55 protein-coding genes (2 of these 55 running past the window's edge) are annotated in these 55,557 nt (G+C 64.9%); 20 read left to right on the top strand and 35 right to left on the bottom strand.

Annotation, left to right across the window (positions count from 1 at the left end; all coding sequences use genetic code 11):
* Nucleotides 1-547, top strand: partial view of a DUF7529 family protein gene (locus tag J1N60_RS15240; protein WP_312908713.1) — the 3' portion only. 29 nt of this gene lie to the left of the window's left edge; 547 of the gene's 576 nt are visible here — the last part of the coding sequence; the start codon falls outside the window, past its left edge; its stop codon occupies nucleotides 545-547.
* An 87-nt stretch (nucleotides 548-634) separates the two neighbouring features.
* Here J1N60_RS15240 and J1N60_RS15235 read toward each other — a convergent pair whose 3' ends face one another.
* Nucleotides 635-2,470, bottom strand: coding sequence for an acetyl-CoA carboxylase biotin carboxylase subunit (locus tag J1N60_RS15235; protein ID WP_312912602.1), 1,836 nt, complete (start codon nucleotides 2,468-2,470; stop codon nucleotides 635-637).
* 231 nt (nucleotides 2,471-2,701) lie between these two features.
* Between J1N60_RS15235 and J1N60_RS15230 the strand changes: the two genes are divergently transcribed.
* The gene (locus J1N60_RS15230; protein ID WP_312908711.1) at nucleotides 2,702-3,448 is read left to right on the top strand and encodes a hypothetical protein; all 747 of its coding nucleotides are present in this window, start codon (nucleotides 2,702-2,704) and stop codon (nucleotides 3,446-3,448) included.
* A 32-nt stretch (nucleotides 3,449-3,480) separates the two neighbouring features.
* Here J1N60_RS15230 and J1N60_RS15225 read toward each other — a convergent pair whose 3' ends face one another.
* Together J1N60_RS15225 and J1N60_RS15220 are read right to left on the bottom strand one after the other, a co-directional pair.
* The gene (locus J1N60_RS15225) at nucleotides 3,481-3,843 is read right to left on the bottom strand and encodes a DUF8022 family protein (protein WP_312908710.1); all 363 of its coding nucleotides are present in this window, start codon (nucleotides 3,841-3,843) and stop codon (nucleotides 3,481-3,483) included.
* Nucleotides 3,843-5,387 (bottom strand): acyl-CoA carboxylase subunit beta, encoded by a 1,545-nt coding sequence (locus tag J1N60_RS15220; protein ID WP_312912601.1) that lies wholly within the window; start codon nucleotides 5,385-5,387, stop codon nucleotides 3,843-3,845. The genes J1N60_RS15225 and J1N60_RS15220 overlap by 1 nt, the downstream gene beginning before the upstream one ends.
* A 292-nt stretch (nucleotides 5,388-5,679) precedes the next feature.
* Between J1N60_RS15220 and J1N60_RS15215 the strand changes: the two genes are divergently transcribed.
* Nucleotides 5,680-6,966, top strand: a complete 1,287-nt coding sequence (locus tag J1N60_RS15215) for an ABC transporter substrate-binding protein (RefSeq protein ID WP_312908708.1) — start codon at nucleotides 5,680-5,682, stop codon at nucleotides 6,964-6,966.
* A gap of 136 nt (nucleotides 6,967-7,102) precedes the next feature.
* On the opposite strand, the gene J1N60_RS15210 is transcribed toward J1N60_RS15215, so the two are convergent.
* The 5 genes from J1N60_RS15210 to J1N60_RS15190 all read right to left on the bottom strand — a co-directional run bounded on the left by J1N60_RS15210 (nucleotide 7,103) and on the right by J1N60_RS15190 (nucleotide 12,127).
* Nucleotides 7,103-7,936 carry an ABC transporter ATP-binding protein gene (locus J1N60_RS15210; RefSeq protein WP_425499304.1) on the bottom strand — a complete coding sequence of 278 codons (834 nt, stop codon included), beginning with the start codon at nucleotides 7,934-7,936 and terminating at the stop codon, nucleotides 7,103-7,105.
* Nucleotides 7,933-8,784, bottom strand: a complete 852-nt coding sequence (locus J1N60_RS15205; RefSeq protein ID WP_312908706.1) for an ABC transporter ATP-binding protein — start codon at nucleotides 8,782-8,784, stop codon at nucleotides 7,933-7,935. The genes J1N60_RS15210 and J1N60_RS15205 overlap by 4 nt, the downstream gene beginning before the upstream one ends.
* Complete coding sequence (locus J1N60_RS15200) at nucleotides 8,777-10,084, bottom strand: branched-chain amino acid ABC transporter permease (RefSeq protein ID WP_312908704.1); 1,308 nt, start codon at nucleotides 10,082-10,084, stop codon at nucleotides 8,777-8,779. Before J1N60_RS15200 ends, J1N60_RS15205 begins: the two co-directional genes overlap by 8 nt.
* A complete protein-coding gene (locus J1N60_RS15195) occupies nucleotides 10,081-11,211 on the bottom strand; it encodes a branched-chain amino acid ABC transporter permease (RefSeq protein ID WP_312908703.1) in 1,131 nt (376 codons plus the stop codon). The genes J1N60_RS15200 and J1N60_RS15195 overlap by 4 nt, the downstream gene beginning before the upstream one ends.
* A 202-nt stretch (nucleotides 11,212-11,413) precedes the next feature.
* On the bottom strand, nucleotides 11,414-12,127 hold the full coding sequence (locus J1N60_RS15190) for an SDR family oxidoreductase (RefSeq protein ID WP_312908701.1): 714 nt from the start codon (nucleotides 12,125-12,127) through the stop codon (nucleotides 11,414-11,416).
* 162 nt (nucleotides 12,128-12,289) lie between these two features.
* Here J1N60_RS15190 and J1N60_RS15185 point away from each other — a divergent pair, with 162 nt between their 5' ends.
* Entirely contained in the window at nucleotides 12,290-12,949 is a 660-nt protein-coding gene (locus J1N60_RS15185; protein WP_312912599.1) for a glycerophosphodiester phosphodiesterase, read from the top strand.
* A 108-nt stretch (nucleotides 12,950-13,057) separates the two neighbouring features.
* Complete coding sequence (tenA, locus tag J1N60_RS15180) at nucleotides 13,058-13,756, top strand: thiaminase II (RefSeq protein ID WP_312908700.1); 699 nt, start codon at nucleotides 13,058-13,060, stop codon at nucleotides 13,754-13,756.
* Nucleotides 13,757-13,780: 24 nt separating this feature from the next.
* Here the strand turns inward: tenA and J1N60_RS15175 are convergent, their stop codons facing one another.
* From J1N60_RS15175 to J1N60_RS15135, 9 genes are all read right to left on the bottom strand, one after another.
* Nucleotides 13,781-14,755, bottom strand: coding sequence for an aldo/keto reductase (locus tag J1N60_RS15175; protein WP_312908698.1), 975 nt, complete (start codon nucleotides 14,753-14,755; stop codon nucleotides 13,781-13,783).
* A gap of 39 nt (nucleotides 14,756-14,794) precedes the next feature.
* On the bottom strand, nucleotides 14,795-15,160 hold the full coding sequence (locus tag J1N60_RS15170) for a hypothetical protein (protein WP_312908697.1): 366 nt from the start codon (nucleotides 15,158-15,160) through the stop codon (nucleotides 14,795-14,797).
* Nucleotides 15,157-17,631: a penicillin acylase family protein gene (locus J1N60_RS15165; protein ID WP_312908696.1), complete on the bottom strand. Its 2,475-nt coding sequence runs from the start codon at nucleotides 17,629-17,631 to the stop codon at nucleotides 15,157-15,159. The genes J1N60_RS15170 and J1N60_RS15165 overlap by 4 nt, the downstream gene beginning before the upstream one ends.
* Nucleotides 17,632-17,734: 103 nt before the next feature.
* Nucleotides 17,735-18,820, bottom strand: coding sequence for an ABC transporter permease (locus J1N60_RS15160; RefSeq protein ID WP_312908695.1), 1,086 nt, complete (start codon nucleotides 18,818-18,820; stop codon nucleotides 17,735-17,737).
* Nucleotides 18,810-20,696, bottom strand: a complete 1,887-nt coding sequence (locus tag J1N60_RS15155; protein WP_312908694.1) for a PrsW family glutamic-type intramembrane protease — start codon at nucleotides 20,694-20,696, stop codon at nucleotides 18,810-18,812. The genes J1N60_RS15160 and J1N60_RS15155 overlap by 11 nt, the downstream gene beginning before the upstream one ends.
* A complete protein-coding gene (locus tag J1N60_RS15150) occupies nucleotides 20,693-21,604 on the bottom strand; it encodes an ABC transporter ATP-binding protein (RefSeq protein WP_312908693.1) in 912 nt (303 codons plus the stop codon). Before J1N60_RS15150 ends, J1N60_RS15155 begins: the two co-directional genes overlap by 4 nt.
* A 144-nt stretch (nucleotides 21,605-21,748) precedes the next feature.
* Nucleotides 21,749-22,345: a hypothetical protein gene (locus J1N60_RS15145; RefSeq protein WP_312908692.1), complete on the bottom strand. Its 597-nt coding sequence runs from the start codon at nucleotides 22,343-22,345 to the stop codon at nucleotides 21,749-21,751.
* 76 nt (nucleotides 22,346-22,421) lie between these two features.
* Nucleotides 22,422-23,039 (bottom strand): flavin reductase family protein, encoded by a 618-nt coding sequence (locus J1N60_RS15140; protein WP_312908691.1) that lies wholly within the window; start codon nucleotides 23,037-23,039, stop codon nucleotides 22,422-22,424.
* On the bottom strand, nucleotides 23,036-23,197 hold the full coding sequence (locus J1N60_RS15135) for a hypothetical protein (RefSeq protein ID WP_312908690.1): 162 nt from the start codon (nucleotides 23,195-23,197) through the stop codon (nucleotides 23,036-23,038). Before J1N60_RS15135 ends, J1N60_RS15140 begins: the two co-directional genes overlap by 4 nt.
* 81 nt (nucleotides 23,198-23,278) lie before the next feature.
* Here J1N60_RS15135 and J1N60_RS15130 point away from each other — a divergent pair, with 81 nt between their 5' ends.
* The gene (locus J1N60_RS15130) at nucleotides 23,279-23,680 is read left to right on the top strand and encodes a winged helix-turn-helix transcriptional regulator (protein ID WP_312908689.1); all 402 of its coding nucleotides are present in this window, start codon (nucleotides 23,279-23,281) and stop codon (nucleotides 23,678-23,680) included.
* Between the two features lie 95 nt (nucleotides 23,681-23,775).
* Here the strand turns inward: J1N60_RS15130 and J1N60_RS15125 are convergent, their stop codons facing one another.
* A complete protein-coding gene (locus J1N60_RS15125; RefSeq protein WP_312908687.1) occupies nucleotides 23,776-24,117 on the bottom strand; it encodes a hypothetical protein in 342 nt (113 codons plus the stop codon).
* 240 nt (nucleotides 24,118-24,357) lie between these two features.
* Here J1N60_RS15125 and J1N60_RS15120 point away from each other — a divergent pair, with 240 nt between their 5' ends.
* Entirely contained in the window at nucleotides 24,358-24,960 is a 603-nt protein-coding gene (locus J1N60_RS15120) for an FKBP-type peptidyl-prolyl cis-trans isomerase (protein WP_312908685.1), read from the top strand.
* Between the two features lie 21 nt (nucleotides 24,961-24,981).
* Here J1N60_RS15120 and J1N60_RS15115 read toward each other — a convergent pair whose 3' ends face one another.
* From J1N60_RS15115 to J1N60_RS15090, 5 genes are all read right to left on the bottom strand, one after another.
* The gene (locus J1N60_RS15115; RefSeq protein WP_312908684.1) at nucleotides 24,982-26,400 is read right to left on the bottom strand and encodes a sulfite oxidase; all 1,419 of its coding nucleotides are present in this window, start codon (nucleotides 26,398-26,400) and stop codon (nucleotides 24,982-24,984) included.
* A gap of 168 nt (nucleotides 26,401-26,568) precedes the next feature.
* Nucleotides 26,569-27,909, bottom strand: coding sequence for a cupredoxin domain-containing protein (locus J1N60_RS15110; protein ID WP_312908683.1), 1,341 nt, complete (start codon nucleotides 27,907-27,909; stop codon nucleotides 26,569-26,571).
* Nucleotides 27,910-28,024: 115 nt separating this feature from the next.
* Nucleotides 28,025-29,197: a hypothetical protein gene (locus J1N60_RS15105; protein ID WP_312908682.1), complete on the bottom strand. Its 1,173-nt coding sequence runs from the start codon at nucleotides 29,195-29,197 to the stop codon at nucleotides 28,025-28,027.
* 114 nt (nucleotides 29,198-29,311) lie between these two features.
* Nucleotides 29,312-29,758 carry a UPF0179 family protein gene (locus J1N60_RS15100; protein WP_312908681.1) on the bottom strand — a complete coding sequence of 149 codons (447 nt, stop codon included), beginning with the start codon at nucleotides 29,756-29,758 and terminating at the stop codon, nucleotides 29,312-29,314.
* A 131-nt stretch (nucleotides 29,759-29,889) separates the two neighbouring features.
* A complete protein-coding gene (locus J1N60_RS15090; RefSeq protein WP_425499303.1) occupies nucleotides 29,890-31,509 on the bottom strand; it encodes a SufS family cysteine desulfurase in 1,620 nt (539 codons plus the stop codon).
* A 164-nt stretch (nucleotides 31,510-31,673) separates the two neighbouring features.
* On the opposite strand from J1N60_RS15090, the gene J1N60_RS15085 reads away from it, so the two are divergent.
* Nucleotides 31,674-32,315: a DUF5804 family protein gene (locus J1N60_RS15085; RefSeq protein WP_312908680.1), complete on the top strand. Its 642-nt coding sequence runs from the start codon at nucleotides 31,674-31,676 to the stop codon at nucleotides 32,313-32,315.
* Nucleotides 32,316-32,426: 111 nt separating this feature from the next.
* Nucleotides 32,427-32,627 carry a hypothetical protein gene (locus J1N60_RS15080; RefSeq protein WP_312908679.1) on the top strand — a complete coding sequence of 67 codons (201 nt, stop codon included), beginning with the start codon at nucleotides 32,427-32,429 and terminating at the stop codon, nucleotides 32,625-32,627.
* Nucleotides 32,628-32,717: 90 nt separating this feature from the next.
* Here J1N60_RS15080 and J1N60_RS15075 read toward each other — a convergent pair whose 3' ends face one another.
* Nucleotides 32,718-33,704 (bottom strand): PLP-dependent cysteine synthase family protein, encoded by a 987-nt coding sequence (locus J1N60_RS15075; RefSeq protein ID WP_312908678.1) that lies wholly within the window; start codon nucleotides 33,702-33,704, stop codon nucleotides 32,718-32,720.
* A gap of 123 nt (nucleotides 33,705-33,827) precedes the next feature.
* Between J1N60_RS15075 and J1N60_RS15070 the strand changes: the two genes are divergently transcribed.
* The gene (locus J1N60_RS15070) at nucleotides 33,828-34,208 is read left to right on the top strand and encodes a TlpA family protein disulfide reductase (RefSeq protein WP_312908676.1); all 381 of its coding nucleotides are present in this window, start codon (nucleotides 33,828-33,830) and stop codon (nucleotides 34,206-34,208) included.
* A gap of 478 nt (nucleotides 34,209-34,686) precedes the next feature.
* On the opposite strand, the gene J1N60_RS15065 is transcribed toward J1N60_RS15070, so the two are convergent.
* A complete protein-coding gene (locus tag J1N60_RS15065; RefSeq protein WP_312908675.1) occupies nucleotides 34,687-36,867 on the bottom strand; it encodes a thioredoxin domain-containing protein in 2,181 nt (726 codons plus the stop codon).
* A 270-nt stretch (nucleotides 36,868-37,137) separates the two neighbouring features.
* On the opposite strand from J1N60_RS15065, the gene J1N60_RS15060 reads away from it, so the two are divergent.
* Nucleotides 37,138-37,506 (top strand): hypothetical protein, encoded by a 369-nt coding sequence (locus J1N60_RS15060; RefSeq protein ID WP_312908674.1) that lies wholly within the window; start codon nucleotides 37,138-37,140, stop codon nucleotides 37,504-37,506.
* 189 nt (nucleotides 37,507-37,695) lie between these two features.
* On the opposite strand, the gene acnA is transcribed toward J1N60_RS15060, so the two are convergent.
* From acnA to thyA, 3 genes are all read right to left on the bottom strand, one after another.
* Nucleotides 37,696-40,431 carry an aconitate hydratase AcnA gene (acnA, locus tag J1N60_RS15055; RefSeq protein WP_312908673.1) on the bottom strand — a complete coding sequence of 912 codons (2,736 nt, stop codon included), beginning with the start codon at nucleotides 40,429-40,431 and terminating at the stop codon, nucleotides 37,696-37,698.
* Between the two features lie 243 nt (nucleotides 40,432-40,674).
* A complete protein-coding gene (locus J1N60_RS15050; protein ID WP_312908672.1) occupies nucleotides 40,675-41,223 on the bottom strand; it encodes a dihydrofolate reductase in 549 nt (182 codons plus the stop codon).
* Nucleotides 41,220-42,299, bottom strand: coding sequence for a thymidylate synthase (gene thyA / locus J1N60_RS15045; protein ID WP_312908671.1), 1,080 nt, complete (start codon nucleotides 42,297-42,299; stop codon nucleotides 41,220-41,222). Before thyA ends, J1N60_RS15050 begins: the two co-directional genes overlap by 4 nt.
* Before the next feature lie 181 nt (nucleotides 42,300-42,480).
* Between thyA and purD the strand changes: the two genes are divergently transcribed.
* From purD to J1N60_RS15030, 3 genes are all read left to right on the top strand, one after another.
* Nucleotides 42,481-43,881 carry a phosphoribosylamine--glycine ligase gene (gene purD / locus J1N60_RS15040; RefSeq protein ID WP_312908669.1) on the top strand — a complete coding sequence of 467 codons (1,401 nt, stop codon included), beginning with the start codon at nucleotides 42,481-42,483 and terminating at the stop codon, nucleotides 43,879-43,881.
* Between the two features lie 72 nt (nucleotides 43,882-43,953).
* Nucleotides 43,954-44,193 (top strand): PRC-barrel domain containing protein, encoded by a 240-nt coding sequence (locus tag J1N60_RS15035; protein WP_312908667.1) that lies wholly within the window; start codon nucleotides 43,954-43,956, stop codon nucleotides 44,191-44,193.
* A 136-nt stretch (nucleotides 44,194-44,329) separates the two neighbouring features.
* Nucleotides 44,330-45,010, top strand: a complete 681-nt coding sequence (locus J1N60_RS15030; protein ID WP_312908665.1) for an acyltransferase — start codon at nucleotides 44,330-44,332, stop codon at nucleotides 45,008-45,010.
* A gap of 38 nt (nucleotides 45,011-45,048) precedes the next feature.
* On the opposite strand, the gene J1N60_RS15025 is transcribed toward J1N60_RS15030, so the two are convergent.
* From J1N60_RS15025 to J1N60_RS15015, 3 genes are all read right to left on the bottom strand, one after another.
* Nucleotides 45,049-45,591 carry an HPP family protein gene (locus J1N60_RS15025; RefSeq protein WP_312908664.1) on the bottom strand — a complete coding sequence of 181 codons (543 nt, stop codon included), beginning with the start codon at nucleotides 45,589-45,591 and terminating at the stop codon, nucleotides 45,049-45,051.
* Between the two features lie 96 nt (nucleotides 45,592-45,687).
* On the bottom strand, nucleotides 45,688-46,527 hold the full coding sequence (locus J1N60_RS15020) for an endonuclease V (protein WP_312912597.1): 840 nt from the start codon (nucleotides 46,525-46,527) through the stop codon (nucleotides 45,688-45,690).
* Nucleotides 46,528-46,615: 88 nt separating this feature from the next.
* Complete coding sequence (locus J1N60_RS15015) at nucleotides 46,616-47,542, bottom strand: rhomboid family intramembrane serine protease (protein ID WP_312908663.1); 927 nt, start codon at nucleotides 47,540-47,542, stop codon at nucleotides 46,616-46,618.
* Between the two features lie 150 nt (nucleotides 47,543-47,692).
* Between J1N60_RS15015 and J1N60_RS15010 the strand changes: the two genes are divergently transcribed.
* Genes J1N60_RS15010 through J1N60_RS15000 form a run of 3 tightly spaced genes read left to right on the top strand, consistent with a single transcriptional unit; the run spans nucleotide 47,693 to nucleotide 50,507 of the window.
* Complete coding sequence (locus J1N60_RS15010) at nucleotides 47,693-48,133, top strand: DUF5788 family protein (RefSeq protein WP_312908662.1); 441 nt, start codon at nucleotides 47,693-47,695, stop codon at nucleotides 48,131-48,133.
* On the top strand, nucleotides 48,133-49,884 hold the full coding sequence (gene polX, locus J1N60_RS15005; protein WP_312908660.1) for a DNA polymerase/3'-5' exonuclease PolX: 1,752 nt from the start codon (nucleotides 48,133-48,135) through the stop codon (nucleotides 49,882-49,884). Before J1N60_RS15010 ends, polX begins: the two co-directional genes overlap by 1 nt.
* A 47-nt stretch (nucleotides 49,885-49,931) precedes the next feature.
* Complete coding sequence (locus J1N60_RS15000) at nucleotides 49,932-50,507, top strand: Mut7-C RNAse domain-containing protein (RefSeq protein WP_312908659.1); 576 nt, start codon at nucleotides 49,932-49,934, stop codon at nucleotides 50,505-50,507.
* Here the strand turns inward: J1N60_RS15000 and J1N60_RS14995 are convergent.
* Complete coding sequence (locus J1N60_RS14995) at nucleotides 50,501-51,265, bottom strand: PHP-associated domain-containing protein (RefSeq protein WP_312908658.1); 765 nt, start codon at nucleotides 51,263-51,265, stop codon at nucleotides 50,501-50,503. The two genes, J1N60_RS15000 and J1N60_RS14995, sit on opposite strands and share 7 nt — an antisense overlap.
* A 184-nt stretch (nucleotides 51,266-51,449) precedes the next feature.
* On the opposite strand from J1N60_RS14995, the gene J1N60_RS14990 reads away from it, so the two are divergent.
* Nucleotides 51,450-51,743 (top strand): DUF7565 family protein, encoded by a 294-nt coding sequence (locus J1N60_RS14990; protein ID WP_312908657.1) that lies wholly within the window; start codon nucleotides 51,450-51,452, stop codon nucleotides 51,741-51,743.
* Between the two features lie 136 nt (nucleotides 51,744-51,879).
* Here the strand turns inward: J1N60_RS14990 and J1N60_RS14985 are convergent, their stop codons facing one another.
* Together J1N60_RS14985 and J1N60_RS14980 are read right to left on the bottom strand one after the other, a co-directional pair.
* Complete coding sequence (locus J1N60_RS14985; protein WP_312908656.1) at nucleotides 51,880-52,317, bottom strand: transcription elongation factor Spt5; 438 nt, start codon at nucleotides 52,315-52,317, stop codon at nucleotides 51,880-51,882.
* Nucleotides 52,317-52,493: a protein translocase SEC61 complex subunit gamma gene (locus J1N60_RS14980; RefSeq protein WP_253436227.1), complete on the bottom strand. Its 177-nt coding sequence runs from the start codon at nucleotides 52,491-52,493 to the stop codon at nucleotides 52,317-52,319. Before J1N60_RS14980 ends, J1N60_RS14985 begins: the two co-directional genes overlap by 1 nt.
* Before the next feature lie 143 nt (nucleotides 52,494-52,636).
* On the opposite strand from J1N60_RS14980, the gene J1N60_RS14975 reads away from it, so the two are divergent.
* Nucleotides 52,637-52,816, top strand: coding sequence for a hypothetical protein (locus J1N60_RS14975; protein WP_312908654.1), 180 nt, complete (start codon nucleotides 52,637-52,639; stop codon nucleotides 52,814-52,816).
* Between the two features lie 347 nt (nucleotides 52,817-53,163).
* On the opposite strand, the gene J1N60_RS14970 is transcribed toward J1N60_RS14975, so the two are convergent.
* Nucleotides 53,164-54,396, bottom strand: coding sequence for a mandelate racemase/muconate lactonizing enzyme family protein (locus J1N60_RS14970; protein WP_312908652.1), 1,233 nt, complete (start codon nucleotides 54,394-54,396; stop codon nucleotides 53,164-53,166).
* Between the two features lie 112 nt (nucleotides 54,397-54,508).
* Between J1N60_RS14970 and J1N60_RS14965 the strand changes: the two genes are divergently transcribed.
* On the top strand, nucleotides 54,509-55,557 hold the 5' portion of the coding sequence (locus J1N60_RS14965) for a mandelate racemase/muconate lactonizing enzyme family protein (RefSeq protein ID WP_312908650.1). Its footprint extends 103 nt past the window's final position; the window shows 1,049 of its 1,152 coding nt (coding positions 1-1,049); the start codon lies at nucleotides 54,509-54,511; its stop codon lies off the right edge, out of view.

Genomic DNA, 55,557 nt, shown 5'->3' with positions numbered 1-55,557 from the left:
GATTCGAGCTCGTACCCCGGCGGCGACACAGGCCTGGAAGCGAACGCTCGAGGACATGCAGGCGATCGCCGAGGAGCGACGGTCCGAAGGGTGGGAGATGACGACACTTCCAGCGATCCAGACGTCCGTATTGTCGAAAGCAGACGGGAGCGAGGATCGGTTCGGGCTCATTCACGTGCTGGCAGATAATCACGCCGATACGTTTCGGACGGCCTACGAGAAGGGATCGTTCCCGAGGAGCGAGGCCTACCGGAACACGGTCGACGGCTTCGTCTATCTCGTCACCGAGTTGCTCGATCCGGACTCCGAGACTGGTATTCTCATTGCGAGTCAGTACGACCTCCACCTCGCTCGCGGAATGATCGCCTCGGCGATCGACGAGGGCAAGCTACAGACCCGGGTCAAACTCATCGATGGGACCGAACTCGCGATGACGACGCACGAGGACGTCAGCGCGTTCGTCCCGGATCTCGGGCATATCAAGGCCCAGCTCGGGGTTGAGGATGAGCAGGACGAACAGGACGAGCAGGACGAGCACGAAGGCTAGCAACACCGAGTAGCACCTCGAGAATCGTCAGTCGGCGTTGGATTCAGCGTGTGTTGTACGTTACTCGTCTCCGATTATCGTCGCCACTCACTCGAGGACGACGAGCGTATCGCCCATGTCGACGCTCTGGCCTTCTTCGACGGCCACCTGCGAGACGGTGCCACCCGTCGAGGCGACGATGTCGTTTTCCATCTTCATCGCTTCCAGGACGACGACGACGTCACCGGCGGCGACCTCGTCGCCTTCAGCGACCTCGACGGAGAGGATCGTCCCCTGCATCTCGGCGTCGACGCGTTCGCCGTCGCCCTGAATCTCGACGTCGCCGCTCGAGCCCTCGCTGCTGGCAGATTGTGGCGGTCCACCGGCGCCGGCGGTGCTCGACCCCCCATTGCTGGCCGCCTGCGGAACGGCACCGCCGCGGTCCTCGAGGTTGACCTCGAAGCGTTTCCCGTTGACTTCGACGGTGAACTCGCGTTCGACGACCTCCTCGTCGGCCGCGGTCGACTCCTCGCTTCCCCACTGTTCCTGGGCCTGCTCGATTCTGGATTGCTCGAGTTCGTTGTCCAGGTACTTCGTGGTGTGTCGACCCTCGACGAACATCTCGTCGGTCAACATCAGGCGGTGGAACGGGACGATGGTCGTGATGCCCTCGATCTCGTACTCTCGCAGGGCGCGAAGCGAGCGTTCGATACACTCTTCGCGGTCTTCGCCCCAGACGATGAGTTTCGCGATCATCGAGTCGTAGTCGGTGACGAGTTCGTCACCCTGGCTCAGCGCGTCGTCGAGGCGGACGCCGATCCCACCTGGTGGGTTGTAGGTCGTCAGTGTCCCGCCCGTGGCGGGCTGGAAGTCCTTCGCGGCGTTCTCGGCGTTGATTCGGAACTCCATCGCGTGGCCGTCGATCTCGACGTCGTTCTGCTCGAAGTCGAGTTCTTCACCCGCGGCGACCCGAATCTGGCGCTTGACGATGTCGAGGCCGGTGATCTCCTCGGTCACGCAGTGTTCGACCTGGATGCGGGTGTTGACCTCGAGGAAGTAGAAGTTCGCGTCGGGGCCGAGGACGCCCTCGCGCCCGGGTTCTTCCTCGACGAGGAACTCGACGGTGCCGGCGTTCGTGTAGTCGGCGGCGGCGACCCCACGGCGGGCGGCTTCGCCGATCTGCTCGCGCAGTTCGTCCGAGAGCGCGGGCGATGGGCCTTCTTCGATGACCTTCTGGTGACGGCGCTGGAGTGAACAGTCGCGCTCGCCCAGATGACGCACGTTGCCGTGCTCGTCGGCGATGATCTGGACCTCGATGTGGCGGGGCTTCTCGAGGTAGCGCTCGAGGTAGACCGAGTCGTTGCCGAAGTAGGCCTCGCCCTCACGTTGGGCGCTCTCGAGTTGGTCGTCGACCTCGCTCTCGTCTTCGACGACTTTCATGCCGCGGCCGCCGCCCCCACCCTCGGCTTTGATCGCGATTGGGTAACCGTGTTCGTCGCCGAAGGCACGGACCTCGTCGGGGTCGGTAACGGGATCGGTGGTGCCAGGCACGATGGGCACGTCGGCCTCGTGCATGATCGTTCGGGCCTTGGTCTTCTCGCCGAGACTCTCCATGGCCGAACTCGAGGGACCGATCCAGGTGATGCCCTCTGTCTCCTCGACTTTGGCGGCGAACTCGGCGTTCTCGGCGAGGAAGCCGTAGCCGGGGTGGATCGCGTCGGCGTCGGCCTTTTGTGCGGCCTCGATGACTGCCTCGTGGTCGAGGTAGGAGTCGGCCGCGCGGGCGGGGCCGACGTTGTAGGCTTCGTCGGCGTAGCGGACGTGACCGCCGTGTTTGTCGGCGTCGGAGTAGACGGCGACGGTTCCAACGTTCAATTCCTCGCAGGCTCGCATGACTCGAACCGCGATCTCGCCTCGGTTCGCGACCAGAACCTTCCTGAACATTCCTGTTCGAATCGACGGAAGGGGCATACCTTACTTTTTCGCAACGGAACGAGTCAGCGGTGAAACGGGTTCTCGCCGATACACTCCACTTCGAGGGGCAAATGCCGAGCGTTCATCGGACGAATTTTCGTCACGGGGTGAGTATATCGCTCGAGCTGTCGTCTGTTTGGTCGAGACGAACGACGTAAGTGCGGTCGAAACCGATCGACTCGCGCGTTCGACGGAGATTTCATGCACATCGATTCAGGGTCACGTTCGGACGGTCGGTACAGTAGACGACGACTCCTCGCCCTGGTGGGGCTCGCGGGGACGACCGCGTTCGCTGGATGTACGGGAAGCACAGACGAGAGCGACGGTGAACTCGACGACGAACTCGATGGCGATGGCGACGGTGACGCGAACGTCGAGGGCGAGAACGACGAGAGTGACGAGAACGACGGGAACGAGGAGAGCGACGACGGAGACGTGATAGATTCCTGTGCCAGTCTCGAGGGCGCGTGGATTCCCTTCGATCAGGGCGACCGATCGTTCCCGATTCACTTCGACCACCCCAACACGTTCGAGCGGTACAACGAGGGGATAAACGAGTCGGAGAGTGGAATCGGCGCGCAACTGGGTCACGTTGGGTCGAAACGGAGCGCGTCGTACCCGGTCAACGTGCTCGTCCAGCAGCACAAAGACCCCACCAACAACGAGGAGGCCACGACCAACTGGGTGACCGGCTTCGGCACGAACGAACGCATCGACTGGACGTTCACCTACGAGGGCGAACAGATCGACGTCTACCAGAGCACCCAGAGCAGCGAGGAGAATCGCCAGTGGCGCTTTCTGCTTCCCGCTCACGACGGCGACGGCGCACGCGGCGTGGTCGTCCAGTTCCAGGACGACCGCGACGAAGACGCCTGCATCGACGAACTCGAGGCGATAGCGAAAGCGCTGACCGAATCGCTACGACCCAATCTCGACTATGCGGCGTAGAACGACGAGAGACGACCGCAGAACGGGCGCTCTCAGAACCGATCGGCTCGCCCTGCCGCAGCCCAGGGATTCGTCGGCGCTCGAGTCGGGACGCGAACGTTTCGACCTTGCTGGGCGTCGATCCGGCCGGCGAACGACCAGCGTTTGCCGTCCCAGGTCTTCTCGTCGGCGGACTGAGCGGCCGCCGCAGCTTCGAGGTCCCGGAGGTGGGCGCCGATCGCTGCGACGATGGCTGCGGCCTCCTCGCTGGTGGCGTCCGCCGGGAGGGTGATCGAGACGTCTTTGTCGAGCGTCACGTCGACGTCGCTGGCGGTGTCGGTGTCGGTGGGTTCGCCACTCGCTCGCTCGCCCGAGCCACCCTCGACCTCGAGCGCCTCGGAGTCGTTCGCCGTCATCACAGGGGGATGTTCCCGTGTTTCTTGTCGGGCGTGTCCTCACGCTTGGTCTCGAGCATCTCGAGGTCCCGGATCAGCCGTGGCCGGGTTTCGGTCGGGCGGATCACGTCGTCGAGGAAGCCCTTGTCGGTGGCGGTGTAGGGGTTGGCGAACTCCTCGCGGTACTCCTCGATGAGTTCCTCGCGCAGGGCGTCCGAATCGTCGGCCTCGGCGAGTTCCTTGCGGTAGAGGATGTTCACTGCGCCCTTCGGTCCCATGACGGCGATTTCGGCCGTCGGCCAGGCGTAGTTGATGTCCGCCCCCAGGTTCTTCGAGGCCATCACGCAGTAGGCCCCGCCGTAGGCCTTGCGGGTGATGACGGTGAGCAGAGGAACCGATGCCTCGGAGTAGGCGTACAGCAATTTCGCCCCGTGTCGGATGATCCCGCGGTGTTCCTGGTCGGTCCCGGGCATGTAGCCGGGCACGTCGACGAAGGTCACGATGGGGATGTTGAACGAATCGCAGAAGCGGACGAACCGCGACCCCTTCATCGAGGCGTCGACGGTGAGCGTCCCGGCGTTGACCCGCGGCTGGTTCGCGACGACGCCGACCGATCGGCCGTCGAGCCGCGAGAAGCCGACGACGAGGTTCTTCGCGTAGTTCTCGGCCACCTCGAAGAACGAGCCCTCGTCCATCACCGTCTCGATGACGTTGGTCATGTCGTAGGGCTTCTGAGGGTTGTCGGGGACGATGGACTCGAGGGCCTCGTCTCGACGGTCGGGGTCGTCCCACGGTTCGACGCGGGGCGGGTCCTCGACGTTGTTCGACGGGAGATACGAGAGCAGTCGCCGGATGTCGTCTAAGGCCTGTTCCTCGGATTCGCAGGCGAACTGGGCGACGCCCGTCTCGTTCGCGTGCGTGAGCGCCCCGCCGAGTTCCTCGTGGGTGACGTCCTCGCCGGTGACGGTCTTCGTGACGCCAGGCCCCGTGATGTACATGTGACTCGAGTCCTCGACCATGAAGATGAAGTCGGTGATCGCGGGGGAGTAGACGGCGCCCCCGGCACACGGCCCCATGATCGAGGAAATCTGGGGAACGACGCCGCTGGCTTGCTGGTTCCGCCGGAAGATTTCGGTGAACCCCGCGAGGCTCTTGACGCCCTCCTGGATCCGCGCGCCCGCGGAGTCATTCAGGCCGACGATGGGGGCGCCGACCTCCATCGCCATGTCCATCACCTTCGTCACCTTCTCGGCGAAGACTTCGCCTAACGAGCCCCCGAAGACGGTGAAGTCGTGGGCGAAGACGAAGACGTTTCGTCCGTCGACCTCGCCGTAGCCCGTGACGACGCCGTCGCCGAGGACCTTGCGCTCTTCCATCCCGAAGTTGCGCTCCTCGTGGGTCCGGAGCTGGTCGAACTCGGTGAAGGTGTCGTCGTCGAGGAAATACTCGATGCGCTCTCGCGCGGTCATCTTCCCTTTCTCGTGCTGGCGTTCGATCCGTTCCTCGCCGCCGCCGAGCAGCGCCTCCTCGCGCATGGACTCGAGTTCCTCGATACGCTCTTCCATCGTCATCGGTCGTTCCACCCGTGTCCGCTCATTGCCCGAGGGAACGACCAGGGGCACAAAAAACGTTCTGGGATGGTCGTTTGCCGGTTGTATTTGCCTATCGGCGCCCGTACTCTCGGCGTAGCACCGAACGGACCCATCGCATCGGAACATCGCTGATCTCCGTCTATCATCGAGAATCGGTCGGCGGTGATCGTCGGGAGGAAGCGATCATCGCCGAACCCTCGCCATATATCGGAACGTGATCAATTTCACGCATAAAGTCTTTGTATCCCCCGCGATATCAAGAACCATGGTACATAAGCTACCACGACGAAAGGTGCTAACCGGTATCGGTGCGGCAGGTGCACTCGGTGTTGCTGGCTGTCTCGATGGGCAGGGAGACGGCGGCAACGGGAACGGGAACGATACCGACAACGGCGGTGCTGAGATCGACTACGGTGGAACGGTTCGATATGGGGTCTTGATGCCCGAGACGGGCGACCTCGGCAGCCTCGGTGGAACGATGCGTGACGGGGCGCTACTGGTCGAACGCCAGCTTAGCGACTCCCTCGACTTCGACGTCCAGACCGGCGACACCGAAACTGACCCCTCCGCCGGTCAGTCTGCCGCACAGAGCCTCGTCGACAGCGGCATGCCCGCCGTCGTCGGTCCGGCCGCCTCGAACGTCAACCTGCAGGTGACCCGACAGGCCTTCATCCCGAACCAGGTCGTCGGTATGTCGCCCTCCTCGACCGCACCGGCGGTCACGGACCTCGACGACGACGGCTTCATCTTCCGGACGTGTCCGAGCGACGCGCTCCAGGGCCCCGTCATGGCGCAGGTCGTCGAGGAGGACCTCGAGGGCAGTTCGACCGCGACGCTCTATCTGAACGACGACTACGGACAGGCGCTCGAGTCTTCGTACGTCGACGCGTTCGAGGAAGCCGGTGGCGAAGTGATGAACCAGGTGTCGTTCGAGGCCGAACAATCCACCTACAGTTCACAGATTGGTGACGCCCTCGACGGGGAACCGGACGTACTCATGGTCGTCGGCTTCCCGCAGTCGGGCATTACCCTCTTCCGCGATTACTACAGCGACTACGCAGACGACTGGGACGGTTCCATCATCGTTCCCGACGGACTCATCGACTCGGAACTGCCGGGCGAAGTCGGGAACGACATGGAAGACGTCTGGGGGACGGCCCCGAGCGCCGCCGGCCCTGGTGCGGACTTCTTCGCCGACCTCTACGAGGAGGAGTTCGGCTCCGCCCCGGAGGTCTTCAACGCGCAGTCGTACGACGCCGCTGCCGTCATCACCCTCGCAACGATCGCCGCGGGCGATGACGAGGTCGATGGAACGGCAGTCCGTGACGCCATCCCCGAGGTCGCGAACCCCGAGGGAGAACAGTACGGACCGAGCGAACTCGCCGACGCCGCCGCCGCAGTGGCTGGTGGCGAGGAAATCGACTACGTGGGTGCTTCCTCGCCCGTCGACTTCGACGACAACGGTGACCAGGTAAGCGTCGCTTACGACGTCATGCGATACCAGGGTGGCACCATCGAAGTGCAGGATACGATCGACTTCGAGGCCGAATAATCGGTCGTCCGCGGGCTATTTTTCCGTTCGGTGCCCGACTCGAGCCGAGGCTATCACGAGTTCGAGATCCGCCTTCGAGAAACAGTGTGCCCGCAAAACACCGCACGAAAGGGGTTCGCCGATTCCAGGGAACCGATCACCCACCGAGGAACTGCTGGCGCACCTCGTCGTCGGCCAGCAACCGGTCCCCGGTGTCGGTGTAGCTGTTCTCGCCCTGGGCGAGCACGTAGCCTCGATCACAGCGCCTGAGCGCGGTTTTGGCGTTCTGCTCGACCATCAAGATTGCCGTCCCGTCGTCGTTGATCCGGTCGATGCGGTCGAACATATCCTGGACCAGGTCGGGAGCGAGGCCGGCCGATGGCTCGTCCAGCAGGAGCAAGTCGGGGTCGAGCATCAACGCTCGGCCCATCGCTACCATCTGTCGCTGCCCACCGGACATCGTTCCGGCCTTCTGATCCTTGCGCTCTCGCAGCACCGGAAACCGATCGTAGACGGCCTCGAGTCGATCCTCGGGCACCGAGTCGAGGATGTACGCGCCCATCTCGAGGTTCTCCTCGACCGTGAGCGTCCCGAAGATGTTCTCGTTCTGGGGGACGTAGCTGATGCCCTTGTGGATGATCGCCTCGGGGGCGAGGGGATGAATTTCCTCTCCCTGGAACGTGATCGATCCGCCCATGTGTGCCGTCAATCCGAAGACGGATTTCATAAGCGTCGACTTCCCGGCGCCGTTCGGTCCGACGATGGTCACGTACTCGCCCTCGCCGACGTCGAGGTCGATGTCGGTCAGGATCTGGAGGTCGCCGTAGCCGGCGTCGAGGTCGCGAACGGTGAGGATGGTCTCCTCGGGGACCGTCGCGAGCGGGTCGCGGAGGGCGGAGACGGCGTCATCTCCGGTCGGTTCGGCGGCTCGGTTCGTTTCCGTCTCGGCTGATTGCGATTGCGATTTCGTTTGTGACTGATCGGCGCTCATACGTCCATCTCCCCCAGGTACGCCTGGATCACTCGTTCGTTCTCCTGGATCGTTTCCGGTTCGCCTTCCGCCAGAACTGACCCCTGGTGCATCACGATCACGTGTTCGCAGTTTTCCATAATAACGTCCATGTCGTGCTCGACGAGCAGGAACGTGTATCCCTGCCCGCGCAGTTCGTGAATTCGATCGAGCAACTTTTCCTCGAGCGTCGGGTTGACGCCCGCGAGCGGTTCGTCGAGCAGTAACATTTCGGGGTCGGTCATCAGTGCTCGCGCCATCTCCAGCAGCTTTCGCTGGCCGCCCGAGAGAGTGCCCGCCTGTGTATGGGCGATGTGATCGATCTCGAAGAAGTCGAGCATCTCCCAGACGCGGTCGCGTATCTCGATCTCCTGTTCGATAACTTCGCCGCGGGCGAACGGTGTCACCGAGCGCCAGAGCGATTCGCCGACCTGGCCCTTTGGAGCGAGCATCAGGTTCTCGAGGACGGTCATCTCCTCGAGTTCGCGTGCGATCTGGAACGTTCGAACGAGCCCTCGGTTGGCGATCTGTTCGGGGCGAAGTCCCGTGATGTCCTCGCCCTGGAACGTGACCGTACCCGAGTCGGGCGTGTGTGCACCGGCGATGCAGTTGAACGTCGTCGACTTTCCGGCCCCGTTCGGACCGATGAGTCCGGTGAGCGATCCGGCCTCGACCTCGAAGGTCGCGTCGTCGACGGCGACGATACCGCCGAACGTCTTCCGCAGGTTTTCGATTCGGAGCGGGACGTCGGTGGACAGACCGGGGCGATCGTCGGTCGTCCCCGCCGCCCGCGCCGCATCCTCCGCGTCGGTGCTGGTCGCGTCACTCATCGTGGTCACCTCCGGTGGTTCCGCCAGGAGTGTCGCGGCCGAGGTCGATTGCGGCGGCCGACTCGGTTCGGTGACCCAGCATCCCTTCCGGTCGTTTTTGCATGATGATAACGAGAACGATGCCGAGCAGGATAAATCGGAACGCCGAGATGTTGTCGATCAGGAACGCCAGGAACGGCGCGAAGTTAAAGACCAACAGGGGCTCGACCGCGCCGGCGAACGTCCCCGGTGGCGATCCGAGGTTGACCGCGCTCGAGACGATGTTTCCGAGGGTCCGCGGCCCCTCGAACAGGAGGCCGACGAAGAGGATCGATCCGATGACGCTACCCGTGTTCGATCCCGAGCCGCCGATGATGACGGCGATGAACACGTAGAACGTGACGATGGGTCGGAACGAGTCCGGACTGACGTAGCTCTGGGACCCTTGCCAGAGGATGCCGCCGAGCCCCATCAGGGCACACCCGAGCATGAACACCTTGATCTTGAACCAGCGGGTGTCCTTACCGAGGGACTGGGCGACGAGTTCGTCCTCGCGAATCGCTTTGAGGACCCGCCCGAACGGGGAGTTCCCCACACGAACCAGGAGCCAGTAGATGGCGATAACGAATCCGAGCATTACGATGACCCACGCGGCGCGTTGAGCGAGCGTGTTGTTGGCCGCATAGTAGGTCTCGACGAGCGTGTTGGTCGGGCGGGCTGGAAGGTCCGTCCCGCTCCCGCCGCCGGTACCGAACCCGAAGGTCGCTATCGTCCAGTCCGAGAGCGTCTTTGAATTTGCCGTGAGGCGGATAATCTCGGAAAGGCCGAGGGTCACGATGGCGAGGTAGTCGGCCCGAAGGCGCAACGCTGGGACGGCTGCGATGAGTCCAACCAGCGCGGCCACGATCATACCGGCGACGATGCCGATCGGTAGCGGAAGGCCCAGACCCTGACCCGAAATCGCGTCTGGAGGCGTCGACAGCAGCGACATGGTGTAGACGCCGACGGCCATGAACCCCGCGACGCCGATGTTGAACAGGCCGGTGTACCCCCACTGGAGATTCAGAGCTAGCGAGAGGACGGCGTAGGCGGCGAACAGGAACGACAACCGGGTGTACTGCGATTTGAGTGCCCCCATACCGTTACCCGAGGCGAACGTGAAGACGGCGAACAGCGCATACACGCCGAGGAGCGTGACCAGGATGAGCCGGAAATCTGTCGCGGCCAGTTCCTGGGCCAAGACAGCGCGAACGTTGGTCGGTTCGTCGCTCGAAGGGTCGTCGGCGCCCGACGGTCCGCCGCTTTCGGTCTCGACGCTCATGCGGTCGTCACCCCGCCGAAGATGCCCTGCGGACGGTAGAGCAGGACGAGAATCATGATGACGAACGCCGCGGCGGCGTTGAAGTCCGAGGGGATCCAGACGAGCGAGACCTCGTGAACGAAGCCGATGACGAACCCGCCCGCGATCGCCCCGTAAATCGAGCCGATCCCGCCGAGGATGACCGCGGCGAAGATAAACAGAAGGAGGAACCAACCGAGGTTGAACTCGATGGTTCCGCGCTCGAGGACGTACAGGTAGCCGGAGATCCCGGCGAGCGCTCCGCCGATGATCCAGGTCGCCGTGACGACGCGTTCGGTCGGAATCCCGGTGACGAGCGCGAGGTCCTTGTTGTCGGCCATCGCCCGCATTGCCTTCCCCAGTTTCGTTCGCTGGAGCATGAGGTGCATGCCGAGCATCAACCCGACAGCGACGATGACCAGCGACGCCTCGTGGAGGTCGATGGAGAGACCGAGGAGCTCCGTTTCGACGTCTCGTGTCGAGGTGACGCCGCGGTTGGAGCCACCGTAGACGAGCTGGATGACGTACCGGAGCGCGAGCGCCGCACCGATGCTGGCGATCAACAGGGAAATGCCGCCCCTGTCGCGCATCGGTTTGTAGACGAGCCTATCTATGAGCACCGTCACGAGGATGGTGGCTACGGCGGCAACGACGACACCGAGGAAGATACCGAGCGGTGCTTCGACGATGGAGCCGCCGATTTCGTTTACGTTCGGGCCGCTTCCCGAGCGGACCAGCAACAGATATCCCGTATCCGCCGTTCCCCATCCGGCGACCAGTAGCGCCGCACCCCAGCCGGTGAACGCACCCGTGGTCACCAGATCGCCGTGAGAGAAGTTCGCGAAGTTAAGAATGCTGTACGTCATCGAGAGTCCGATACCGGCGAGGCCGAAGATGAGGCCGACGACGATGCCGTTCCAGACGAGTCCTCTGAATCGACCGAACGTCAGTTGCCCACCGAACGTTCGCCCGCCGATCATCGGTATTTCGACCCCTGCGAGCCTGGCTATCAGGTCGAGCACCAGCAACACCCCCGCAAGAATCGCCACGAACAGAAACGGCTGCTCGCGTATGCGGGCTCCCCAAGTTAGTGATTCTGAACCTCCCATGTGTGAAGCTATCACGTAACCAAGCGAGTGCAGATATAAATAACTCTTCGGTCTCAAGCCACGAGATCACGAGACAGTGTCGGGGTACAAAACAGTTAGCCCAGTTGAGGATTCGTCGATCGGTCCGCACCGCGTGGACGGTCGGATCGGTTCCGAGTGGGCTATAAAAGGCCCCTCATCCGAGTCTCGAGTGACGCGAACGTCAGGCCTCGCCGTACACCGGAACAGCCGCGCCGCTGGTCACCGAGGCGCCGTCGCTACAGAGAAACGCCATGACTTCGGCGATATTGGCCGGGTCGACCCACGAGTCGTGATCCGCGTCGGGCATCATCTCCCTGTTGGCCGGCGTGTCGATCACGCTGGGGAGGACGCAGTTCGCCCTGACCGTCCCGCGGTTCTCCTCGGCCAGCGTCTCGGTCAGGATCTTCACGCCGGCTTTGGTAATCCGGTAGGGACCATCGCCCGACCCACCCTCGAGCCCCGAGCGGGCGCTTACGCTCACGATGGCGCCCCCGGTCTCCTGAAGGTGCGGAAGAGCGTATTTCGACGCCAGGAACGCCGATTTGAGGTTGACGTCGACCAGCAGTTCGAACTCCTCGAGTGGCGTCTCCTCGACGTGGTTCCCGCCGCGCCAGGTCCCGGCGATGTTCAGCAGATGATCGATCCGACCGTGGTCGTCGAGTATCGTCTCGAACAGGGATTCGACGGTCGACTCGTCAGTGAGATCTGCCTGGTAGAAGTGGGTGTCCGCGTCTGGGTCGAGCTGGGCGTCCTCGTCGTCGGGTTCGACGACGTCGACGGCACAGACTGTCGCGCCGGCGTCCCGAAAGCGGTCGACTGCGGCGCTTCCGAGGGCTCCGCTGGCGCCCGTGATGACTGCGACGGTTCCGTCGAACTCGAGTGTCGGTGTCGACATGAGCGACCCGTCCACGTCCAGCCGAATCAAACTAGAGGGCGCGTAGAGTGGTATCGTACTCGAGGGCGAGTCGACCAAGGTCGCACTCCGGTACGCAACGACCACAACCGCAGTCGACGGGGCAGACTTCAAGCACGCTCGTCCAGTGTGTCCACACAGGCAATGCGACTCATCGCCCACCGCGGATTCGCCCGGACGGCCCCCGAAAACACGATCACCGCAATTCGATCGGCAGCGGAGTACGCCGATGCCGTCGAGTTCGACGTTCGGCGATGTGGCTCCGGCGAACTCGTCGTCTTCCACGACGACACGCTCGAGCGCGTCACCGTCGAGTCCGGTGCCCTCTCAGATCGGCCCCTCGAGGAACTGCGAGCGCTCACCGTCCTCGACTCCGAAGAGACCATTCCGACGCTCGATGAGGTCCTCGAGGCGCTACCACCGTCCCTCGAGGTCAACCTCGAGATGAAGGAACTCGGCATCGCCGCGGACGTACTCGAGGCGCTCGAGGGGGTCGAAAACCGTGTCGTGACGACCTCGTTTCTCCACCCCGAGCTTCGACGAGTACGCGAACTCGATCGCGACCAGCCGACCGGCCTCCTGGCCAGTCGCCACCTCGAACATCCGGTGACGACCGCCATCGAACTCGACTGCGACGTGATCGGGGCGAACTACTGGCGCTGTCTGTTCACTCAGCTGGTGCCGCGGGCGAAGGCGCTTGGCCTCGAGGTTCACGCCTGGTCGATCGAACACGAACTCCTCGCCCGAGCATTGGGATATCGCGGCGTCGACTGTATCTCCGCCGATCGGCCGCTGAATCTGTAGCCACTCCCTGACGCCCCGTGGCCATCCGGGTAAACGACCCCGGTCTCGAGTGGAGTATTCTCGGCGAATACCACCAAGTTATACCACTCGAGCGCGGAGTCCCCCACGATGGCGTTTAGCGACCAGCTACTCGAAACCGGCGCGCCGATCTGGGAGGCCCAGCAGACCCACCCCTTCGTGAGGGAGCTCGCGGCGGGAACGCTCGCGGACGAGGCGTTCCGCGCGTGGGTACGCCAGGACTACCGATACTTGCTCGATTACGCGCGTACGTTCTCCATCGCAGGATCGAAGGCGCGAGACCCCGACACGCGGGGGCACTTGCTCTCGGTCGCCAGATCGATCCTGGACGACGAACTCGAGTTACACCGCTCGTTCGCCGCAGAGTACGGCCTCTCGCAGGCGGACCTCGAGACCGCCAAGAAGGCGCCGACGTGCGTCGCGTACACGAACTTCCTCCTTCGGACGGCCTACGAGGGGTCGATCGCCGAAATCGCCGCCGCGATCTACCCTTGCGGCCAGGGCTACCTCGACATCGCGGCCCACATGGACGACCTCGCGACGGAGGAGAACCGCTACACGCCGTTCATCGAGAAGTACACGAGCGACGAGTTTCGCGACTCGGTCGCCTGGATGCGCGCGTTTGTCGACCGCTGTGGCGAACGGTACCCGGGCGAGCGCGAGTCGATGGAACGCGCGTTCCTGACGAGCGCGAAACTCGAGTACCGGTTCTGGGAGATGGCCTACCAGCGGGAAGACTGGGGGCTGTCGCGAGCGATGGAGGACCGGAGCCGCGTTGACTCGCAGTAACCGCTCGGTCGTAGCTTGAGACCATCAGTCGTGACCGGACACGCGAACGGGCTCGTACGGTTCCTCGAGGTACTCGAGGTCCGAACGCGAGAGCGAGACGTCGAGCGCCTCGACGGCCTGCTCTAAGTGCTCGACGCTCGTCGTGCCGACGATCGGCGCGTCGACCCACTCCTGGTGGAGGAGCCACGCCAGCGACACCTGGGCCATCGTGAGGTCCTTTTCGTCGGCGAGTTCCTCGACGCGTTCGTTGATCTCACGGCCGCCGCCCTCGCGGTACGGGTGGGCGTACAGCTGTTCCTCGGCATCGCCGCGGGTCGTCGCATCCACCCGTTCGTCCGGCCGGGTCAGGTAGCCGCGAGCCAGTGGCGACCAGGGAAGGACGCCGACGCCCTGCTTCTGACACAGCGGTAGCATCTCTCGTTCCTCCTCGCGGTAGACGAGGTTGTAGTGGTTCTGCATCGTGACGAACCGCTCGAGGCCCAGTCGCTCGCTCGCGTGCAACGCGTCCGCGAACTGGTGGGCCAACATCGAGGAGGCACCCAGGTACCGAACCTGGTTCCGTCGGACGGCGTCGTCGAGCGTCCGGAGGGTCTCCTCGATCGGCGTGTCCTCGTCCCAGCGGTGAATCTGGTAGAGGTCGATCGTGTCTATCCCCAGCCGGTCGAGGCTGGCCGTCAGTTCCTGCTCGATGGCCTTCCGCGAGAGTCCGCCCGAGTTCGGGTCGTCCTCGTCCATCTGGAAGTAACACTTCGTGGCGACGACCGACTGGTCGCGGTGGACCTCGAGCGCGTTCCCGAGAATCCGCTCGGACTCGCCCCGCGAGTACATGTTTGCCGTATCGAAGAAGGTGATTCCGAGGTCGATCGCTCGGTCGATGATCTCGCGGCTCTCCTCCTCGTCGAGCACCCACGATCGCCAGTCGCTCGAGCCGAAGCTCATACAGCCCAGACAGAGGCGGCTGACGTCCATGCCGGTCGAGCCGAGGGTCGTGTACTCCATGCGGGATAATCGAGTATCGGGGCCAAATAGCCACTCGTTTCAGACGACGCCGCGAGCCAGCGACCCAAGTATGGGGAGTCCGAGCGCAGCACCGACAGTGAGGTAGATAGCGGGTGCCATCTCGAGCGCCGGACCTCGACCACCACCGAGCACGAACGCGAAGACGACGAGCACGACGAGGCCGAATCCGAGCCCGTAGCCGAGCGCCTTCAGCAGGCTGCGGGCGACGAGACCAACCAGAACGCCCCCGACGACGAGGCCGGCCCAGTGGAGCCACGAGAGGGCGAGGCCGAGGCCGACGGCGACGAACAGCGCGAGGAGGTGGGGCAGGCGCTCGGTTCGAACTCGAGCCAGCGTCGTTCGTCCCGTCGTCGCCGTCTCGTCTCTATTCTCCGAAGCCGTCATCGCTCCACCCCCTCGAACCGCGTCGCCGTCTCGCCGCTCGCCTCGAGGTCCATCGACTTGTACTCGCCGTCGGCCCACCGCTCGAACTGGTCGTCGTAGTGAGGCGAGAAGTAGTCACCCGAGTTCCCGCCGGGGAGAATCGCCCAGGCTTCGCCACCGGGTTCGACAACCATCCGCCAGCTGGCGCCGACGGCGCTCTCGACGCGGTAGTTGTCGACCGTCGCCCGCGACCCGTCGGTCGGTCGCTCGTCGTAACTGAGAAACGGCGCCTCGCTGCCGAAGGGGTGCGCGACGGGCTCAGTAGTATTCCAGTCGCCGTAGGTGTCCCACCCCTCATCCTCGAGTTCCACGAGGGTCGTCTCGAGCGCTTCGACGAGAATCGAGTCCCGTGAGCGGTCCTCGAAGACCGGGTTCTCGGCGGGCAGGGTCGCGACGATCCAGTCGTTCGAGTAGTACTCGGAACCGAGATCGGCGGGGTCGAAGACCGGCTCGAGGACACCCGCTCGGAGGTGTTCGAACCAGCGGGCGAACAGCAGAGCCCCGCGGGAGTCGCGCACCATCTCGTACTCCGGACCCCAGTCCTCGAGCGTATCGATGGCGTCCTCGAATTGGTCGGGATCGTCGACCGTCCCGTCCTCGAGTGCCGCGGTTCCGGCCTCGAGCAGGTCGGGAACCGTGTCGACAGCGCGCTCGTCGCGACGGTCGGTCTGGAGGGTTCGGTGAAACTCGAGGTCCGTTCCGCGTTCCTCACCGGCCGCGGCATCGAGCTCGTCGTAGATCCGTCGACCACGATAGGGCATCGCGAAGGCGGTACCGACGTAGTGCTCGGGGTCGTCTGCAGTCCGCTGGTTCGCCGTCGCCAGCAGGTCGGGATCGATCGCCGCGGGCTGTTCCTCGAAGGGGACGAATCCATCGCCCTCCCAATCGGAGACGCCGTAGGGCTCGTATCCTTCCCACTCGCCTTCGCCCGCAGAACCGTCGAAGACGCGATTTCCTGCGATCGGTTCGCCGCTCGAGTCGTCGCCATCCCGGCGAATCGGGAACTGACCGGCGGCGACGTACAGCGTTCGTCCGTTCGCGTCCGCGTACACGAGGTTCTGAGTCGGCACGTCGAATCGCCGGGCGGCCTCGAGTGCGTCGTCGACGCCCTCGCTGACCGTCAGGTCGTAGACGGCCTCGGTCGTCCGGGTCGCGCTGAGTCCCGTCCAGGCGACGCCGACCGTCTCGCCCTCACGCTCGAGCAGGGGGCCGTGGACGGTCTTCCTGGCGGTGATCGTTCGGTTTTCGCCACCCGAGACGGCGATCTCGCGTTCCTCGGTCTCGAACTCGCGCCACTCGCTCCGATACCGATAGCGCTCGTTCTCGTCGTCGATCTGGTAGGTGTAACAGTCGAGGACGTCCGCGCCGACGTTCGTGAAGCCCCAGCCGGCGGCCTCGTTGGCGCCGATGATGACGAAAGGGACGCCCGGGAACGTCACGCCGCGAACCGAGGTCTCGGCTGTCTCGACGTGCTGTTCGTACCATAGCGGCGGCGTCATCAACTGGAGGTGCGGGTCGTTCGCGACGATGGGGGTCCCGCTCTCGGTGTGCTCGCCCGAGACCACCCAGCTGTTCGAGCCGACGCCGGGCGGCGATTCGAACCGCGAAAGCCACGTCGCCAGGGAGGGGGTACTCGAGTCGTGGGCGTCCGCTGTACTCTCTGTCCCCGTTTCGTCGCTTCCTTCGCTCGCGCCACTTTCGCCGATTCGAACGCCACGCAATTCACCGAGGCCGTCGACGTGCTCGGGGTCCGTTCGCAGCACCGGCGTGTCGTGGTCCATCCGTTCGGGGAACAGCGCCTCGAGAATCGCCGGCTCGAGCCGATCCTCGAGCACCTGGCGTCGAAGGGCACTGAAGTTCCCCGTGAGCGTCCAGGCGATCTGTTTCTCCATCAAGAGCGTGTCGGCGGGCACCCACGGGTCCGGCTCGAACTCGAGCAGTTCGAACTCGAGGGGGAACGTCGTGCCCTCGAACGCCGCGTTCACGCCGTCGGCGTAGGCCTCGACGAGCGACCCGGCGTGGGTCTCCTCGAGGGCGTTCCAGGTCGCCTCGGCGGCCCCGGCGAAGTCCATCCGGACGTGAAACTCGTCGCTCTCGAGGGTGGCCTCGCCGACGACGGACGACAGTTCGCCCCGCATCTGGCGACGCTGGAGGTCGAGCTGGAAGCCGCGGTCGAACCCATGGAGGTGGCCTATGGCGAAGTACGCCGCCCGCTCGTCGTCCGCCTCGACGTGGGGGACGCCCTCGTCGTCGATTCGAACGGTCGCGTCCCCGTAGGGGCTCTCGACGCGTTCCGGACGTTCCCGGTCGGCGGCGTTCCACGCATCGCCCGAGAGCGGCGCGAACTGCTCGAGGAGGTCGCTCGCGGACGAGAGCGAGAGGCCGGCGACGCCCGCGAGGACGGCCGCGGCGAGCGCGCCCCGTCGCGTCATTCCTTCGTTCACGGCCGGTGACATTCGCAGGGTGGCGTATAACTACTCGGGTCGCGGCGGTGGGAAGGGGTCAGCGGACGTGCCGACCGCATCCCGGCCCTATTTACAGAGCCGCCTGATCGACCCGCTCGAGCCACCACTGAAGCAGCAGGTACGCCCCGAGACCGGCCACGACGTAGCCGGCGAACAGGAGCCAGGTCGTCGGCGTCTCGCTTCCGATGGCCAGTTTCGCGACCGTGTTCGCGGGGTGTTCCGGCAGCAGAGACGTGACGACCAGCAGGCCGACGATGCCCGCCGAGTAGAGCAACTGCGCCTGGCGTCGATCCGGGGCGTACAGCGCCACGCCCATTCCGAGTGCGACGATGAGCAACGCCAGCGCGGCGACGAAGATCACCAGGGCCGCCGGGTTGGCGATCGCCGTCCCGTTGAACGCGAGCAAGAGGAGCCAGGCGAGTCCCTGTAGCGGGGCCAGGCTGGCCGTCGCGACGAGTTTCGCGTCGACCACGTCCGGGAACGACAGCGGCGCCACCCGGAGCAACTCTAACGTGCCGCGCTGGCGCTCCTCGATCAGCGAGTCGACGGCGATCGAGCCGCTGATGAACACCGGCAGGAACAACAGGAGCGGCACCAGGATGGTATACGTGAACCCGAAGTACGGGGTCGCGCTCGTCTCGGGCACGGACAGGGGCGGCGACTCGAGTCGGTCGGCGTTCGCCTGCCGTTCCTCGAACTCCACCGTGCGGAACGTCTCCTGGAGTTCCGAGATCAACAGCGTCGTCCCGATCCCCTCGTCGGGTGCCGTGACCACGATCGAGAGCCGGCCGTTTTCGAGGCGGTTGGTCTCGACGACGGCGGCGACGGCTCGCCGATCGAAGTCCGCGTAGGCGGCTCCGCGGTCGTCGTAGAGCCGCGGTTCGATGGCCTCTCGATGGTGGACGGCTTCGAGCAAGGCGTCCCTGTCGTCACCGGTGAGCGCGACGGTCATCTCCTGGCCCTCGACCGCGCCGGGGTCGTACAGCGAGACGAGGCCGACGACGAGGAAGCCCGAGAAGCCGGCGATGACCAGCTGGATCGCCAGCGCGAGCACGATGGTCTTCTCCGAGCGCAGGGAGCGCCACTCGCGGCGGACGATGGCCAGTCGAGCGTGCAGGGTAGAGTCATCCTCGTCCGCTCGTGGCTCACGCGACAAGCGCGATCACCCCGAGGTTGTAGACCGCGTGAACGAGCGTCGCGGCCGTGAGACCGAGTGCGTACGCGGTCCGTCCTCGACTGGCGCCGAGTGCCCCGATGATCGCCGTCACGGCGTGCAACGCCAGCGGTGCGAGGAAGACGGCAACTACCACGGCAACGGGGGCGCCGGACAGCGAGGGACCGAACGCGGCCTGCCCCTCGAGCAGGTCGGGAAGCCCGACGAACTGGACGGCGTGGGTGAGTTTCTCGCCCAGGAAGAAGCCGAGCCCCGAGAGCGCGCCGAGGACGACCGCCGTTCGGACGGACGATTCGAACCGCGAGTGGGCGTAGCCCGCGTAGACGTGGAGGCTCTTCGCGAGTTCCTCGAGGAGCGCGGCGACGACGAAGACGATCGGGAGCGACACCGTCTGCGGGAGCGCGAAGACGAGCGCGACGGTGAGCAACTGGCCGGCGAAGACGAACGGGATGAAGACGACCGGCATCGCGAGCACGCTGGCGTACCCGCGGACGTGGGCGGCGACGGCGTCGAGCGCCTTCGACGGGATCGGCTTCTGGGTGAACATGTCCTCCTCGCGGTAGCTCCCGAGGCCGAGCCCGAACAGGACGAGCGCGCCGAGAGATAGCGGCGCCGTCGAGAAGAGGTACTCCCCGAGGCGAACGCTCTCGCCCTGGAGGTCGAGGACGACGAGCGTCAGCGGCGAGATGAGCGAGATCGGCGTGACGTTCGTGAAGATTGCCGGTACGAACGTGTAGGTCGTCAGCACCACCGAAACCGTCACCGTGACGAACGTGAGTTCCTTGAACGAGCGGGCGAACATCGCCCCGACGAACGTGGCCGCGAGAAAGACCAGCGCGATGGGAACGACGGCGGCGACCGACAGCCAGCTCCCCTCGATCCCGTACGCGATGGCGACGACGATTCCCAGGAGTCCCAGCAGGTACGGGAGTGTCTTTCCGGCGACGATCTCGTACCGCGAGGCGGGCGAGACCAGCAGCAACTCGCCGCGGCGCTTGATCCGCTCGTCCATGATCGTGCTCCCGTAGGACTGGATCACGACGTTCATCGGGACGACGAACAGGAACGCGAGTACGAGCGACCTGAAGGGAAACGGCGGCGTGATCGAGCCCGGGGTCTGGGGCTGGCTCGAGTCCTCGATCGAGCCGCCGCCGAACTCCGGCACGCTGATACCCGAGCCAGATCCGTCGCTCGAGTCCGTGGGAGCGCCGCCACCGTCCGTCGAGCCGTCGCCATCGCCAGTCGACCCGTCGCCATCCGGACCTCCTGTCAAATCGGCGCCGGATCCGGTCGATCCGCCGTCACTCGAGTCGCTCCCTCCGCTCGCCGAATCGGGGCTGGATCGCTGCTGGTAGGTCAGCGTCACGGAGACGGGGAACGCGGCGCTCAGGTCGTCCTCCGCGTACATCCGCTCCTCGTTGTACGCCTCGACGGCGTCGGCGAACGCGGCGTAGGCGGCCTTCTCCTTCGAGGTCTGTGCCCTGTCGGGATCGATCACGTCGCCGCGGTACACCCGCACGTCGGCGTCGGTACCCGGTTCGACGGCCGTGAACGTCGGGTTCTCGACGGCGACCGCGTGATAGGGGCTCTCCTCGTCGACCGAGACCGTGTAGAGGCCATCCTCGAGACCCACGCCCTCGTCGAGGGTCGCGACACCCACCGCACCGACGACGAGCGCGAGCGCGAGGACGATCAGGACCGTCTTTCGGTCGACAGTCCCGGCGCTCCGGGAGACTTCCCAGCGCGCGATTCGGGCCGTTCGGCGGACGAAGCCGCGAACGGCGTCCGCTCTCGACGGGCTGTCGTTCGCGTCCTGGCGCTGGCTTCGAGGGTCGCTCGACGCCGGACCAGCCGTCACGCGGCCGCCTCCCCGGCCACCTCGAGGAAGATCTCCTCGAGGCTCGGCGTCTTCGTCTGGATGTCGGTGACGGAGCCGCCGGCCGCCTCCACGGCGTCGCGGACGGCGTCGACGCCCTCGAGGTCTCGAACCACGTATCGAAGATCGCCGTTCTCGCGACCGATCTCGGCTACCGGGGCGGCGATCGCGTCGCTTCCCACCACGTCGTCCCCCTCGGTGGAGACGAAGACGTGGTAGCTCGTCCCGCCGTAGGTCGAGCGGATGACCTCGATGCTTCCGCGAGCGACGATCTCGCCCTCGGCCATGATGACGAGGCGATCACAGACGCTCTCGACGTGAAAGAGGTTGTGTGCACTGAAGATGACCGTCTTCCCCTCCTCGCTGAGTTCCCGCGTAAACTCCAGGATGGCGTTCGTCGTCAGCGGGTCGAGCCCCGAGGCGGGTTCGTCGAAGATGAGCACGTCGGGGTCGTTGACTAGCGCGCGAGCGATGGCGACCTTGCGCTTCATACCCTTCGACATGTTCCCGAGTTCTCGATCACGGTGCTCGAGGTCGAGGCGGTCCAGCAGGGCGGTGATGCGCTCGCTCGCCACGTCGTCCGGCACGTCGTAGAGATCGGCGAAGAACTCGAGGTAGGAGATGGGGGTCATCTCCTCGTACAGCGGCGACTCCTCGGGGAGGAAGCCCAGACGACGCTGCATCGCCGACGATCCGGCGGGGTGTCCGGCCACTACCGCCGTCCCGTCGGTCGGTTCGATCAGTCCGGCGAGCATCTTCAGCGTCGTGGTCTTGCCGGCGCCGTTGTGACCGACGACGCCGAACACCTCGCCGCGGTCGATCGAGAACGAACTGCCGTCGACGGCGACGAAGCCGCCGTATTCCTTGCGAAGGTCCGCAACGTCAATCATTCAATTGTATCGATAGAAGGAGACCCCGCAGAAAAGGCTAGCGGCCGGTCGGGGCTCGAGCGAGCACAAATTGCGGAGCGTAAGGACGTCCTACGGGGTGGCTTTCCCTGTACCTATCACTATCTCTATCCTCTATTCCCGCCTCTAACCCGAACCCTGCCTATCCGGCGCACCGAATCGCACCACGACCGCGAACAGTGCCGCCGGCCCACACAGCAGGCCGTACAGGAGCACTCGAGGGGCAACCCGTTCGAACCCGACGGTGGCGAGTTCGACGGCGGAAACGAGTCCGATCGCTCCCACGACCCCGACGACGACCCACTCGAGGGCGGTGCCCTCGACTCGGGCGTCGAGGCGAGCGAGTAGCGCGGATCCGTCGCTCCGGGGGTTGTCGGCGTCGGGGACGCGGAGGCGACGCGTTATCCCGTCCCCGTCCCCGTCCCCGTCTTCGGTTCGGACGGCCTCGATGCCTCGTCGGTACGACGCGAGGATCGCGCCAAACAGTACGCCGACGAAGACCGCCTGGCCGACCGGCACCGACGGAACCAGTAACGCGAATAGACCCAGCGCCAGCGGCGGTGCGGCACCGACGGCGACCGTCTCGAGGACGTCGACGAGCGGCAGCGTCTCCGTTCGAGAGTCCACCTCCTCGGTGGCCGCCGAGTTCTCGCCGGAAGCCGCCGAATTCTCGTGGGAAGTCGCCGAATTCTCGCCAGAAACATTACCTCGTCGGTCGCTCACGTTACTCGGGGATTGTCCCGTACGTCGAAAAACTTTCTTCGGGACCGTTCGCGAGACTCGAGTCCGTCGAACCCGGCTACGGTGGTCGCTCGAGCGAGAATCGTTCGTCGGTCTTCGCGTACCAGCTCCCGGCCAATCGTCCGACGGCGTCGACGTTTGCTACGTCGATTTTCCCATCGGTCGTCACCTCCTCGTCGAGGTGGACGTAGCGAACGTCGCCGAGGACGAGCGTGGACCCGCCAACGTCGAGCAGGTCTCTCCGGGTGCACTCGAGGGCAACCTTCGAATCCGCGACTCGCGGCGGCGCGACGACGGTCGACTCGGCGCGCTCGAGACCGGCGTACTCGAACTCGCTGTCGCCGGCCTCGAGGGTGGCGCTGGTATCGTTCATCGCTTCCGCGAGGTCCTCGGTCACGAGGTTGACGACGAACTCGCCGGTGTCGCGAACGTTCCGCGGCGTGTCCTTGGGGCCGTCCGCACCGTCGACCGGTGCGAAGACGACGACCGGCGGCTCGACCGAGGCGACGGTGAAAAAGCTGTAGGGGGCCAGGTTGTCGACGCCGGCTTCGCTTCGGGTGCTGACCCACGCAATCGGGCGCGGGACGACCGCGCTCGAGAGGACTCGATAGAGCGACCCCTCCCGTTCGTCGACGTCGATTTCGATCGCGTCGGTTGACGTCGAGGAATCGATCACTGCCGATCAGCGCCTCCGTTGCGACTCTCGTTTCGCGGATCGACGAAACTACTTCCAGGAACGCCCTCGTAGAACGCCATCGTAGTTTCTACGTCGGTACAGCTGTCGGTGTCGTCGTGCAGTTCCGTCGTCGGTTGCTCGGTTGGGCCGGCTATCATCGTTAGTGATTGCCTCGTGTTAGCTGGTACGATACCGAACTGCTATAGGCTTTCGAGACGAAGGGAAACCAGATACCCACGATGTCATCCGACTCCACTCCACTCGAGGTCGAGCGCGCTGAAACGTCCACTGACGGCGACGTCGCCGTCGGATCCGAACCCGAGGACTCTCCGTGCCCCGTCATCGATTCGATCGAGCAGATCGGCTCCCAGTGGCGCCTCGCCGTCCTCCACGAACTCCAGAAAGGCGAGTACCGCTTCAACGAACTCAAGCGCGCGACCGACGCCAACGCCAGGACGCTCTCGCGGGTGCTCGAGGACCTGGGCGAACTCGGATTCGTCGACCGGCGAATCGAGGAGGACGCGCCCATCGCGACCTACTACAGCCTGACGCCGAAGGGGCGCTCGCTCGAACCGGTCTTCGACGAGATCGAGTGCTGGGCGGGCAGCTGGCTCGAGGAGTCGGCGTCCGGGGACGAGTAGCGCCTGTCGAGACCGCGAGCTGCCGGACGCTCCGTCGACCGCGGCCTGCCGGACGCTCCGTCGACCGCGGCCTGCCGAGTCGTCGCCGATACGAATCACTCCCCGAAGTCGGCGTCGTCGAAGTGCTCGTTGGCCAGGTCGTCGATCAGCTCCGTGACCTCGTCCGCCGTCTCGTCGTCCAGATCCTCGACTGCGCCGACGCCGCGCCCACCGCTTTTCGCCGTGGCGAGGGCGTTCTTGTTCAGGTTCCCGTCGGGATCGACCACGGGGAGTTTGAGATCCGTGAAGTTCTCCGGCGGAAAGCCCGACGATGAGAGGATGAAGTGGTCCGCGACCTCGTCCAGGTCGTCAGTGTCGAAGTCTTCTAATTGGGGGTCGTCCCAGTCCTCGGTCGTCGTTCCCGAGAAGTCGGGTTCGTGCATTTCGTAGTCGGTCATGGAGGCAAATTCACCGGTTCGAAAAATTGGCGTGGCCCTTGCGTGTTCAACGATTCTATGAACACGACGTCGTTCCCATCCAGTCTGTCTTCTCGCAGATCGCCGCCGAATCACGGGTCGATACTCGAGTCAGTCACGGATGCTGACGAAATGATTGATGGCGCCACGAGTGGGAGACGTGCGGTACGCTCGCACACGAACGATGACCCATCACTATCACCATTACCCACTATTCGACCCATGGTAGCCCCCGGACGCGTCGCCGCGATTCACTTCACCGGTCGCATCGCCGAGGGGGACGCCTCAGGCGAGGTCTTCGACACGACCGACGTCGACGTCGCCCTCGAGGAGGGCATCTATCATGACCACCGCGACTACAAGCCACTCGAGGTCAGGGTCGGCGAGGGGAAGATTCTCCCGGGCATCGACCGCGCACTCCGGGAGATGGCCGTCGGCGAGCGACGAACCGTCGAACTCGAACCCGAAGAGGCGTTCGGGGCCTACAGCGAGGAGCGCGTGCTCGAGGTGCCCACCGGAACGCTGGCATCTGATCCGTCCGACCTCGAACCCGGAACGCTGGTCCGGGACGACAACGGCCGGACCGGCTGGGTTCAGGCGGTCGAGGACGACGGACGCGCCGTCGTGGACTTCAATCACGAACTCGCCGGGACGACGATCGAGTGCGACCTCCACGTGCTGGCGGTGAGCGACGATTCGAGCCGGACGGCGGACGAGACCGACGCAGACGAGCGTCCGCTCTCGAGATTGAAGGAGGTCGATGCGGACGAGGCGGGTGCTGACGAGCCGAAGGCGAACGAGGCAGCCGAAGAAGAGGCGGATTAACGCTTCGCTCTCGAGATCCGTTCACTCCTCGACGGTCACCGTCACCCCGTGCGGTTCGTAGGCGTTACAGGCGTACCCGTCCTGGTTCCAGGGGAATTGCTCGTCGGAAATGGCCTCGAGTCCCGCCTCGGGATCTGAGATCGGGCCGAACTGCGTGTATCCGTTCTCGTCCGTCGCTCGCGAGTACAGGACGTGCTCGCCCGGTTCGGCTTCCCAGAGGTAACGGAACTGTCGCCAGCCGCCAGGGCCGAGGTCGGGGCCGAAGAACTCCGCTTCCTCCCAGCTCTCGCCACCGTCGGTGGAAACTTCCACGGACTCGACGCGGTCGTCGCCAGCCCAGGCGACCCCGAGCACCTCGACGCTGCCGTCCTGGGCGCGCGGCGACACCGTCGATTCCTCGCCGGGATAGCCGATGATCGACTTGACGACCTGGTCGTAGATGTACGGCAGGTGGTCGAGTTCGCCGTTGGCGGCCGCTTCCATCTGCGCCCAGGTGTCGAACTCGTCGATCGTCTCGTTGTGCTCGGCCTCCTCGCCCTCGGGGATGATCCGGTAGGAGTTCTGTTGCCAGTGGAGGTACTGTTCCCACTCCTCGCCGATCATCATCATGTCCATGACCTCGAGTTCGCGGAGCCACTTGACGTTGTTATTCCCCATCCAGCCTGGGACGAGGAGCCGAACGGGGTGGCCGTGTTCGGCGCTCAGCGGCTCTCCGTCCATCTCGTAGGCGAGCAGACAGTCGTCCATCACCTTCTGCATCGGGATGGAGCGCGCGAAGATTCGCTCGCCCTCCGGGTGATCACCCCCGGCGGCCATCAGCCACTTCCCGTCGCTCGTGTCGGCGTCGTGGGCCTCGAGGATCTCGCTCACCGGCGCACCGGTCCAGATGGTGTTGCCGACCGCGCCGAAGGTCCAGGGGTTGCCCGCCACCTCGGGGTCGAAGTAAGATCGACCGTTGCCCGAACACTGCATCGTGTGGGCCACCGACTCGGTCGAGTACTCCCGCTCGAGGTCGTCCATCGACAGCGAGACGGTCTCCTCGCCCAGCCGGAGTTCGATCTCCCACTCCTCGGCGTCGAGCTGGGGCGACAGGTAGTGGTTCCTGATGTAGTGTTCCTCCTTCGGCGTGAGGTAACTCGTGTAGGTCTCGCGGGCCGCCGCCTCCGCGTTCTCCGGATCCGGTGAGTAGATGCGCAGTCCTGGATAGTGCTCCTCCAGGTACTCGGGCGTCCCCCGTTCGGGTCCGCCGTCGCCCTCGCTCTCGCCCTCGTCGGACTCCGATTCCTCTTGCTCCTGTCTCGCTACTGCCGACCCGGTTACGCTCAATCCGGCGAGCGCGCCCGATGCCATCATGAACTTTCGCCGGTCGAGCAACTGCCGTCGTCGTCGCCCGGTCTCGCCCGACCGCTCGTCCCCGCCGCTCGTTGACTGTCTTTGCATGACAAAACCACGCACACCACTGATGGCGATATAGCTAACATAATCCTGCCGTATCGAATCCCGCTCGATAAACGGTCTACCGATCACTCCAATAGAGAATCGTGCGGATTGACCGGCTTCCGACCTCTCGAGTTCGGAACGAACCGTTGCTGGAGGTCGAGGAAACGGCTAGTCGTCGGCCGCTTCGCTCGACTCGTCGTCGTCGCTACACGGTTCGACCTCGATAGTCCCGACCATCTCCTCGTCGTGGATCGCGCAGACGTACTCGTACTGCCCGACGGCGACGAAGCGATGGTCGAACGTCTCTCCGCTCTCGCGGGTGGCCTCGTGGTCGATTTCGTCGGTGTCGCCCTCTTCGTCTCCGTCGTCGGTTTCGTGTGTTCCCTCTCCGTTACCGTCCTCACCGGCCGAAAGGTCGTAGGAGGCGAACGGTTCGACCCCCTCCGGTACCGACGCGTTGTCGGACGCCTCCGGGTGAGCGGTTACGTTGTGCCCCTCCTCCTCGAACGTCCAGCGGACGACGTCGCCGACCTCGAGCGAGACCGATTCCGGTTCGAACGCGAGCTCGCCGTCCGGTGCGACGGTGACGGTCGCGTCCGGTTCGTCCAGGACCTCGACCGTGCCGACCATCTCTTCGTCGTGGATCGAACAGACGTACTCGTACGTCCCGGGGGTCTCGAACGCGTAGGCGTACGTTTCGTCGGCCTCGCGGGTGACCTCGTGGTCGATTTCGTCCGTTTCTTCCTCCTCGGTTCCCTCGGTCTCGCCCTCGCCACTCGAGAGGCCGTAGGAGGCGAACGGCTCGGCGTCCTCCGGCACCGATGCGTTCTCGGACGCCTCCGGGTGGGCGGTCACGTTGTGCCCCTCTTCCTCGAACTGCCACTCCACCGTGTCCCCGAGCCCGATCTCGAGCGCGTCGAGTTCGAATCGGTGGTCGCCGTCGTGGGCGACGACGACGGTTTCGTCCGCGCAGGCGTCGACCTGCACGGTACCGACCATCGTGTTCTCGTGGGGGACGCAAACGTACGCGTACTCACCGGGGGTGGTGAATACGTGGCGGTACGTCTCTCCCTCCGGAACGACCGAGAAGTGGGCGTCGCCCTCGTAAGAGGCGAACGGCTCCGCGTTCGGCGGGTTTCGATTCCTGTCCGACGCCCCGGGAAGGGAGGTGGCGTTGTGGCCCGCGCTGGCGAACGTCCACTCGATCGCCTCTCCGAGACCGATTTCGACGTCCTCGGGTTCGAACCGCCAGGCGCCGTCGGGACCGGCGACGACCTGCGTGACGGCGGGGTCGTCGCTCGAGTCGCCCTCTTCGCCATCTGATCCGTCCCGTTCGTCGCCGTCTCCCTCGTCTTCGCCTTCACCTTCGTCCTCCGTTCCATCACCGTCTCCCTCGTCCTGGAATCGATTGCCGACCGCCCCACCAACCTCGCCGGCCAGAGCTGCGGTCAGGGCGCTGCCCGCTCCGAGGCAGCGCAGAAAGCGCCGTCGAGTGCTCGCGTCGGTCATGTAAATCCAATCTACCCAAAGGTGGCGCCGACAAAGATGCTATTCCATGAGTACGTGACTGACAGCGTTTCGAGAACGAATTTGGCCGGGGAGCTCTTTTCCAACTAGAGACCAATCACTCGAGCACGTCGAACGCCACCGCCAGGTCGAGCGGCCAGTAGACGAATCGGTACCGGCCGGCCGGGAGCCCCGGGCAGACCTCGAGCCCCGAGTACAGGTCCTCGACGGCTGCTTCGGATAGCTCGATCTCCCAGTCGAATCCCTCGCCGGGCGGATGAATAATTCCCTCGTCCGTGTAGCCGATACCGTGTTCGGCCCGGTAGCCGCGAACCTCCTGCCAGCCCGCTTCGGTCCGGACCTCGAGCGAGAACTTCCGGTCGTTGCCGGTGCCCTGTTTGACGCTGGTGAGGTTAGCCATCGTGATCGACACCGACTCGCCGTGAGCGACCTCGAGGGGGTCGACGCGCATGGCGAACGCGTCGGCGTCGCCCCAGTGAACCGACTCGGCGGATGAGAGGCGCTTGAAGTCGTCGTCCGAGCACTCGAGCGGTTCCGGAATCGTCGCCGGATCGCCGTCCGGCTCGACGCCGCCCTCGAGTCCCGACGGATCGATGACGCGCTCGTGGGCCGCTTCGACGGTTTCGGTTTCTCCCCAGCCGTCGGTGAGCGTGACGACGGCGTCGTGGGGTCGCATCCGGTCGTCGAACGAGACGCGCGTGAGCGACGCCGGGTAGGCCAGCGCCTCTCCACAGCCGCCCTCGCTCGAGTCGACGACCGTCGCCGTCGCCGTGATCGCGCTCTCCTGGGCATCGAAGGTCACGTCGTCGACCTCGATGCTGTCGTGGCACATCGTCGGACCGCCGGATTCGACGAGCACGAGCACCTCCGTCTCGAAGTCCGTTTCCTCGAGGAAGGGGTCCACGGTTTCGGCGGTTCGGTTCGTCGGGACGGCGTCCAGCCGCTCGAGGACGTCGGCGTCGGTGATCAGCGCGACTGTGCCGATCCCGTCCGAGGCCCAGGGCGGTTCGTCGGTTCGGGGCTCGAGGTCGATGGTTTCGACGGTAGTAATTTCGGGACTCGAACCAGTGCCGTCGTTGGTATTCGAGTCGTCGGTACCGTCGGTACCGTTGGTACTGTCAGTGCCGTTCGCTCCGTCACCGTCGTTCGGGTCGTCCTCACCGTCGTCGTCGGGGCTCGAGCCGGTCGGACTGGCGTCGAGACAGCCGCCGACGGCGAGTCCGACACCGAGTGCGCTCGAGCGAAGAATCGTTCGTCTGGAGGGGTCCATACCGGTACTCTTCCCGGAGACGATAAGTGCTCTCTGGAAGGTCAAACGACGATTTCACCGTTGCTTCGGAGGCGAACGCGACAGAATCGGTAAGAACTACGGACTCGAGTTCGACTACTCCGCCGGATCGAGTTCGACCTGCTCGAGCGAACGATTCAGGTGGCAGACCTCGTGTGGCGGGTCGCCGAGCAGTTGCTGAATCCGGTACTCGCGATCGAACTCGACGCCGTCGGGTTCGCAGTAGGCGTGGCTCGGGCAGTCGATGTACGGGCACGGGCCACTCAGGCTCGCCTTGCTCCCGCTGAACGCGCCCTTCGAGGGGACGTTCGCCGCGACGGTCGCCGGTTCGACCTCGACGGCGCGGACGCCCTCGTCGTGCATCGCACACTCGAGCGTCTGGGCGTTCTCGCGGACGTCGGTGACGCGGTAGCGGCGGCCGGGCTCGAGGTTGAGACACTGGCTTCGATAGGGACAGCCGGCGCAGCCATCGGCCTCGCCCTCGTAGACGAACTCGGTGCCGGGGTCGGCGAGGCGCGTCCCGAGGAGGGTCACGGTGGTCATTGGTAGTCTCCTTCGGACCGCGACCGGTTAAGCCTCACGTCACTCACTCGAGTCGGCGCTCACGGTTCACTGGACGCCGTGGTCGGCGTAGACGAGGCGGTCGACGTGGTCGACGAGGTCTCCCACACCAGTCAGTCGGCTCCAGCGACCTGCGCGTCGAGGTAGTCCTGGGCCGCGATCCGGATGACGTCCTCGGGCCCTTCGACGCAGTCCCGGCGAAGTTGCGGGTACTGGCCCTCGAGACGGTCCGCGATCAGGCCGTCGATGGCGGCGACCTCCTCGACGGTCATCCCCTCGAGTTCCGTCGAGAGGATACTCGCGACGGCGCTGCTGACGGCGCAACTCTCGCTCTCGAAGGCGATAGCCTCGATGGTGCCGTCGGGGGCGACGTCGACGTGGAACTCCCCGTCGTCGCCACAGGAGGTCTCCTCGGAGGACTTGACGAGGTCGGGGTTCTTGAGGCCGCCCGCGTTCCGGGGGTCGCAGTGATGGTCGTAGAGGACGTCGTGATATCGATCGGACCGCAGGTATGCGTCCAGCTTCGCGCGGGCGTCGTCGATTGCGTCGAGCAAGGCGTCGACCTCTTCGCGCGTGTTGTAGACGTAGAACGACGCGCGGACGGAGCCGGGAATGTCGAGGGCATCGTGCAGCGGTTGGGTACAGTGATCGCCCGCCCGGACGGCGATCCCGCGGTCGTTCAGCAGCGACGAGAGGTCGTGGCCATGGACGCCGTCGACGTTGAACGCAACCAGGCCGGATCGCTCCTCGCCCGCAGGCGGCCCGTAGGTCGTCACGTCGTCGCGCGCCTCGAGTCGCTCGAGCGCGTACTGGGCGAGCTCGTTCTCGTGGGCCGCAATCGCGTCCATCCCGATCTCCTCGAGGTAGTCCGCCGCGGCCGCGAGCGCGATTCCCTCCGCGATGGGCGGCGTGCCGGCCTCGAACTTCCAGGGGAGTTCGTTCCAGGTCGAGTGCTCGAAGGTGACGTGACGGATCATCTCGCCGCCGAAGAGGAACGGCTCCATCTCCTCGAGGATCTCCCGCTTGCCGTAGAGGGCACCGATGCCCGTCGGTCCGGCCATCTTGTGGCCCGAGAAGGCGAAGAAGTCCGCGCCCATCGCCTCGACGTCGATAGGTCGGTTCGGGGCGGACTGGGCGCCGTCGACGACCACATAGGCGTCGTGCTCGTGGGCCATCTCGGCCAGCTCGGCGACCGGGTTGATCGTCCCGAGGACGTTCGAGACGTGGACGACCGAAACGACCGCGGTGTCCGGACCGATGAGTTCGCTGGCGTGCTCGAGGTCGAGGTGGCCGTCGTCGGTCACGCGAATGAAGTCGATGTCGGCACCGGTCTTCTTCGCCACCTGCTGCCAGGTCACGACCGAGGCGTGGTGTTCCATCTCCGTCGTCACGACCTGGTCGCCAGGGCCCAGTTCGTTGAGCCCCAGGCCGTAGGCGACGAGGTTGATGCTCTCGGTCGCCCCCTTCGTGAAGATGAGTTCCTCGCGCCCGCCGCTGGCGCCGACGAACGCCGCGAGTCGGTCGTGGGCCTGTTCGTAGGCGATCGAGGCCTCGTGGCTCAGCGTGTGAATCCCGCGGTGAACGTTCGCGTTGTACGTCGAGAAGTACTCCTCGAACACGTCGTAGACCTGCCGCGGCGTCTGGGTCGTCGCCGCGTTGTCGAGGTAGACGAGGTCCTGCCCATCGACGTCGCGCTCGAGGATCGGAAAGTCTGATCGAACGGAATCGGTCATATCTCGTGATTACGCCAATTGATTAAAATAGTTGTGACGGCGTCGAATTACGCATCGCTCGAGAGGGGACGGTGGGCGTGGATGCCAAGACGAGATGCAACGTACGCGGGTGCCGAGACGAAACCCACATTACCCGGACGCACGACAGTACCAACGAACGAACAGTGACGCGCGTCTGCCTCGTCGGCTCGCCCGACGTCTCACTCCAGTACGAACTCCTCTCTCGAGAGACGTCTCGGGAGGCTCTGTCCACGTACGACCTAGCTCGCCCCTTCGAGAACTCGCTGGCGGTTCGGACGGTGAGCCTCGGGGCCGCCGTCTCGCTGTGTAACGACCTCCAGTGGTACCTCGTCCGGTTCGTCGACGAGGTCCTGATCCAGGAACCGAGCGTGAGCGACGACGAGTGGCTCTCGCGGGACCTCGCCGTCGCGCTTCGAAACGGCGACCTCCAGCCCGCGGAGACCGGCGAGCACCTGAAGATATTCGGACTCGAGCGACCCGACGTGCCGGGGCTCGAGGCTTCGACGGGTGACGGCGGGAAGCCCGACGATCGACAGCGTGCGACCGACGCGCCAAACGTCGAACCCGTCGGCGAGGGAGACGAACGAGCGACCGACGCCGACTCGAGTGCTGGGCCTGCACAGACGACGATTCAGGCCGGTGACGGTGTCGAACCAGTCGGCCCGCCGAAACTCGTCGAACCGCTCTACGTCCGCCGAACGGACGGCGAGACGCCCACGTACGACCTCAGGGACGTCGAGGAGACACTGATCGTGCGACTCACCGAGTCCGAATTTTCGCCGTAGCTCGAGCTTTACCGTCGCTCGACCGGATTTCGTCGGTTCGTCGGCTCGTCGGTTCGTTGCGGATACACACAACGACCGAACATTCACTAACCCGCTCGAGAAACACACTCCATGGTCATCTCGACCGAGCCAGCGTGGAAGGAACTCGTCGACGGACTCGGACGGGAGTATCAGGACGCGGTCGTGTACGGAGATCTCGAGCAGGAAACGATCCTGCACGAAGGGGACGTTCGACTGCTAGCGAACGGATGGGTCGAACTTCCCACCGGTCGACTCCTCTCCCCGAACGCAGTCCATCACATCGACACGTAAGTCGCCCGTCGAGACGGACGCCTCGAGGGCGAGCGAGGAATACGCGCGCAGCGACGTTCGTGGTGCCGATCCCGGCAGAAATCGGAACCGTCAGTCGAACAGCCCCGTCGAGAGATATCGTTCCCCGCTGTCCCAGAAGACGGTGACGACCATCGGGCAGTCGTCTTCCGTCTGACCGCCGTCGGTCCGGGTCTGGGTCGCCGGCGTGAGCGGGCCGTCAAACACATCGGGGAGTTCCGGACACTCGAGGTCGGGATCGGCCACCTCGCGAGCCACCTTCTGCGAGACCAGACTCGTCGCGCCGCTCGACTGGCCGACGAGGACCCCTTCCTCGCGGGCGAGGCGACGACACTCGTCCTCGGCGTCCTCGAGTGCGACAGTCTCGACGCGGTCGATCAGATCGGTGTCGAGGTTGTCGCTGACGAAGCCGGGGCCCATGCCCTGGAACTCGTCGTTTCCGGGCACCCCCGTCGAGAGCACGGCGTTGCGTTCAGGTTCGACGGCGACAATCTCCACGTCGGGGAACTCCTCGCGAAGCCGACGGCCGACGCCAGAGAGCGTCCCGCCGGTGCCGACGCCGGCGACGAAGACGTCGACCGTGCGCTCGCCGACCTGGTCGACGATCTCCTCGCCGGTCGTCCGGTAGTGGGCCTCGGGGTTCGCCGCGTTCTCGAACTGTCCAAGCTGAACGGCGCCGTCGGCCTCGAGTTCGTCGGCACGCTCGCGAGCGTCGGTCATGTCACCGTCGACGAGCTCGAGGTCGGTCCCGTAGGCGGCCATGATCCGGCGCCGTTCCTCGGACTTCGAGGCTGGCATCACGATCGTCAGGTCGTAGCCCCGGGCGGCCGCGACGAGCGCGAGGCCGATGCCCGTGTTGCCGCTCGTCGGTTCGACGAGACGGTCGCCCGGCTCGAGCCGTCCGTCGCGCTCGGCGGCCCGGACCATCGCCAGTGCGGGGCGGTCCTTGGCCGATCCGCCGGGGTTGAACGACTCGATCTTGGCGGCGACCGTCACCCCCTCGGGCGAGTCGACCTGGACCAGCGGCGATCCGATCGTGTCCAGGATACTGCCTTTCATCGTCCATCGGTAGGAACTCGAGCGGTAAACGCGTGGCGGACCCCGGCAGGACGTGCCGGTGACGAAATAGAACGGGACGGCACGAACAAATCCGTTAAGCCGTTCGCGTCGAAACTATCGCTCGTGACACTCGAGACGATGCGACCAAACCCGACCTGGGACAGCGCCGCCTACGAAGACACCGTTTCCACGCTCGCGGCCCACCGCGAGGACCTGACGTACCTCGTCTGGGGCGGCGACTGGTGTAAGGACTGCCGAGCGCTCCTGCCCGACTTCGCGGCGGCGCTCGAGGCCGCCGACGTTCCGGACGACCGGATCGAGGAACTCGCCGTCGACACGGACAAGCAGGGTCCGAAGGTCGACGACTACGACGTCGAGTACATTCCGACGGTCGTCGTGCTCGACGACGACGGGACAGAGGTCACCCGGTTCGTCGAGAGCGAGTCGCTGCCTCCGTCGGTGTACCTCGCGGAACAGATCGAAAGCGCGCTCGAGACGGCCTGAGACGTACCAGTCGGGTACGAGACGGCCTGAGACACTACCAGACAGACACGAGACAGCCTATCGCAAAGAAATCGCAGCGACGTCACCCGACCCGCACGCTGGGCAGGAGTGTCGAGGGTGGCTCAGTGACGTCCCGCATCGACGGCACTCGTGATAGAGAGACGACTGGCGATGACGGGCCCAGATTCGCCGGATCCAGTTCGCCGCGAGAGTAGTCAGTGTCATGTGGGCGTTCGTCCGGCAGTCGCGGGTCGGACGGTAAATACTTTGTGAACGTTCGGCCATTGAGAATAGTAATTCTAGACACACGTGTGAAAATGTGCGTCTTTTATATATAATCTATAAAATTGTGTGAGGGTATCGGGCGAACGAAGACGAAAGTGAGCGTGCTCGAGCGGACGAGGACGAGAGTGAGCGTGAGTATTATCGAGCAGCGAGGGCGATCGACTCCTCTGCCGGATTCGGACCGATGTGTCGGTCAGTTCTCGGAATTCCCCAGTAGCCACTCGAGCGCCTCGTCGACGTCGTGGCTGGGCGGTGAGCAGGTCCGCTGGCGGCAGGCGTAGAGCGTCGGTTCGCCGTCTCTCGCCTCGCGTCCGGCCCAGATCGGCGGCGCCTCCGCAAGGTCGAGTCGTTCGAGCCAGGCCTCGAGTCCGTCGTCGGTCGGCGGCCGTCTGGCGAGCAGGCGGTCCGGGAGGAACGTCGAACCGATTTCGTCGCGCCAGTCCCGCGGAACCTCGTCCGCGGCAACCGTCAACTCGAGCGAACCGGTCGTGAGTCGATCAGCCGCGAGCACGAGCGAGGTGTACTCGAGTGGGCTCGAGCGCATCCGGCTGGCGTGGGTTTCGAGGACCGACTCCGCAACCGCACCGAACGATTCGTTGGCGACGTGCTCGAGCGCGAGCAGCGTCTCGACGGCAACCCCCGTCGACGAGGGCGTCGAGGCGTCGGTGAGTTCCTGGGGCCGCGTGACCAGCGACTCCCCGCTAGAGGGGGTAAAGTACAGCGTTTCCTGATCGGCGTCCCAGAACTCGGACTCGATAGCTCGAGCCAGCTCGAGCGCAAACGAGAGGTGCTCGAGGTCGCCCGTCGCCTCGTAACATGTGAGTGACGCCCGAGCGAGGAACGCATAGTCCTCGAGGTAGCCGTCGATACCGATCTCGCCGTCCTCGTACCGCCGGTTCAGGGTGCCGTCGTCGGCGTTCCAGAGGTGCTCGCGAACGAACGCCAGCGCCTCGGTGGCCGTCTCGGCGTACGCGTCGTCACCGAGCACGATCGCCGCCTCCGCGAACGCGGCGATCATCAGGCCGTTCCAGCCGGCGAGCACCTTCTCGTCACGATTCGGTCGCGGACGCTCCTCGCGAGCCTCGAACAACCGATCCCGGGCGGCCTCGAGTACCGTCTCGACCGCCGACGGCTCGAGGTCGTACTCCTCGGCCAGGTCCGATCGCGAGGTCGAGAGCGTGAGCACCGTTTGTCCCTCGAAGTTACCGCCGGAAGTGACGCCGTACCGGTCACAGACGAGTTCGGTGAGCGTGTCCTGGTCGAGCTCGAGGTCGAGTTCGGCGTCGATTTCGTCTCGAGGATTCAGACCCGAGAGCGCGTCCCGAATCTCGTCGGGCGTCCAGACGTAGAACGCGCCCTCCTCGCGCTCGCCGGCCTCGGTCTCGCTCTGGGCGTCGAGCGTGCTGAAGAAGCCCCCGTCCTCGTGGGTCAGTTCGCGCTCGACGAACGCGAGGGTCCGCCGGGCCACGTCCGCATAGCGCTCGTCGCCGACGGCCTGGTAGGCTGCCAGGTAGGCACGCGTCAGCTCGGCGTTGTCGTAGAGCATCTTCTCGAAGTGGGGCACCGTCCAGTCCCGGTCGACGCAGTAGCGGTGGAAGCCGTCGCCGACGTGGTCGTACAGCCCGCCGCCCGCCATCGCGTCGAGGGTCCTGACCGCCGCCTCGAGGTACTGCCTTCGGCCCGTCCGGTCGGCCGCCCGCAGCAGGAGGTGGAGCCGCGCGGGTTGGGGGAACTTCGGGCCGCTCGAGCCCCAGCCACCGTACTGTTCGTCGACGCCGCGGAGGGCCGTCCCCGCGGCCGACTCGAGCAACTCGCTGCCCGGCGTCTCGACGCCCTCCGGGGGCGAGGGCGTGGCCTCGAGCTGGTCGCTCGCCGCGGCCGTCCACTGGTCCGCCCGATTTTCCATCTCATCGCGGTCGACCTCCCACGAGTGGGCGATGTTCTCGAGCAGGTCCCGGAAGCCGGGCATGCCGCGCTGGGGTTCCTTCGGGAAGTAGGTCCCGACGTAGAACGGGCGGCCGTCGGGGGTGAGCCACGCCGACAGCGGCCAGCCGCCGCGGCCGGTGACCTGCTGGCAGACGGTCATGTAGATGCTGTCGACGTCCGGGCGCTCCTCGCGGTCGACCTTGATCGGGACGAAGTGCTCGTTGAGTAACTCGGCGACACCGTCGTCCTCGAAGCTCTCGTCGGCCATGACGTGACACCAGTGACAGGCCGAGTATCCGATCGAGAGGAAGATCGGGACGTCGTGCTCCTTGGCCGTCTCGAGGGCCTGTTCGTCCCAGGGCTGCCAGTTGACGGGATTGTCCGCGTGCTGGCGCAGGTAGGGACTGGCCGCGTCCTCGAGGCGGTTGCGCTCGGTGGGTGTGTTCATTACCGTCGTCTACGTTCGGGCGCTGTAAAAGCGCGGCGTACGCCTCGAGTCCGTGGCTACCGAGCCAGCAAGAAAATACAGTAAACGGGCTTGTCGAACCCCTCGGTCGGTGATACGTTTCGGGATGATTGCTGAATACAGGGCGCGAATGTTGCACGAGGTTTGGCCCGATCTGCGAAGGTGATGGTCGGTCAGTACAGGCTGGCAATATCATGATATCCAAATGAAAGACCCGTAACATCTATTCCTACGTCTGAAGATTACACCTGTATGGGAGAGAACGACAAGCAAGAAAAAGGTGACACCAAACAAGAGTACGTCACAATTCCGTATGCATATCGAAGTGATGAAGTAATCGAAACAAAGGAAGTGACCAAAGAGTGGTTTGAACATTTCCAGCAAATTAAACGAGTAGTAGATGAGCTGGCGGAGGAATATCAATCGAATCCAAATATCACACGAGTCGCCTATACGAAAAATGACCAGAAGACCACAGGGGACAATCCGTTTAAAGTGGAAATAGAACTCATCAATACAGAGTCTATTGAAGAGATTCCAGATGAACGAGAGGGGATCAAGATTGACACAGTAGAAGCGAAACCTCGTTATTTTTCAAGAGAGGAGAAGAAGGAATCGTAGTTGAATAGTAAGCATCCGACTGTGTTGGTTGGTTTCGGCCTGAACATGTGAAATGAACGTGGGCACCGTGCTGAACTCATCCTCTATATTCAGCAGCCACATCATGTCTCTCACCAACTATTTCAACAGAGTCAGAAAAATCGATCACATCGCCGAACGATGCGTTCTCCAGCCTCGAGCCTCGAGAGCCTACTCCGTCAGCAGACGACGCAGCACGAGGTGGAGCACGCCGCCGTTCTCGATGTACTTCACTGCAGCGGGCGTACTGACCTGCGCGGTCACAGTGAATTCGGTCGTCTCGCCGTCTTCCGCTTCGGCGATTACCGTGAGTTCCTGGTTGGGCTCGAGACCGTCCTCGAGCCCCCGGATCTCGAAGTACTCCGAGCCGTCGAGGCCGAGTTCCTTCCAGCCATCGCCCTCCTCGAACTGCAGGGGCAGGACGCCCATGCCGATGAGGTTGTCGCGGTAGATCCGCTCGTAGCTCTCGCCGATGGTCGCGCGGATGCCGAGCAGGTCGGTGCCTTTGGCGGCCCAGTCGCGACTCGAGCCGGTGCCGAGTTCGATCCCGGCCATCACGACGAGGGGGGTGTCCTCCTCGCGGTAGCGCTCGGAGGCCTCGAAGACGGTCACCTCTTCGCCGGTGGGGTGGTGGATGGTGTAGCCGCCCTCCTTGCCGTCGAGCATCTCGTTCTGGATGCGGACGTTCGCGAAGGTGCCGCGCATCATGACCTCGTGGTTGCCGCGGCGGGAGCCGTAGGTGTTGAACTCGTAGGGTTTGACCCCCTGGGCGGCCAGCCACCGGCCTGCGGGGAGGGCCTCGCTGAACGGCCCTGCGGGGCTGATGTGGTCGGTCGTCACGGTGTCGCCGAGCATCATGAGCCCGCGCGCACCCTCGATGTCGTCGACGCCGGGTTCCTCGAGCGGGAAGTCCTTGAAAAACGGCGGCTCGCGAATGTACGTCGAGTCGCTGTCCCACTCGTAGACGTCGCCCGTGGGGGCCTCGAGGGCTTCCCAGCGCTCGTCGCCCTCGAAGATGCTCGCGTACTTCGACTCGAACATCTCGGGGGAGACGCTGTCGTGGATCGTCTGTCGGATCTCCTCCGGGTCCGGCCAGACGTCCTCGAGGTAGATCTCCTCGCCCTCGGCGTTCGTGCCGATGGGTTCCTCCTCGAGGTCGATGTCCATCTTGCCGGCGAGACCGTAGGCGACCACGAGCGGCGGGCTGGCGAGGTAGTTCGCGCGAATCTTTGGGTGGATACGGGCCTCGAAGTTGCGGTTCCCGGAGAGGACGCTGGTCGTCCAGAGGTCGTACTCGTCGATGGCGTCCTCGATGGATTCGGCGAGCGGGCCGGCGTTGCCGATGCAGGTCGTACAGCCGTAGCCGACGACGTGGTAGCCAAGTTCCTCGAGGTCGTCGAGTAGATCGGCCTGCTCGAGGTACTCGGTGACGACCTTGCTGCCGGGTGCGAGGCTCGTCTTGACGTACTCGGGCACGTCGAGACCGGCTTCGACGGCGTTGCGCGCGAGCAGGCCTGCGGCGACCATCACGGAGGGGTTCGAGGTGTTCGTACAGCTAGTGATCGCGCTTACGAGCACGGAGCCGTGGCCGATTTCGACCTCGGTGCCGTCCTCGAGAGTGACGGGGACCTTCTCGTCGAGTTCGGGTTGTTTTTTGGAAACGAGGCCGCCGTCGCTCTCCGCCGCACCACTATCGATTACACCTTCCTCCTCGAGCAGCGTCGGGAAGTGCTCGTCGAGGTCGCCCATCGGGATGCGGGCGTGGGGTTTTTTGTGGCCCGCGAGGCTCGGCTCGACCTCGCCGAGGTCGAACTCGACGACCTCGGTGAACTCGGGGTCCTGATCGCCGAAGAGGCCCTGGGCCTCGAGGTACTCCTTCACCAGTTCGATGTGATCGGCGTCGCGCCCGGTGAGCTCGAGGTAGTCCAGCGTCTTCTCGTCGACGGGGAACATGGAGATGGTCGAACCCTGTTCGGGCGCCATGTTCGAGATGGTCGCGCGGTCGGCGACCGAGAGCTGGGAGACGCCAGGGCCGAAGAACTCGACGAACTTGTCCACGACACCGACCTGGCGGAGTTTCTCGGTGATGTGGAGCACGAGGTCGGTCGCGGTCGCGCCCTCGGGGAGTTCGCCGGAGAGGCGGACGCCGACGACGTCGGGCAAGGTCATCGTAATCGGCTGACCGAGCAACGCGGCTTCGGCCTCGATACCGCCGACGCCCCAGCCGACGACGCCGATACCGCCGATCATGGGCGTGTGGCTGTCCGTGCCGACGAGGGTGTCGGGCAGGAGCCACTGCTCGCCGTCGACCTCGCGGTCGTGGACGACCTGACCCAGGTACTCGAGGTTGACCTGGTGGACGATGCCGGTTCCCGGCGGCACGACGTTGAAGTCGTCGAAGGCCTGTTCGGCCCACTTGATCGCGCGGTAGCGCTCCTCGTTGCGCTCGTACTCGAGTTCGACGTTCTGCTCGTAGGCGTCTTCGCTCCCGAAGTAGTCGACCTGGACGCTGTGGTCGATCACGAGGTCGCAGGGGACGTCGGGTTCGACGATGGTGGGATCCTCGCCCGCACGATCTGCCGCCGAGCGCAGGGCGGCGAGGTCGACTACGGCGGGAACGCCAGTCAGGTCCTGCAGGACGACTCGCGAGGGGCTGAACGGCACCTCGGCGTCGGGCACGTCGGGTTGCCAGGACGCAGCGTTTCGGACGTCGTCTTCGGTGACCATCTCGCCGTCGACGTTGCGAAGCACCGACTCGAGCAGCACGCGAATGCTGACGGGCAGACTCGAGAGGTCACAGAGCCCTTCCTCTTCGAGCACGGTCAGGTCGGCAAATTTGTACGTTTCGCCGTCTCGCTCGAGTTCGCGAATCGCCCCGAACGGGTCGGCTGTGGAATCGTTCGTCATCGATATTGGTTAAACTGAGGAAATAGGCGGGTGTGAACCTATCGATATCCCGGTGCAAATCTTGCCGAACACGTTCGAAAAGCGGCTATATTGCTGACGATTCGTCGGGAACGAGCACCGCCTCTCTCGACGGCGACGCGAGTTTCGCATCCTCGTGCGGCGAGCACCCTCGAGCGTCGCCAACCTCCGGTCTCGGGCGGCGCGTACTCCGAACATCGCACGCCCGCGGCCTCGCCCGACGATTCAGGACCGCCTGACGTACTCGAGGAACGAGAAGCCGTCACGGTCGTCGCGCTCGACTTCGGTCCACGCCTCGCGGTCACACTCCGGAAAGGAGGTGTCACCTTCGGGACGATCCCGAATCTTGGTGACGACCAGTCGGTCGAGCGCAGGCAGGAACTGCTCGTAGACCGTGGCGCCCCCCGCGACGAACGTCCGTTCGGTGCCGTCGTGGCGCTCCTCTGCGGCGCGTTTGGCCGCCTCGAGCGCAGCCTCGAGTCCGTGCGCGACGGTGACGTTTTCGGGCGTCTCGAGGTCTCGGCTCGTGAGGACGATGGAGGTTCGTTCCGGCAGGGGCTCGCCCAGTCCCTCGAGGATTCCCTCGTAGGTCACGCGACCCATGATGACTGGGTGGCCCGTCGTCCAGCGCTTGAAGTGAGCAAGGTCCTCGGGGACGTGCCAGGGCATCTCGCCGTCGCGGCCGATGATACCGTTCTCGGCCACGGCGACGATGCCCACGAGTTCGAGGTCGGTCTCGAGGGCCGAGTCGGGATCAGGCGACGACCCCGTCATTCGGCAACCGCGAACCGAAGTCCGTCGTGGGACTCGTAGTCGACCAGTTCGACGTCGTCGGCCGAGAGGTCGTCGATCGTCACGTCCGCGAGTTGCAACCGCGGGCGCTCGAGGGGCTCACGCGTACACTGGCGAAGCAGATTGGGGACGTGATCGTACCGTTCCTCGCCCTCGGCTTCGTCCGGGGCTTCCTCGAGGAGCCACTCGCGGACGTCGGCGTAGGCCTCGCGGTCCTCTCGAGGGTCGACCGCGGCCAGGCGATCCTGCAGCGCCTCGAGGTTGTCCGCGTACCACGCGCCGCGCTCGCCGGTCCCACAGTAGACGTGGGCGTCGACGATGGTGTGGCCGAAAGTGCCCGCCTCGAGGCCCGTCTGCTGAGCGACGACGTTCGTCAGCAGCGCGTAGGCTGCGATGTTGAACGGGATGCCGAGGGCCACGTCACCCGAGCGCTGGGTGAGGTGGCAGTTGAGTCGGTCGCCTTGGACGTTGAAGACGAAGGAGTAGTGACAGGGTGGAAGCGTCGAGACGGCGGCGTTCGCGGGGTGCCAGGCGTTGACGACCAGTCGACGGGAGTTCGGGTTGTCCGAAAGCTGGTCGATCACGTACTGAAGTTGGTCGAAGGTCTGACGGCCGTCGGCCTCACGAGTGACCCACTGGCTTCCGACGGGCTCTCCACTGGCGACGTCGTCGGGGGCGGCGTCCGCGGATCCAGACGCGGCGTCCGCCCATGTCTCGCCCTCGAGCCGGCTCTCGTCGTCGGGAATCGGAAACCGGCGCCAGAAGCGACCGTAGGCCGTGTCGAGTCGCCCATCGTCGTCGGCCCAGGCGTCCCATATCTTCGTCTCCTCGCGCAGGTCGCGAATGTGCTCCTCGCCCGAGAGGTACCAGCACATCTCGTGGATCATCGAGTTCCAGCGGTAGCCGTCCATTTTTTTGGTCGTCAGGAGTGGGTAGCCTGCGGCGAGATCGATCTCGTAGTGCTGACTGAACGACGAGATCGTGTCGACGCCGGTCCGGTTGGGCTTGTAGGCGCCCTCCGAGAGCACCGAATCGACGAGGTCGAGGTACTGTTGCATTGAGACTGGGTTTCGAGCGGATGCCTATAATCGTGATCCATCCGAGTCGAGTCCGACCGCTCGACGGGGTCGGCCGACCCAGGACGCGATCGACGAGCGGGCGCTCAACAAGGCACGTTCGTGTACAGACGGGTCTCGAGAAAGGACAACCTTTACAGGTTCCTGCGTACCGATTTCGACCATGCGCGAACACGTACTGCTGATCGGGGGCGGCGGGCGCGAACACGCCATCGCGCGCGCCCTAGCCGACAGCGAGGCCGACCTGTACGCCTGCGCGGGGAACCGAAACCCGGGAATCGCCGACCTGGCGAGCGGGTTCGAGACGCTCGAGACGACCGATCCCGACGCGGTGGTCGAGTACGCCCGGTCCATCGACGCGACCATTGCTGTCGTCGGTCCGGAAGCGCCGCTCCAGGCCGGCGTGGCCGACGCGCTCGAGAACGCGGGCGTCTACGCGTTCGGGCCGAACCAAGCCGAGGCGAAAATCGAGACGGACAAGGCCTTTCAGCGCCGGTTCATGCAGGAGAACAGCATCTCGGGCTGTCCCGACTTCGAGACGTTCGACGACGGCGAGGCCGCCTGCGACTACATCGACAGCTACGACGGGGACCTCGTGATCAAGCCCGCCGGACTCACGGGCGGGAAAGGCGTCAAGGTCATCGGGGACCAGGTAACCGCGGAGGAGGGCAAGGAGTACATCCGGGAGTCCGACTACGACCGCCTCGTCCTCGAGGAGCGACTCGTCGGCGAGGAGTTCACCGTCCAGGCGTTCGTGGCCAACGGCGACGTTCGCACCGCACCCGCGGTGCAAGACCACAAGCGTGCCTACGAGGGCGACGAGGGGCCGAACACCGGCGGCATGGGGAGCTATTCGGACGCGACGCGCGAACTGCCGTTCATGACGGATGCCGATTACGAGGCTGCCGTCGACATCATCGAGGAGACCGTCGACGCCCTCGAGGGGTACAAGGGCATCCTCTACGGCCAGTTCATGCTCACCGCCGAGGGGCCAAAGGTCGTCGAGTTCAACGCTCGTTTCGGCGACCCCGAGGCGATGAACACCCTGCCGGTTCTCGAGACCGACTTCCTCGAGGTCCTCACCGCGGCCCGAAACCGCGATCCGTTGCCCGAACTCGAGTTCGCCGAGCAAGCCACGGTCTGTAAGTACGCGGTTCCTGCGGGGTACCCCACCGATCCCGAGGCGGGAGCGAAGGTGCAGGTGGACGAAGAGAGCGTGGCGCGCGCGGCGGGGGCCACGGACGACTCGAGCGGCGACGAGTCGCGAGAGACCACCGAAGACGCCCTGATCTATTACGCCAGCGTCGAAGAGTGGAACTCTTCGGGCAATCAGAACTCGGAGAGTTCTGATGACGAGGACGAGCGCGAGGACGGCATCTACACGACCACCTCGAGGTCGTTCGCCGTCGTCGGGCTCGCGGATACCATCGCCGAAGCCGAGAGAATCGCGGAAGACGCGCTCGCCGACGCCGGCGAAGAAGGGCTGCACGTGCGTCACGACATCGGGAAAGCCGACCTGGTTCAGCGTCGGATCGACCACATGGACGAACTTCGCGGGAAGTAAACCTGCAACTGTACTCACCCCCGCGCAGTTTCAAGCCCGCGTTATATTCAACCGAACGGTGGAGGGTGTCGTATGTCCGCACGCTTCACGGACGACGACGAAGGAAAGCCAGTCGTAAACGAAAACGGCGACCGAATCGGGATCGTCGAATCCGTCCACGGCGATACCGCGCACGTCAACCCCGATCCGGGGATGACCGACACGATCAAGTCCAAACTCGGCTGGGGCGACGCCAGCGAGGACACGTACGAACTCGACGCGGGCACCGTCGACCACATCGGCGACGACGAGATCCGACTCGGGCGGCTCTGAACGAGTCGGTGGCGGGGAGGTGGCGGGGAGGTGGCGGGGAGGTGGCGGGGAGGTGACGGGGAGGTGGCGGAGCAAAAAGCCGACCCGCTCCCCCGTTCAGTTGGTTTCTTGTAGGATTGGAACGAACGCCGTGGCAGTGACCGACGACCCCTCGAGACACGAGTCCAACCAGACACGCAGACACGACCGCGTCCGCCGCCACCCGACGCCCGGCCCGGTGAACTCCCTGGGCCACTGGACGAACGCTCGCCATCCCCTCCGCGTGGCGATCAATTACGTCGTCGTCTGGCTGATCCGCATCTCGCCGAGCCTGAAGTGCAAGCGCTGGCTCATGCGACGCCTCGGCGTCACGGTCGGCGAGGGCGTCTCGTGGGGCCTCGAGGCCACGCCGGACGTGTTCTGGCCCGACCTCATCACGCTCGAGGATCACGCCATCGTCGGCTACGACGCCACAATTCTCTGTCACGAGTTCCTGCAGGACGAGTATCGAACGGGCGAGGTCGTCGTCGGCGAGCGGGCGATGATCGGCGCCGGGGCGATTATCCTTCCGGGAGTCGAGATCGGCGCCGGCGCCAGTGTCGCGGCGAACTCGCTCGTGACGCGGGACGTCCCGCCGGGGGAACTCGTGGCAGGGGTGCCGGCGACGACGATGACGGACTCGGGTCCGCGTCCGAGTCCGGACTCGGCCTCGAGCGAGCGAAGCAACGCCGAGGGCACAACCGACGGCGACGGAGCACTCGACGCAGCCACCGACGAATCCGACCGTGAGGCGGAAACGACACGAGAACAGGACGATACCCCCCACTCTGTCGAGTGATCGTACGTCGCAACTCGAGCCCGGGTCCCATCGCCGAACTAGCGTGCGTCCTGCGGTTCGACGCCATAGCGATCCTGGAGGGGTTCGACAATTTTCCCGTGGAATACGACGAGGAGGGCGACTGAGACGACGATGATCCCCGTGTCGAGGGGCGTCGACATGAGACCGAGGGCGACGATCAGCGTCGTCGCGCAGGCGGCCGCGTGGTTAGTGTCCGACCAGAGCATGCCGACGGTCGTCAGAACCATGGCGACGATCGAACTCACCACGAGCCGACCGACCGCCGGGGAGAACGATCCGGCGCGGGTGAACGCGTCGGTGACGAGCAATCCGTCGGCGAACACCACGTAGGTCGCCAGTCCGCAGACGGCTGCGATGGCGTGACCGCCGACGACGTGGTAGGCACCCTCGGCTCGCGGCTGTTCGCCGGTCGCCAGCAAGTACGCCGAGGGACCGAGACTGGGGAAGAGGAACGGCCGGCCGGTCGCCCAGGCGATGCCACCGAGAAACGCGAAGTGGAGGACGACGTTGATTCCGGCGCTCAGGTCGTCGCGCACGTTCAGATCGTCGCGTACCGTCATCGGTTGAGGTATTCCGTCCGGGCGGATAACTGGTGGGGTCGGAGAATGTCAACCGTTGGTCCCTGGTTTCACGATACGTTGGACGACTCGAGGTGGTTAGTCCAACTCACCTTTCGCCTCGTCGGCGTAACCGTCGGCCAGTCGAACCGGTTCCGGGAGCTTGTAGCCCGTCGAGAGCGCGAGGGCGAGGTCGGCCGCAGTTTCGGGGCCGACGCGGTGGCCAGGACTGACGTACAGCGGGTTGACGTAGCGATTCGGCGAGTCGTACTGCTTCGTCTGGACGGCGTAGCCGAGCAGCGTTCCCGGGTCGGTTTCGACGCGCGCGTTCGCTTCGATCGGCACGCGGGTGCCGGCTGGGAGGTTCTCTATGTCGTCCGTCGCCTCGCCACAGAGCAGGCTCTTGGCGACGCCGACGCTGGGGACGTCCAGGACGACGCCCATGTGCGTCGCGATGCCGGCTTCCCGGAAGTGGATGCGGCCGCTCCCGTCGAACAGGAACACATCGGGGTCGGTCGTCAGTTCCCCGACGGCCTCGAGGATCGGGCCGCCCTCGCGGAACGAGAGCAGGCCCGGAACGTAGGGGATCTCGAGGGGCGTGACGGCGAAGACGCGCTCGAGAACCTCGCCACCTTGCATGACGACGATGGCGCTGAGTGCGCGTTCGGGTTCCGAATCGAGCAGGAACGACTGGTCGACGCCGGCAACGACTGGCTGGGTGGTAGACCCGGTATCGCGGCTGCTGCCGCTCCCGTTACCGCTACCACCTCCGCTCCCGCTCGAGGCCGAGGTCGCCGCCAGCGGATTCGTCAGCGCCTCGAGGTCGAACGCGAAGTCGTCCTCGAAGACGGCCTCGCGGGCGATTTCGTGCTGCATGGCCTCCATGTCGGCTCTCGAGAGCGCGGGGTCGGGAACGAGGTCAGGACGGTGAATTCGTATCATAGGCGTAGTATGTGTGAAACTAGTGGCGTGTGCGTCGTGAATCGGTCGGAAGCGGAGAGTACGATGACACTCGGGGACGGACACGTTAGAATCGTCTGCGGCCTGGTCCGCCGGGACCGCCGGGGCCACCCGGACCCCCGCCGCCGAGCTGGAATTGATTCGCCGTTCGCACGTTCTGCGTCCGTTTGATGTACTCGCCGTAGGCGAGACCGACCACGAGACCGACAAGGTGGGCTGCGTGTGCAACGCCGCTACCGCCAGCGCTTCCGCCGCCGATAAAGAAGATACTGACGAGAGCGGTTCCGGCCGCAAGGAGCCAGATCGGCACGGGGAGGATGAAGTACAGGTAGACCTTGAGGTTCGGATTTAGAATCGTCAAAACGCCCATGATCGCGAGGGCGGCGCCGCTCGCTCCAAGGACGTTCGAGGGAACGCCCTGGTAAGCGGAGATTGCGATCTGACCGAGGCCGGCGAGAACGCCGCTGACGACGAACAGGATCGCGAATTTTCTCGAACCGACGTACCGCTCGACGAGCGGCCCGAAGAAGAAAATCACGATGCTATTGAACACGATGTGGAAGATGTTGACCGGTGAGTGGGCGAAAATCGAGGTCATCCACGTCCACACGTACTCCGGGTTTGCAGTCGAGAGCATGAAGACAGCACGGTGAGCGGTTGTCCCGGCAACTAGAAGGACAATCCACTGCGCCAGAAACGTGATCCATATCAGCGCCAGGAACGTGTACGTCATGTTCCCCCGGAAGTACCCCAGCGGCCCGCCGGGGCCCGTGTTGAACGGCAATTTGTCGCCCAGACTCGAGGCCGTCTTCCCCCGGCTATCGACGCCGTCGTCGAATCCGCTGTCGAAGACCCCCTGCGGATCGTTCCAGTTTCGCAGCCCCGTACAGTCGTGGTTCTCCGGCAGCCGGTGGTCGCTGCAGAAGGTCCCCCCGCAGTGCCGACAGTTGTACGGCATGCTTTCGTTTTTCCCACACGCGTCACACGTTGCCATTGGCGCCCCGTATGTGGCGCGTCGCTATGGGGTTTGGGGTTTCTCCCGTCTTCTGTCCCCGGTCTCCCGGCCTTCGGGACTGGAAAGGACGTCGGCAACCGTGCGAGCGCGTAACGAGGATTTTTGCCCCCTCGAGTCCCACGACGACGTGTGCAAGACTACGAGCGAAAACAGTTGCTCGAGCGCGTCAATCGGGAGGGCGCGACGATCGGCGCGGACATTCCCGAGGAGATCACGATCCAGGGCGAACCCATCGATCTCCGGCAGTTCGTCTTCGAGATCAAGCGCCGGGAGACGGTGCCAGCGGGCGAACGCGAGCGCGTCGAGCAGGCCAAACGAAACCTCAGGCGAGAGCGCATCGAGCGGCTCGAGTTGATCGAAGAAGGCGACATCAGTCGGGAGGAAGGCGAGGAACTCGTCCGGTCGATCGTCGGCATCGACCGGGCGCTCAACGCCCTCGAGAACCTCGGCCCGACGGATCTCGAGCGCGAGCAGCGGGCCCAGAACACGGCAGACAAGAAGCGCTGGATGTCCTTCCTGAAGAAAGCGCTCGGTCGGGAGACCGACGCGGGTACGCGGAGGGGGCGCTGATGGCGACCAACGCCGAACTCGCCGCCCGGTTCGAGGAGTTCGCGGACCTGCTCGAGGCCGACGACGTGGAGTACAAACCGCGGGCCTACCGACGGGCGGCCGAGGCAATCGGCGCCCATCCTGCGCCGATTGCCGACCTGGTGAACGCGGGCAACGAGGAGGCGATCGAGGACATCGACGGCGTCGGGGACGCCATCGGGTCGAAGATCGTCGAGTACGTCGAAACCGGGGAGATCGAGGAACTGGAGGAGCTACGGGCGGATCTCCCCGTAGACATGGCCGACCTCACTCGCGTCGAGGGCGTCGGTCCGAAGACGGTCGGCACGCTCTACCGCGAACTCGAGATCCGAACACTCGACGATCTCGAGGCGGCCGCAGAGGCGGGCGAGATCCGCGAAGTGTCGGGATTCGGCGCCAAGACCGAACAGAATATCCTCGAGAACATCCCGTTCGCCCGCGAAATCGGCGAGCGCAAACTGCTCGGCGAGGCCCGCCCGCTCGCGGACGACGTGCTCGCGTTCCTCGAATCGCTCGAGTCGGTCGAACGCTGCGAGGTCGCCGGCTCGATCCGTCGGTGGCGCGAGACGATCGGCGACGTGGACGTGCTCGCGGCCACCGACGAGGCCGAGGACGTCGTCGATGCGTTCGTCGCCTGGGACTCCGTCGACGACGAGATCGAGTCCGGGCCGGCGAAGGCGAGCGTCCGCGTCGGCGAGGTCCGCGTCGACCTGCGCGTCGTAGTGCCAGAGGAGTTCGGTGCCGCCCTCCAGTACTTCACGGGGAGCAAGGATCACAACGTGACCCTGCGGAACTACGCGATCGACCGCGGGCTGAAACTCAACGAGTACGGCGCTTTCGACGTTTCCAACGTCGAGGACCACGAGGCGGGCCAGCGCGTCGGCGACCGGGTGGCCGGCGAGCGCGAGGAAGGGATGTACGAGGCGCTCGACCTCGAGTGGATGCCTCCGGAACTGCGCGAGGATCGGGGCGAGATCGACGCCGCGGCCTCGGGGACGCTGCCCGACCTCCTCACGCGCGAGGATATCCGCGGCGACTTGCACACCCACACCGAGTGGTCCGACGGCAACAACTCGATCGACGAGATGGTGGCCGCCGCCGAAGAACGGGGGTACGACTACTACGCGATCGCGGACCACGCGGAGGGGCCGGGCGTCGTCGGCGGCATGGGACTCACGGACGCCGAGATCCTGGAGCAGGTGGAGGAGATCCGTGAGGTCGGCGCCGAGGCCGACCTCGAGGTGTTTGCGGGGATCGAAGCCAACGTCGACGCCGAGGGGGAAATCGGCCTCTCCGAGGACGTCGTCGACGCCCTGGACGTGATCGTCGCCTCCCCCCACAGTGCGCTCGACCAGGATTCGGACGCGGCGAACGAGCGCCTGATCCGAGCGATCGAGAACCCGGCCGTCGACGTGCTGGGCCACCCGAGCGGCCGACTGCTCAATCAGCGTGAGGGCCTCGCGATCGACGCGGCCGCGCTGGGCGAGGCCGCAGCGGCGAACGACACCGCCCTCGAGGTCAACAGCAACCCCCACCGACTCGACCTGTGGGGGAGCGCCGTCCAGGCCGCGATCGACGAGGGCGCGGTGATCGCCGTCAACACCGACGCGCACAGCCCGGCGACCCTCGAGTACGTCCGCTGGGGGGTCAACACGGCTCGCCGCGGGTGGGCCGAACCCGCGAACGTGATCAACGCCTGGGACCTCGAGGAGTTGCGGGAGTTCCTGCATTGATGTACTGGTTCCGTTACTGCACTGACGCACTGACCACGTGATCCACCGTGACCGACCGACTCCTCGTCGACGGTATGTGCGGCGGCATCGTCGCCTACTGCCGGATGTGCGGCCACGACACGCTGTACGCGGGCGACAGCAACCTCGACCTCGAGGACGACACCCGACTCCTCGACGTCGCCGCCGCTACGGATCGAACGATCGTCACGAGAGACGTCGACCTGGCCGCCCGTGGCGAGCGTGCCATCCTGCTCGAGTCACGCGATACACACGAGCAGTTGCGAACGCTCCACGACCGCGGGATCGACCTGACGCTCCCCGACGAACCGCGCCGGTGTGGCCGGTGTAACGGCCCGCTCGAGCGCGCGCCCGAAACGGGAACGGGAACAGAAACAGCCGACACGCCGTCGTACGCACCCAACTCGAGCGAGGTGGCGGTGTGGGTCTGTCGGGACTGTGACCAGCACTTCTGGAAAGGAAGTCACTGGGATCGGGTTCGGCGGACGCTCGAAGCGGTGCGACGCAGCGAACCGACGGGCGGACGCGACCTCGAGGGCGACGAAAACAGCCTCGAAGGGACTCACAGCGACCGCAAGGGCGACGAAAACGGCAGCGATCAGTAGACCGAGACGTCGTCGAACCGCCCGTCGTAGAAGACGTGATTCGCGTGCGTCGGCTCCGTGCCGGAGAGGTACAGCCGATCGACCTTCTTCCAGGTGTTCTCGTAGGCGAGGTGGGCCAGTTCGGCCGCCGTCGTCCGCCAGCGCCGGAGGCCGTTGGCGTAGACGACCCGTCGGGGCGCATCGGCTTTGAGCGCCGAGACGAGGTCGGCCTCGGACTCGATCGCCCGCTCGAACGCGACGTGGGCGACGCCAACCGAACTCGAGAGGTGGGCGTACGACGAGGTAAACGGGGCGAGGTCGAGACGGTCGGCCAGGTCGCTCGCTCGACGGTTGTGCGCGGGAAGGTGTTTCGGATTGAAGATTTCGACGGCGTCGATACCGTTCTGAAAGCGCCGGATGTCGCCTTCCGTCAGCGACACCGTCAGGTACTCGGGATGTGGCGCCAGCACTGCGGCCCCCTGTCGTTCGAATTCCGCCATCGCCCCCTCGAGGGTGATGAAATCGGGAACGGGCTCTTCGAGTCCGATCGCGAGGACGTGCTTTCGGTCGTTCCAGGAGCCGGTGAACACCTCGCGTGCGGGGACGACGGTCACGTCGTCGGTGCTGTACGTGCTTGCCCGTTCTCGAATCTCGGGGAGGCGAGTGAAGTGGGGGGCGTAGACGACCACGTCGATTCCCGCCCGGCGGGCGTTCTCGATTACCCGCTCGTTTAACACCTTCACGTGGAGGTCGACCCGGACCTGCTCTCCGTCGCTCACAGTTCGCAGTAGGCCAACCGAGGAGTTATGAATTCTGATTTGTCGGCTCCCCGGAATCGCCATTGGCGACGCGTTTTCCTCGGCACCCCCTCCCCTGGCACTACCGATCGTATCACGACGACGCGCTCCCAGAGCGAACTATTGCCGAAAGAACCTTTATGACCCGCCCGAGTATCACGATTGAATGGACACGGCCTGGGAATGTGGGATCGACGACTGCGGCTCGGTGTTCGAGGACGTCGAGTCGGCTATCGCCCACCAGGTAACCGCTCACGAACGCCTCGAGTGTGGCGTTTGTGGAACCATCGTCCCCGACGGCTACCTGGCGATCCGCCACGTCTTCTCCGAACACAGCCGCGCGGAGTACGTCCGGGCGTACGGCGCCGGAGCGGAGGACGTACGCCAGCGCGAGGACCTCCTTGAGGAAATCGACGAGGTCGTCGATCAACAACGACTGGCCGACCACCTCGAGAGCTAGGTTCCTTCGAACGGCCTCCGAAGTCTCGAACGCCACCGATTCGGTCAGACGGTACCTGCTCACGAATCGTTGAGCTCGGCAGGAGAGCCTCGAGTCGGAGGGGCGAAACTCGACTGTCCCAGAAAAACGCCGAACGCTATCGCTCGTCGGAGTCGAGGACGCGAATCTGGTCCCCGCGAACCGTCACCGGAATCGGCACCGTCGCCTCGTACAATTCGACGGTCACCTGGTCCTTGCCCTCGTCGATGCGCTGAACCTGCGCCTTCTCGCCCTTGAACGGCCCGGCGATGAGTTCGACGATGTCGCCTTCGGCGATGCCCTCGACGTCCGGCTTGGGCGAGAGGAAGTGCTCGACTTCCGAGATGTCGGACTCGCCCGGGATGACCGTTCGAGCGTGAGGGATGTCCTCCAGGATCCGCTCGAGAACGGCGTGGCCGTCGGACTCGACCATCACGTAGGAGGTCAACGAGTCGGGGGCGAGCGCGGCGTGTACCTCTGGCTCCTCGCGGTTGATGATCATGTCCGCGACGGTCTGTTCCTGGCTGGCCGTCGTTTTGACTGCGTAGATCGGCATCAGAAGCCCCCACCAGTGAGGAACAGCATGACCACGCCGATGAGGAATCCGAGCAGGCCGACGAGCAGGATTCCCGCCCCGGCGATCTTCGACACTTGCACGAATTCCTCCCGTGTGGGGGTCGTCGCCATCTTCAGTACCCGCACGTACGAGGTGAGATCGTAGGGAACGTCCATATCTGTGTGTTCACAATGCGGGGCCTTTTATCTGTCTTTCTCTTCCGGGGGTCAATCGCTGGGCTGTACCCACTGGAGCGCCCCCACCCCCACGTTGCAGATGACGGCCGCGCTTTCCTGACCCTGGACTGCGCACTTCACGTATGGCCGAAGACGATACCGACCGATCCGACGAGTACGTGGCCGAACGAGAGGCAGAGATCGAGGACGAACTCGAGCGAATCGATCGCGACCCAGAGGAGGTCGACGAGGGGAGCGACCTCGGCAAGCAGAGTGCGCCACGCCGAGCGGACGAGGAACGTCAAGCGGACGACGAGTCCTGACGGCTGAGGCGACAGTCGAGCACTCCTATCGCCTGCTCGAGCCTCGAGCGGAGGAGAGTTCGACAGGGCCAACTTCCCAACACGAGCCGCTGTCTTTCAAAAGACGGTGGCTCTGACATAATACTACATTTTTTATAGTAAGGGTGTCGAGCGTCCAGGAGTCGAGATACACTCGAGTTCCGATAACTCGTCCGCTAACTCACCCGAACGATACTATGCGCGCCCAGTGAACTACGATAACGCATACGCCCAGTCAAACACCGTTGAGCAGAACGCAGCGAGCACGACGAAGCTCACGCTTCGTCGAACAAGAAAATCGAAGATTTTCGAGTTTGACTTCGCTACGCTCAGTCAAACAACTCAGCGCCGTCGACCAGGTGCTCTTCGACAGCATCCAGATCGAGGGTGACACCGAGTCCCGGCTCCTCGGGGATCTCGATGTAGCCGTCCTCGATGACCGTCTCTTCGACGAGGTCGTCCCACCAGCCGAGTTCGTAGCTGTGGTACTCGACGGCCAGGGAGTTCGGGATGGCCGCACCGACGTGCGCCGCGGCCATCGTCGCGACCGGCGAGGCGACGTTGTGCATCGCGACGGGAACGTAGTACATGTCCGCCAGGTCAGCGATCTTGCGCGTCTCGCGCATTCCCCCGACTTTCGGCAGGTCGGGCGCGATGATGTCGACGGCCTGCCCCTCGAGGAGGCGACGCTGACCGTGTTTTCGGTAGACGTTCTCGCCAACCGTGATCGGCGTCGTCGTCGACTGGGTGACCTCCCGCTGGACGTCGTGATTCTCCGGCGGGACGGGGTCCTCGAGCCACCAGACGCTGTACTCCTCGAGGCGCCTGGCCAGTCGCTTCGCGCTGCCGGCGGAGAACGTCCAGTGGCAGTCGAAGGCGACGTCGGCCCTGTGGCCGACGGCCTCGGTGACGGCCTCGACGATGCTCGCCTTGTGCTCGATTTCGACGTCGCGCAGGTGGCGATTCGCCCGGTCTTTCTCGTGGCCCGAGGGCACGTCCAGGTCGAACTTCAGCGCGTCGTAGCCGAGTTCGTCGACGACGCGTTCGGCCTCGTCGGCACAGGCGATCGGATCGGCTTCCTCCTCGGTGTGACAGTCGCAGTAGACCCGCATCTCGTCGCGGTACTTCCCGCCCAGCAGCTGGTAGGCCGGCACCTCGAGGATCTTCCCGGCGAGGTCGTGGAGGGCAACCTCGATGCCCGAAATTGCCGTCACGGTGACGCCCGCGAGCGACCCTTCGCCAGACATCTTCTGGACCATGTGCTCGGTGAGTCGGTCGACGTCGAGCGGGTTCTCGCCCTTGAGGAAGGGTTTCATCCGCTCGACGAGTTCACTGACGCCGGCGCCCCAGTAGGCCTCGCCGGTGCCGACGATTCCCGCGTCGGTGTAGACGCGGACGAGCGTCCACGGGAAGTTCCCGTCGACCATCGTCGTCTGGATGTCGGTAATCTCGACGTCTCGGCCGCCGCCGCGTTTCGCCGCGACACCCATCGTCTCCGCCGACAACTCTCGCATCGTATACTCCGCGTTCGGGTCGTGGAGTTGCGAGTAATCGATGCCCATAGTCGGGATACATCGGTTACCCGTAAGAATCCCCTGCCGGAACCGGAAGTCGTCGAGGCCACGACGAGCCACTGATCGAAAATAGTATTAGAACCCGAGTAAATATTCGACCATGGAGATCACTGACGTCGAAACGTTCGTCGTTGACGCGGACTGGCGCAACTGGTTTTTCGTCCAGGTCACGACCGACGAGGGCATCACGGGTGTCGGCGAGGCCCTGAGCGGTGAGGGTCTCACCGCCGCGCTCGAGGCCACGGCTGAAGCCCACAAACACTACCTCATCGGCGAAGACCCGCTGAACCGCAAGAAACTCAACCGACGGCTTACCCGGTACCCGTTCGCGTGGCGGGCAGGCAAGCTCATCAACGCCGTCGCTTCGGCGTTCGACATCGCCCTCTGGGACATCGCGGGCAAATACTACGACGAGCCGGTCTGGAAGCTCCTCGGTGGGAAGGTTCACGACGAGATTCCCGTCTACGCAAACGGCTGGCACATCGGCGAGCGCACGCCCGAAAACTATGCCCGCCACGCCGAAAAGGCCGTCTTCGAACAGGAGTACCCCGCCCTGAAGTGCGATCCGTTCGCTCACTACGAGTACTCCCTCTCGAACGCGCAAATCGAGGAGGTTGCCGACCTGCTCGAGGCCGTCCGCGAGGCCGTCGGCTGGGACGTCGGCATCGCCCTCGACTGTCACGGCCGCTTCTCGGTCCGAGGGGCGATTCAGGTCGCCGAGGCGCTCGAAGAGTACGACATCATGTTCCTCGAGGAGCCGGTCGAACTCGAGGACCGTGAAGCGATGGCCAAGGTCGCCGACCGCGTCACCATGCCCGTCGCGACCGGCGAACGCATCTACAACAACGAGACCATGGATGACCTGATCCGGAAGGGTGCGTGCGACATCATCCAGCCGGACCTGACGAACTACGGCAGCCTCGCCGAGCTACAGCACGCTGCGGAGATGGCGAAGGCGCGCTACATGACGTTCGCGCCTCACAACCCCAACTCCGGCATCAGCACCGCCGCCGGCCTCCACCTCTGTGCGGGCATCGAGAACCTCGAGGTGCTCGAGCACATGAGCCGCGACGTCGAGTGGGGTGACGAGATCATCGATCACGACTTCGAGGTCGAGGACGGGACGCTCAAGGTTCCGGACGAACCCGG

It is taken from the genome of Natronosalvus caseinilyticus, assembly GCF_017357105.1.
GTDB lineage: Archaea > Halobacteriota > Halobacteria > Halobacteriales > Natrialbaceae > Natronosalvus > Natronosalvus caseinilyticus.
The sequence above is the reverse complement of the archived record's forward strand: the minus strand, read 5'-3'. Positions and strand labels throughout refer to the sequence as shown.

Coding starts and splice junctions, on each gene's coding strand:
- J1N60_RS15190 (WP_312908701.1), bottom strand. CDS start 12,127: ATGTCGACACCGACACTCGAGTTCGACGGAACCGTCGCAGTCATCACG.
- J1N60_RS15220 (WP_312912601.1), bottom strand. CDS start 5,387: ATGGAAGAGCGTATCGAGGAACTCGAGTCCATGCGCGAGGAGGCGCTG.
- J1N60_RS14970 (WP_312908652.1), bottom strand. CDS start 54,396: ATGGGCATCGATTACTCGCAACTCCACGACCCGAACGCGGAGTATACG.
- J1N60_RS15105 (WP_312908682.1), bottom strand. CDS start 29,197: ATGGACCCCTCCAGACGAACGATTCTTCGCTCGAGCGCACTCGGTGTC.
- J1N60_RS15200 (WP_312908704.1), bottom strand. CDS start 10,084: ATGAGCGTCGAGACCGAAAGCGGCGGACCGTCGGGCGCCGACGACCCT.
- acnA (WP_312908673.1), bottom strand. CDS start 40,431: ATGACGAACGATTCCACAGCCGACCCGTTCGGGGCGATTCGCGAACTC.
- J1N60_RS15065 (WP_312908675.1), bottom strand. CDS start 36,867: ATGAACACACCCACCGAGCGCAACCGCCTCGAGGACGCGGCCAGTCCC.
- J1N60_RS15110 (WP_312908683.1), bottom strand. CDS start 27,909: ATGACCGACGCGAGCACTCGACGGCGCTTTCTGCGCTGCCTCGGAGCG.
- J1N60_RS15035 (WP_312908667.1), top strand. CDS start 43,954: ATGTCCGCACGCTTCACGGACGACGACGAAGGAAAGCCAGTCGTAAAC.
- J1N60_RS15125 (WP_312908687.1), bottom strand. CDS start 24,117: ATGACCGACTACGAAATGCACGAACCCGACTTCTCGGGAACGACGACC.
- J1N60_RS15090 (WP_425499303.1), bottom strand. CDS start 31,509: ATGACCGATTCCGTTCGATCAGACTTTCCGATCCTCGAGCGCGACGTC.
- polX (WP_312908660.1), top strand. CDS start 48,133: ATGGCGACCAACGCCGAACTCGCCGCCCGGTTCGAGGAGTTCGCGGAC.
- J1N60_RS15080 (WP_312908679.1), top strand. CDS start 32,427: ATGGTCATCTCGACCGAGCCAGCGTGGAAGGAACTCGTCGACGGACTC.
- J1N60_RS15225 (WP_312908710.1), bottom strand. CDS start 3,843: ATGACGGCGAACGACTCCGAGGCGCTCGAGGTCGAGGGTGGCTCGGGC.
- J1N60_RS15230 (WP_312908711.1), top strand. CDS start 2,702: ATGCACATCGATTCAGGGTCACGTTCGGACGGTCGGTACAGTAGACGA.
- J1N60_RS15175 (WP_312908698.1), bottom strand. CDS start 14,755: ATGGAGTACACGACCCTCGGCTCGACCGGCATGGACGTCAGCCGCCTC.
- J1N60_RS15235 (WP_312912602.1), bottom strand. CDS start 2,470: ATGTTCAGGAAGGTTCTGGTCGCGAACCGAGGCGAGATCGCGGTTCGA.
- J1N60_RS15135 (WP_312908690.1), bottom strand. CDS start 23,197: ATGATAGCCGGCCCAACCGAGCAACCGACGACGGAACTGCACGACGAC.
- J1N60_RS15205 (WP_312908706.1), bottom strand. CDS start 8,784: ATGAGTGACGCGACCAGCACCGACGCGGAGGATGCGGCGCGGGCGGCG.
- J1N60_RS14985 (WP_312908656.1), bottom strand. CDS start 52,317: ATGCCGATCTACGCAGTCAAAACGACGGCCAGCCAGGAACAGACCGTC.
- J1N60_RS14975 (WP_312908654.1), top strand. CDS start 52,637: ATGGCCGAAGACGATACCGACCGATCCGACGAGTACGTGGCCGAACGA.
- J1N60_RS15120 (WP_312908685.1), top strand. CDS start 24,358: ATGGTAGCCCCCGGACGCGTCGCCGCGATTCACTTCACCGGTCGCATC.
- J1N60_RS15025 (WP_312908664.1), bottom strand. CDS start 45,591: ATGACGGTACGCGACGATCTGAACGTGCGCGACGACCTGAGCGCCGGA.
- J1N60_RS15215 (WP_312908708.1), top strand. CDS start 5,680: ATGGTACATAAGCTACCACGACGAAAGGTGCTAACCGGTATCGGTGCG.
- J1N60_RS15185 (WP_312912599.1), top strand. CDS start 12,290: ATGCGACTCATCGCCCACCGCGGATTCGCCCGGACGGCCCCCGAAAAC.
- thyA (WP_312908671.1), bottom strand. CDS start 42,299: ATGCAACAGTACCTCGACCTCGTCGATTCGGTGCTCTCGGAGGGCGCC.
- J1N60_RS15050 (WP_312908672.1), bottom strand. CDS start 41,223: ATGACGGGGTCGTCGCCTGATCCCGACTCGGCCCTCGAGACCGACCTC.
- J1N60_RS15075 (WP_312908678.1), bottom strand. CDS start 33,704: ATGAAAGGCAGTATCCTGGACACGATCGGATCGCCGCTGGTCCAGGTC.
- J1N60_RS15195 (WP_312908703.1), bottom strand. CDS start 11,211: ATGGGAGGTTCAGAATCACTAACTTGGGGAGCCCGCATACGCGAGCAG.
- J1N60_RS15165 (WP_312908696.1), bottom strand. CDS start 17,631: ATGACGCGACGGGGCGCGCTCGCCGCGGCCGTCCTCGCGGGCGTCGCC.
- J1N60_RS15130 (WP_312908689.1), top strand. CDS start 23,279: ATGTCATCCGACTCCACTCCACTCGAGGTCGAGCGCGCTGAAACGTCC.
- J1N60_RS15170 (WP_312908697.1), bottom strand. CDS start 15,160: ATGACGGCTTCGGAGAATAGAGACGAGACGGCGACGACGGGACGAACG.
- J1N60_RS15150 (WP_312908693.1), bottom strand. CDS start 21,604: ATGATTGACGTTGCGGACCTTCGCAAGGAATACGGCGGCTTCGTCGCC.
- J1N60_RS14990 (WP_312908657.1), top strand. CDS start 51,450: ATGGACACGGCCTGGGAATGTGGGATCGACGACTGCGGCTCGGTGTTC.
- J1N60_RS15015 (WP_312908663.1), bottom strand. CDS start 47,542: ATGGCAACGTGTGACGCGTGTGGGAAAAACGAAAGCATGCCGTACAAC.
- J1N60_RS15100 (WP_312908681.1), bottom strand. CDS start 29,758: ATGACCACCGTGACCCTCCTCGGGACGCGCCTCGCCGACCCCGGCACC.
- purD (WP_312908669.1), top strand. CDS start 42,481: ATGCGCGAACACGTACTGCTGATCGGGGGCGGCGGGCGCGAACACGCC.
- J1N60_RS14980 (WP_253436227.1), bottom strand. CDS start 52,493: ATGGACGTTCCCTACGATCTCACCTCGTACGTGCGGGTACTGAAGATG.
- J1N60_RS15060 (WP_312908674.1), top strand. CDS start 37,138: ATGGGAGAGAACGACAAGCAAGAAAAAGGTGACACCAAACAAGAGTAC.
- tenA (WP_312908700.1), top strand. CDS start 13,058: ATGGCGTTTAGCGACCAGCTACTCGAAACCGGCGCGCCGATCTGGGAG.
- J1N60_RS15115 (WP_312908684.1), bottom strand. CDS start 26,400: ATGCAAAGACAGTCAACGAGCGGCGGGGACGAGCGGTCGGGCGAGACC.
- J1N60_RS15210 (WP_425499304.1), bottom strand. CDS start 7,936: ATGAGCGCCGATCAGTCACAAACGAAATCGCAATCGCAATCAGCCGAG.